Genomic DNA, 52,039 nt, shown 5'->3' on the forward strand with positions numbered 1-52,039 from the left:
GATGCAGACCGCCGACGTGCGCGAGGTGACCGCCGACGAACTGAAGGTCGTGACCCAGCGCGCGCCCACCCAGGCGCAGTTGAGCGATCTGTTGTTCGCCTGGCGGGTGGCGAAGTTCGTGAAGTCCAATGCGATCGTCTACGCCAAGGACCAGCGCACGATCGGTGTCGGCGCCGGGCAGATGAGCCGGGTGTACTCGGCGCGCATCGCCGGCATCAAGGCGGGCGACGCCGGCCTGGTGGTCCCCGGATCGGTGATGGCCTCCGATGCCTTCTTCCCGTTCCGCGACGGTATCGACGCCGCGGCCGAGGCCGGCATCGCGGCGGTGATTCAGCCCGGCGGCTCGATGCGCGACAACGAAGTGATCGCCGCGGCCGACGAACACGGCATCGCGATGGTGTTCACGGGGGTGCGTCACTTCCGGCATTGATGCCAGCGGGGCTGGCATCAATCCCAAGGTTCGCTTCGCAAACCTCGGGCCCCGGCCAGCGGCGTCCACACCCCCATCCGCGCCGTTGGCGCGGATCGCCCCCTGACTCAGGGGGCTGGCGTCTCCTTGCGCATGTGCGCTCGACCGACGTTGCATGCCGACGCCGATGCCAGCGGGGCTGGCATCAATCCCAAGGTTCGCTTCGCAAACCTCGGGCCCCGGCCAGCGGCTTCCCGCCCCTCCGCGCCGAGGGCGCGGAGGGGGGGCTTTCGAGCGCTCACTCCGGCCTAGCGGCACGCGCGCTATGGTCCGCGCCAGTCCGCTCATGGAGGTTGCGATGGCGCGTGCGTCCTGGTGTTGCGTTGCGACGAAGCTCGGCTGGCCGACCTCGTTGGCAGCGGCGCTGTCCTTGTCCGCCTGTGGGCAAGCGCAGCCACCGGCCGCCGCCGCGCTGCCGACGACGACCGTCGAGGCGGTGACCACGCCGACACGTGAGCCGACCAGCGCCGACGACATGGCGGCCGATCAAGACGAACCGGCCGGCCTGCCTGGCGGCTGGGTCCGCGACTATTTCGTGACCCAGTACGGCGAGCTCGCGCAACTCATCGGCACCTGGCCGGGCGCCCCGATCGCCCCGGGTCTGGGTGCGGACCCGGCCGAGCGCGAGGTCTGCGCCCGCGCTGCGGTCGGCAGCGCCGACGCGCCCGCCGAACTGGTCGCGGTCTGCGGCATCCCCGACGGTGCCGGCCATGTCACCAGTGCGCTGGTCGACCTCTTCCTGCTCGAAGCCGGCGATGGCCTCGCCGTGGCGGCGGCCCGGCAGCATCTGACCGACTACGGCAGCAGCGGCGACGTTGCCGACGTGCGCGTGCAGCGCTTCGGTGCGGCGTTGTATGGCGTGGTGATCGAGGACGGGTTCACCGGCCAAGGCATCACGGTCGGCGCCCGCAGCCTCCTGCTGCCGCACGCAGGCGGTTTCCGCGAGGCGGCCACGGTGCGCAGCAGCCTCGAGCATGACCAGGCGCCGGAAGACGCGCTCGATCTCGCCTTCGACCTGACGGTCGACGATCGCGATCGTCAGGCCCCCGCCTGGCCGCTGGTCGTCCGCGAACACGGCCAGGCCTGCGGCCGGCACGTGGACCGCGAGTACCGGTTGGCGTTCGACCCGGCCACCGGCACCTGGCCCATCCCCGCGGCATTGCAGCGCGACCGCTGCGACTGAGCGCGAGACAGCGCCACCGCGCGCGCTGCGCAGGGCCGATAGACTAGTCGCCCCTCCGCTTCTCTCGGCTACGCATGAAGAAGGTTCTGGTCATCGGTTCGGGCGGCCGCGAGCACGCGCTGGCCTGGAAGCTCGCGCAGTCGCCGCAGGTCGGCGAAGTGCTGGTCGCCCCGGGCAATGCAGGCACCGCGCACGAGGCCGGCTGTCGCAACGTCGATGTCGCCGCCACTGATCTCGATGGGTTGCTGGCGCTGGCCCGCGACGAGGGCGTGGCCTTCACCGTCGTCGGGCCCGAGGCACCGCTGGTCGCCGGCGTCGTCGACCGGTTCTGCGCCGCGGACCTGCGCATCTTCGGACCGACCGCCGCGGCCGCGCAGCTCGAGGGCAGCAAGGCCTTCGCGAAGGACTTCCTGGCCCGCCACGGCATCCCGACCGCCGCCTATGCGGTGTTCACCGAAGCCGATACCGCGATCGAGTACGTGCGCCAACACGGTGCGCCGATCGTCGTCAAGGCCGATGGCCTGGCCGCCGGCAAGGGCGTCATCGTCGCCGCCACGCTGGACGAGGCGGAAGCGGCGATCCACGACATGCTCTCGGGCAACGCCTTCGGCAGCGCCGGCGCGCGTGTGGTGATCGAAGAGTTCCTCGACGGCGAGGAAGCGAGCTTCATTTCGATGGTCGATGGCCGGACCGCGCTGCCGATGGCGACCAGCCAGGACCACAAGCGCGTGGGCGACGGCGACACCGGCCCCAACACCGGCGGCATGGGCGCCTACTCGCCGGCCCCGGTGGTCACCCCGGAGGTGCATGCGCGGATCATGCGCGAGGTCGTGGAACCGACCGTGCGCGGTATGGCCGCCGACGGCGCGCCGTTCACCGGCTTTCTCTACGCCGGGCTGATGATCGATGCCTCCGGCGCGCCGAAGGTCATCGAGTTCAATGTCCGCTTCGGCGACCCGGAAACGCAGCCGGTGATGATGCGGCTGACCTCGGATTTCGCTGCACTCATCGAGGCCGCGATCGACGGTGCGCTCGATGGCGTGCAGGCGCAGTGGGACCCGCGCCCGGCGCTGGGCGTGGTCATGGCCGCCGAGCATTATCCCGACACGCCGCGCACGGGCGATGCGATCAACACCTGGGACACGCCGCCGCTGCCCGACACCAAGGTCTTCCATGCCGGCACCCGGCTCGACGCGCATGGCCAGGCGGTGACCGCGGGCGGGCGCGTGCTGTGCGTCGTGGCGCTCGGTGAGTCTGTGGCCGATGCCCAGCACCGCGCCTACGGCGAGATCGCCGGCATTTCCTGGCCGGGCGAGTTCCATCGCAAGGACATTGGCTGGCGCGCGATCGAACGCGAGCGCAGCTGAGGCCGGACCGCGCAGCCCCCGCACGACCGTCCCGCGTCCCCGCATGCCATCCCCGATCAACGAGCGCCTGACTCGGCTGTGGGCCCACGAGAAGGCCAGCACCGCGCTGCGCGTGTCGATCGCATTCGGCGGCGCGATGGCGCTGTGCTGGCAGTTCCAGAAGTTGGCCGCATTGCCGGCGGTGTTCCTGGGCATCATCGCCAGTGCGATGGCCGAGACCGACGACAACGGCTTCGGCCGGTTCAAGGCGGTCGTGCTGTCGCTGCTGTGCTTCGGCGCCGCTGCCGGCGCGGTCACGTTGTTGTTTCCCTACCCGCTGGCCTTCATCGCCTGCCTGGCGGCCACGACGTTCGCGCTGACCCTGCTCGGCGCGCTCGGCGAACGTTACGCCTCGATCGCCCAGGGCACGGTGGCGCTGATGCTGTATGCCGCAATCGGCATCGACCAGCACGGCGCCGGCGACGCCGATGCGGCCTGGCGCGGCGCGGGCCAATTGCTCGCCGGCGCCGCCTGGTACGGCGCGCTGTCGATCCTGTGGACGATCCTGTTCGCCAACCGCCCGGTCCGCGAGCGGCTGGCCCGCCTGTTCACCGAACTGGGCCGCTACCTGCAGTTGAAGGCAGCGCTGTTCGAACCGATCCGCGATCGCGATCTGCACGCCCGCCGGCTCGCACTCTCGGAGCAGAATGCGCGCGTGGTCGCCGCACTGGAGGCGACCAAGAACGCGATCATCAGCCGCTTCGGCCGCTCCGGCCGCCCGGGCGTGCAATCGGGGCTGTACTTCCGCCTGTATTACATGGCGCAGGAATTCCACGAGCGCGCCAGTTCGTCCCACTATCCCTATGAAGCGCTGGCCGAGGCGTTCTTCCACAGCGACGTGCTCTACCGCGGCCAACGGCTGATCGAACTCCAGGGCCGCGCCTGCCGCGCACTCGGCGAGGCGATCCGCCTGCGCCGTCCGTTCGAATACGGCGCCGGCACGCGCCAGGCCATGGTCGACCTGCGCCAATCGCTCGACCACCTGCACGCGCGCGGTGACGGTCGGCAGACCCGACTGCTCGCCTCGCTCGAATCCTTGGTGCGCAATCTGCAGGCGATCGACCGCCGGCTGGCCGAGGACACCCTGTCGGACGCGCCGCTGGATGGGATGGACACCCGGCTGCGTGACGCCTCGCCGCACACCCTGCGCGAGATGGCCACGCGCCTGGGGCGCCAGCTGAGCCCGACCTCGGTGCTGTTCCGCCACGGCCTGCGCATGGCGATCGCCCTGTGTGCCGGCTACGCGGTCATGCATGCGATCGGCGCACGCAACGGCTTCTGGATTCTGCTGACCATCGCCTTCGTCTGCAGACCGAGCTTCGGTGCGACGCGCCGGCGCCTGGCGCAGCGCATCGCCGGCACCTTGATCGGCCTGACCGCCACCTGGGCGTTGATGCAGTTGTTCGTCGGCGTGGAGGTCCAGTTGCTGCTGGCGCTGTTGGCCGCGGTGGTGTTCTTCGTCAGCCGGACCGATCGCTACGCGCTCGCGACCGCGGCGATCACGGTGATGGCGCTACTGTGTTTCAACCTGATCGGCGACGGCTTCGTGCTGATCTGGCCACGCCTGCTCGACACGCTGATCGGCTGCGCGATCGCCGCGGCCGCCTCGTTCCTGATTCTGCCCGACTGGCGCGGACGGCAGCTGCACCTGGTCATGGCCGGGGTCGTCGATGCCCACGCGCGCTACCTGGGCGAGGTCCTGGAGCAGTACCGCAGCGGCATGCGCGACGACCTGCCCTACCGGGTCGCCCGGCGCGACATGCACAACGCCGAGGCGGCGCTGTCGGTGGCCCTGTCCAACCGGCTGCGCGAGCCCGGCCGTTACCGGCGCGACCTCGATGCGGCCTTCCGGTTCCTCGCCGTGTCCAATACCGCGCTCGGCTATCTGTCGGGGCTGGGCGCGCATCGCGGCACGCTGGACGGCGAGGCCGACGAGGCCGACGAGGCGGTGTTCGCGGCCGGCGCGCATCTGCAGCGCGCGCTGGCGCAGATCGCGGCCGCGCTATCGGCGCGTCATGCGCCTCCGGTCGTCGACGCGGCCGTGGAGACCGCGATGGCCGAGGCGCTCGAGCGCGCCGGCGATGCCACGGACGATCCGCGGCGACGGCTGCTGGGCACCCAGCTGGCCTTGCTGCTGCGCCTGCTGCCGGATCTGCGCACGGCTGCCGAGGCCGCTGGCGCGCCGGCGGCCGCGACACACACGCCGACCCGATGACGGCCGCCACCGCGCGTGCCATCCTCCAGGCCGCTCCCACCAGGCCCGCCGCATGATCCCAGGCAATGCGCAATTGACGATGTCGGTGCTGATGACGCCGGACATGGCGAATTTCTCGGGCAACGTGCACGGGGGTGCCTTGCTCAAATGGCTCGACGAGGTGGCCTATGCCTGCGCCAGTCGCTACGCCGGGCGCTATGTGGTCACGCTGTCGGTCGACCAGGTGACGTTCCGCGAACCGGTCTATGTCGGCGAGCTGGTGACGTTTCTGGCCTCGGTCAACTACACCGGCCGCACGTCAATGGAAGTGGGCATCAAGATCATCGCCGAGAACATCCAGGCCCGCTCGGTCCGCCACACCAACAGTTGCTTCTTTACGATGGTCGCGGTCGACGCCGACGGGCGTCCGGTGCAGGTCCCACCGCGCGAGCCGGCCACCGCCGAAGAGCGCCGGCGCTTCGAGCAGGGCCGGCAGCGGCGCCAGATCCGCCAGGAACTGGAGGAACGCTACCGGGCGGTCCGCGGCGCGAGCGATGCGACGCCGTGATCGCGTCACGCCAACGCGCGCCATGACGCGGCCCGACCGGGCCGCAATGCCGACCTGCTAGGCTCCGCGCAGTCCGCCCAGGAGCCGCCATGTCAGGCCAGTCCCAGTTCGCCCTGCTGCGGCAGCGGCGCTTCCTGCCCTACTTCACGGTCCAGGCGCTCGGCGCCTTCAACGACAACGTCTACCGGCAGTCGGTGATCGCGCTGCTGTTCTTCCTCGGCGTCGGCACCGCGGAGCGCACGCTCTACACCAATCTCGCGCCGGCGCTGTTCATCCTGCCCTACTTCCTGTTCTCGGCGATCGCCGGCCAGATCGCCGAGAAGCTCGAGAAGCAGAAGCTGATCGTGATCACGACCGCGATGGAAATCGCGATCATGGCGCTGGCGGCCGTGGGCTTTCTGCTGCAGAGCATGCCGGTGCTGCTGGTCGCGCTGTTTCTGACCGGTACCCAGTCGACCCTGTTCGGCCCGGTGAAGTATTCGATCCTGCCCTCGGTGCTGCGGCCCGAAGAGCTTACCGGCGGCAACGGCCTGGTCGAGATGGGCACGTCGATCTCGATCCTGGCCGGCATGATCTACGGCGGCCTGGTGTTCAAGCTTGCCGGCAGCCACGGCCCCGAAGCCGCTGCGGCCTCGGTGGTTGCACTGGCGGTCGCCGGCAACCTGGTCGCACGGCTGATCCCGAAGGTGGACGCTGGCGCGCCGACGTTGAAGATCAACTGGAATCCGATCCCCGAATCGCGGGCGGTGATGCGCTTGGCCCGGCGCCAGCTGGCGGTGCGTAACGCGATCCTGGGCGTGTCCTGGTTCTGGTTCGTCGGCACGGTGCTGACAGCGCAGTTGCCGACCTATGCCGAGGTCTATCTGGGCGGCGTGGTCAACGACACCGCGCTGTACATCTTCGCGCTGGCGCTGTTCTCGGTCGGCGTGGGCGCCGGCTCGCTGCTGTGCGAAAAGCTGTCCGGACGCATCGTCGAAATCGGCCTGGTGCCGGTCGGCGCATTCGGCATCAGCGTGATGTTGCTCGACCTGTATTTCGCCCGGCCGGGCCTGCCGCCGCAGACCGGCCTGACGATCGCGGCCTTCCTCGACGGTCCCGGCGGCTGGCGCATCGTCGCCGACCTGGTCGGGGTGGGCCTGTTTACCGGCATCTTCGTCGTGCCGCTGTTCGCGCTGATCCAGAGCCGCACGCCCCGTTCGGAGCTGTCGCGGGTGATCGCCGGGCTCAACATCCAGAACTCGCTGTTTATCGTCGCCGCGGCGGTGATCGGCGTGCTGGTGCAGCGCGAGTCGCTGTCGCTGGGTGGCCTGACGCTGCCGTTGCCGGGCCTGACGGTGCCGCAGATGTTCCTGGCCCTGGCGATCGCCAATCTGCTGGTGGCGATCTGGATCTTCACGATCGTGCCCGAGTTCCTGATGCGTCTGGCCAGCATGCTGCTGGTCCGCACGCTCTACCGGCTGCGCGAGCGCGACGTCGATCCGGCGATCCCGGCAGACGGCGCGGCATTGATCGTCTGCAACCATGTCAGCTACATGGACGCGCTGATCCTGTCGGCGACGATCCCGCGGCCGGTGCGGTTCGTGATGGACCACCGGATCTTCGCGATCCCCGGGCTGCGCTGGATCTTCCGGCACGCCAAGGCGATCCCGATCGCCGGTGCCAAGGACGACCCGGCGCTGATGCAGCGCGCGTTCGACGCCATCGATGCCGCCCTGGCGGAAGGCGAACTGGTCGGCATCTTCCCCGAGGGCCGGCTGACGAGCGATGGCGAAATCGCCACCTTCCGCACGGGCGTGGAGCGCATCCTGGCGCGCGCCCAGGCGCGCGGCCAGCGGGTGCCGGTGATCGCACTGGCGCTGCGTGGCATGTGGACCAGCATGTGGAGCCGGCACCATGCCCAGGCCGACGGCCGGTTTGCCCGCATGCGTGTGCCGCGGCGCCTGCGCGCCCGCATCGAGGTCGTCGCCGCGCCGCGGATCGAAGCGTCGGCCGATCTCACCGCACCGATGCTCGAAGCCGAGGTCCGGGCGCTGCGTGGCGATGCCGCCTGAGCGCGTCGCCCTCTGCCCGCCGGTGCCGGGCTCGGGTACGCTTGCGTCCGTTCAGGTCCGCTCACGCTGCCGGCCGGTCGTCGTCTCGGGGAGTCGCATGCCAATCCAGCCCACGCCATCGACGCCAGTGCCGAACAGGCGAGCGGGTGGCGCACCATCGATTCCTGCCTCAAGCCGGCCCTCGCTCGCTGCCGTGTTCAACGGCCGGCGTGCCGGATGGCGCGTCAACAGCGCCTGCATGCTGTCGATGACAGTGACCACCGCCCGGCGTCCACATCTCCACGACGCCGTCTCCACCTAGGCTGCACGCGTTGTCCCGAATCCGAGCATTCCGTCACACCCTTTCCAGGAGAGCACCACCATGAGCACCATCCCGCCGCCCCCGCCGCCGCCGAACCCGTACGACGCCCCCGGCACGCCGCTGCCTGGCACGCCGATCGCGCCGGGCACGGTGCCCAACCACCTGGCATGGTCGATCATCGCCACCGTACTCTCGCTGTGCCTGTGCTGCATCGTCGGCACGATCCCGGGCATCGTCGCGATCGTCTTCTCGGCCAAGGTCAACACGCTGCTGGGCCAGGGCGATCTGGCGGGTGCGCAGCGCGCGTCCAACACCGCCAAGACCTGGTGCTGGGTCACCACGGGCCTGTGCATCATCGGCCTGCTGTGGACGATCTACTCGCTGACGCTGGGCGGCGGCATGGAGCAGTACCAGATGATCTTCGACCAGATCCAGAGCGATATCTGATGTCCCACGTGCACGGCCAGCGCCCTCTGGCGCGCGTGCGCGCCGCCACCGCCGCCCTCACGGGCGGCGGTCTGGCGGTGGCCGCGAGCGGCGTCTGGCTGCTGCGCACGTTCGACCCCAATGCACCGGCCAGCCCCTTCCCGCCGTGCATGTTCTACGCCGCGACGGGGTGGGTCTGTCCCGGCTGCGGCCTGACCCGCTGCCTGCACGCCCTGGTCCACGGCGACCTGCCGCAGGCGTTCTCAATGAATCCGCTGCTGCTGGTGCTGCTCGCGCTCTCGCCGCTCGCACTCGCCTGGCGCATGGGCTGGCGGCCCGCGTGGTTGCAGCCGGTCGCCGCGCGGTTGTCGACGGCGACGTTCTGGCTGGTGCTGCTGTCGGTCTACTGGATCGCGCGCAACCTGCCGTGGCCGCCCTTCACCTGGCTTGCGCCCGGCGGACTCGGCTAGACGCCGCTCAACCGGCCTCCGCCCCGGTCTGCAAGGCGTACCAGCGCGCGATCAGCCAGCGCGAAATCGACAGCGCGGGCGACAGCAACAAATCCGGGTTGGCATCGCGCAACGCCGCGCCGACCGCATCGACATCGAACCAGCGCGCATCCTCGAGCTCGTCGTTGACGCGCGGCACGTCGGGCTCGGCCTCGGCGAGAAAACCGAGCATCAGCGAGGACGGGAACGGCCAGGGCTGCGAGGCGAGATACCGGCAACGGCGCACCCGCACCGCACTTTCCTCGAACACCTCGCGCGCGACCGTCTGTTCGAGCGTTTCGCCCGGCTCGACGAAACCGGCGAGCGTGGAGTAGCGACGCGGCGGCCAGGCCGCCTGGCGGCCCAGCAGCAACCGCGTGCCGTCGGTCACCGCAACGATGATCGCCGGATCGGTGCGCGGATAGTGCTCGGTGCCGCATTGCGGGCAACGGCCGAGCCAGCCCGCCCGCGCCCATTGCAGCGCAGCGCCGCAAACGCCGCAGTACCGGTGCCGCGCACGCCAGTGCAGCACCGCGCGCGCCTGTGCGAACGCGGTGGAGTCGCGCACCGACCACGACGCCGCGGCGCTGCGCAGATCCACGAATCCGTGCACGGACAGGCCCTCGGGGGCGTCGCCTGCCGGCAGCGCGAACCAGCCTTGCTCGCCGTGCAGGCCCAGGAACACCGCCGAATCCGGGCGTTCGCCTAGCGCCGTCCCGGTCAATGCGGGCGGCGCACCGTCGGCATCGACCGCGGCATCGCCGTGCGCATCGAGCACCAGCACGCGTGCCTCGGGCCACAGCCGTGACAGCGCGGCGCCGTCGGTTCGCAGATGTTCGGCGCGATCGAGCGGCGCCTCGACGAAACGGAAGTCCATGCCGGGATTATGGCCGGCCGCAGGGTCTGGATGGCGACATGGACCGCAGGCGCCTGCGCCAGCGTTCGATGCCGCCGGACAGTCTGCAGCCCGTCAGACCGTGAAGCTGCTGCCGCAGCCGCAGGTCGACTTCGCGTTCGGGTTGCGGATCGTGAACTGCGCCCCGTGCAGGCTCTCGACGTAGTCCACCGCTGCACCCATCAGGTACTGCAGGCTCAGCGGATCGACCACCAGCGTGACATCGTCGGTCACGATCGCCAGATCGTCCTCGGCGCGCTCCTCGTCGAACTCGAAGCCGTACTGGAAGCCCGAGCAGCCGCCGCCCTGGATGTAGACGCGCAGGTTCAATGCCGGGTTGCCCTCGCTGTCGATCAGCTCGCGCACCTTGGCCGCCGCGGCGGGCGTGAATTCCAGCGGCCGCTCCAGGGACTGGTAGCCGGGGCCTTCAATGGTCAGCACTTCGCTCATGACCCACAGGATGGGGGGGCCGGCGGCCGCGTTCAAGGCTCAGGCGCGGAACGCGGCGTCACGTCGGCCCAGCTGAACGCGCGCTCCACCGCCGCGCCGCGGCCCTTCGGCGCGAGCCGCACGGTCACCCGCAACGGTTGGAAACCCGGCGGCAGCACGATGTCGCCCTCGACCTGCTGGAAGTACTTGAACGCGTACGGCACGCCGGGCGCGTCGGCGCGCTGGCGCAGATCCGACCAAGCCAGCGTCTGCAGCCGGCCGTTGCGCGTGCCCTCGATCGCCAGCCGCATCTCGCCCTCGCTGGCCGCATCGCGGGCCAGACTCTGGGTGAGCGTGGCGGTGTAGTGCCAGCCCTGATCGGTCCTGGGCTGCATGCGCAGCTCGTGGACGCTCAACTCGCGCCCCTGCGAGGTCGATCCGACGAAGCGCTCGTAGAACGCCACATCGGCGCGCAGCGCGGCGATCTCCTCGTCGCGTTCGGCCAATGTCCCCTGCAGCTCGCGGTTGGCATCGCGGCTGATCTGGTCGGAACGGGTGAGCGTGGCGACCTGCTGCTGCAGGTCCTCGATCTGGGCGGCCTGGGCGGCGAGCTGGCGCTGTGGGTGCGCCGCGCCTGGCGCGATCACCTGCCATGCGCCCCACAGGCCGAACAGCAGCGACAGCGCCGTCAGGCCGATCAGCACACGCGTCCAGCGCGGGCCGTGCGGAGGGCGGGCGGACGTACCGGGCGAGGCCGGCGTCGGGGGCTGCCCAGTGGGCTCGGGTGGAATCATCGGACAAGGTATAGCGAGCGCAGCAAAGCGCAGTCAAGCCGTCCCACTCCCTATACTCGTCGCCATCGTGCTGCGCGCCGCGCTGCGGCGAACCGGGAGGTCGCGATGTCGGAAGCCCATCTGTTCGCGATCGGTGTGGTGCTGGCGTGGCTGGCCGGCGTCCGCGCCTATCTGACCGTTTTTGGCGTCGGGCTCGCCGGCGCGCTTGGCTGGCTCGACCTGCCGCCCGCGCTCGAGGCCACGGCCTCGCCCTGGGTGCTGGGCGTGTCCGGCGCGTTGGCGGTGACCGAATTCTTCGCCGACAAGATCCCCGGCGTCGATTCGGGCTGGGACCTGCTGCAGACACTTGCGCGCGTGCCGGCCGGCGCCTTCCTCGCCGCGGCCGCACTCTCGCCTGACGGCGACCTGGGCGCGGGGATGCTCGCCGCCGGCGCGGGCGTGGCGCTGAGCAGCCATGCGCTCAAATCGGGCACGCGGCTGCTGCTCAATCTGTCGCCCGAACCGGTCAGCAATCTCGCCGCGTCCTCGACCGAAGACGCGGTGACCATCGGCGCACTCGGACTGGTTCTCGCCTCGCCCTGGCTGGCCCTGGCGCTGGTCGTGGTGATCGGCCTGACCGGCCTGCTCGCACTGATGTGGCTGTGGCGACGGGTGTTCGGCCGAGGGCGCAAACGCGCGGCTGTCTTGCCGCGCTCCTGATCGCGGCCGGGTAAAGTGATCGCTTCCCAAGCTTCTCGTTCTCGCCACGCCATGCCCGATCCCGACAAACCGCAACGCGCGGAGTTCCCCCCGACTACGTACTGGAGGCGGTGGGCCGCCGATGCCGGCCGCCCGTCGCTGCCAGAGGCCGCCGACCCGTCTGCTGCGGAGCGCGTTGACACGGCCGTGGCGTTGAGCGACGACGGCAGGGCGTACCGTGTATTGGTCGTCGAGGATGATCCGAGCCAGGCGCTGTTCGCCGAGAGCGTGCTCAACGGCGCTGGACTGCAGGCGCGCGTGGTCGCGATCGCCAAGGAGTTCCTGTCGACGGTGGGCGAGTTCGCCCCGGACCTGGTGCTGATGGACCTGCACATGCCGGGCATGGACGGGGCCGAACTGACTGCGCTGCTGCGTCAGCAACCGGCGCATCGGCACATCCCGGTCGTGTTCCTGACCGGCGATGTCGATCCTGAGCGCCAGTTCGAGGCGCTGGAAGTGGGCGCCGACGATTTCCTGACCAAGCCGGTCCGGCCGCGGCACCTGGTCTCGGCGGTGCAGAACCGCATCCGACGCGCTCGTACCCTGCAGCAGATGCCCGATCCGGGTCGCAGCCCGGTCACCGGCCTCCACAGCCGGCTGCAGTTGCTGCAACAACTCGCCGAGGCGATCCCGGCGCAGCCGCGCGGGGTGCTGGCGTTCGTCGAGATCGAGGGTGTCACTGCGCTGCGCGATCGCTACGGCTACGCGGGGCTGGAGACCGTGCTCATCGATGCCGGCCGCCACCTGCATCACCTGGTCGAAGGCGCGGCGGCCACGCGTCTGAACGACAACACGTTCCTGGTGTTCGCGCCGCAGATCGACCGGACCGCGCTCGACGCCTGGGCACGCGGACTGCGCGACGGGATCGGCAGTCATCCATTCCCGCTTGCGGGTCAGAGCCTGCGTCTGCGTGCGCTGATCGGCTACGCCGATCTGGCGCATGCCTACGAAGACCCGGGCACCGCGCTGGCCGCGGCCGAACAGGCGCTGCGCGATGCGCGCGGCACACCGGCCGGTATCGCGGTACACATGCCAGCACCGCCCGCGAGCGATGCCGGCACGACGCCTTCGTTGTCGGAAGACCTGCGCGGCGCGCTCGACGAGGGCCGCATCGAACTGGCGTTCCAGCCGATCGTCTCGGTCGCCGGCGGCGACGAACCCCAGTACCAGACCCTGCTGCGGCTGCGCGGCCGCGATGGCGAGCTGCATTCGGCCGCGCGCATCCTGCCGGCGGCCGAACTGGCCGGTGTGTTGTTCGACATCGACCGGCGCGTGCTGGAGCTGGCGATCGCCACGTTGGCCGAGCGCACCCAGCGCGGCGGCGCGATGCGCCTGTTCGTCTCGCAGTCCTCGCGCAGCCTGGTGCAACCAGGCTATGCCGACTGGCTGCTGCAGGGTCTGCGCGATGCCGGGATTCCGGGTGCGGCGCTGGTCGTCGACGTGCGCCAGGACGATGCGTTGATCCACGCGCTGTCGCTGCAGGAGTTCTGCGCGCGCATGGTCCCGGCCGGCGTCCAGCTGTGCCTGGGGCAGTACAGCGACGGCGAGGAAGCCAATGCGCTGCTCGCGCAGCTGCCCTTGGGCTTCGTGCGCCTGTCGGGTCGCTACTCGCGCCAGCTCGACGAGCCGCGCGTCCGCGACGAGATGCGCGGTGCGGTCGAACGCGCGCACCGGCTCGGACTGCAGGTGATCGGTCAGCAGGTCGAGAATCCGCAAGCCGCGGCAACGCTGTGGATGAGCGGCATCGATTACATCCAGGGCAACCTGGTGCAGCGCGTGGCCGACGCGCTCGACTTCGACTTCCACCACTCGGTGCTGTAGCGCGATGTCGACCTCCGCCTTGCGCCGTGGCGCACTCCTGGCCGCGATCGCGGCGGCGGTGGCTGCGTCGTTGCAGGCGCTTGCGGTCCCGGGCCCGTGGTCGCTCGTGGCCGCCGTGCTGGCGGCCGCGGCCGCGGGGGCGGTGTGGGCACTCGGCGTGCCGCTGCGCGCGCAGCAACAGGCGCTCGAAGACACGCAGGCCCAGGCGCGCCGCGCCGCCCAGGACTGCGAACAGTTGCAACGCGAGCTCGATGCGCACACGCATCTGGAGCAGCAACTGCGCCAGGCCAAGACCGCAGCCGAATCGGCGGTGCTGGCCAAGGGCGAGTTCCTGGCCACGATGAGCCACGAGATCCGAACGCCGCTCAACGGCATCACCCCGATGCTCGACCTGCTGCTGCACGCGCCGTTGCCGGCCGACCACCTCGAACTGGTCCGCACCGCCTACCTGTCGGCGCAGCAGATGCAACGCATCGTCGACGACATCCTCGACTACTCCAAGCTCGAGTCCGATCGACTCGACCTGGAGGTCACCGGCTTCAACCTGCGCGAGCTGCTGCAGAGCGTGATCCAGCCGATGGACCGCCAGGCGCAGGCCAAGGGGCTGCGCATGCAGTTGCAGATCGATCCGGCCGTGCGGCTGGCGGTGTGCGGCGACCCGGTCCGGCTGCGCCAGATTCTGAGCAACCTGCTCAGCAATGCGGTGAAGTTCACCGAACGCGGCGGCATCACCGTCGACGTGCAACGACTGGGCGAAACCGCCACGCACCACCGGCTGCGCTTCGAGGTCCGCGATACCGGCATCGGCATTGCGGCGCAAAGCCAATCACGGCTGTTCCAGGCCTTCAGCCAGGCCGACGCCTCGACGACGCGGCTCTACGGTGGCACCGGACTGGGCCTGGCGATTTCGCGGCGGATCGTCGAACTCATGGACGGCAGCATCGGCGTCATCTCCGCGGCAGGCGCGGGCTCGACGTTCTGGTTCGAGATTCCGCTGCGCAAGGCCCGCGGCGACCTGCAATCGGGCGCTGGCGCGTCCGGGCCGGGGGCCGCACTGCTGCTGACCGCCGATGCGCGCCTGCGCGCCCGCCTGTCGATGCTGTTGTCGGACTGGGGCCTGCGCATGCAGGCGGTCGAGACCACGCACGAAGCGCTCGATCTGCTGCGCCAGAGCGCGGGGGCCAGCCCGTCCGCGGCCTGGACGATCGTCGTCGCCGACCTGGCCGGACTGCGCGATGGCGGCGTCGCGCTGCGCCGCAATCTCGCCCGGCACGCCGACTACGGGCAACCGCGGCTGGTCTGTCTGCAGGGCGACGAGCCGGTCGACGGTCCGGACGACGAGGCCATCGTGCTCCACCGGCAAGCTCCGGATGTGCGCCTGCGCGAGGCGGTGTTGGGCGAGACGGTGCTGGGAGAGGCGGTGTTCGGTGAGGCATCGGACGCCGCGCAACCCGTACCGATGCCGCCCCCACGCGCCGCGACGCCCAGCGCGCGATCGCTCGCGGCCTCCGCGCCGCTGGGCGGCACTGCGCTGACGCCGCGGGTGCTGCTGGTCGAGGACAACCCAGTCAACCAGATGGTCGGGCAGCGCTTGCTGCACGTACTGGGCCTGCAATGCGAGACCGCCGGCAACGGCGAGATCGCGCTGGACAAGCTCGCCGACGGCGCCTACGACATCGTGCTGATGGATTGCCAGATGCCGGTGCTGGATGGCTACGCGGCGACCCGGCGTTGGCGCGAGCGCGAGCGCGAGGCCGCCTCCGGCATCGGGCGCCGCCTGCCGATCGTCGCGATGACCGCCAATGCGATGGCCGGTGATCGGCAGAAGTGCCTGGATGCCGGCATGGACGATTATCTGGCCAAGCCGGTCACGCGCAGCGAACTGGCGCGTTGCCTGGAGCGCTGGTGGTCGGCAGACGCGCGGACGGCGACGGGCGCTGCCGGCGGGATGATGCCGGCCACCAATGAAGCCGAGACGCAGACCGACACGCCAGTGACCGCCTCGCCCACCGCCCCGTCCGCGCCGGCATTACCGGATGCGCCGGGGCCGAATGTGCTCGATGGCGCGGTGCTCGATGGCGAGGTGCTCGACGATCTGCGCGACCTGCTCGGGGACGATGTCGACCGGCTGGTGGCGGTGTTCCTCGACGACACCCCGCGCCTGCTCGCCAACTTCAATGCCGCGGCCGCGGTGGGCGACCAGAGCGCGATGCGCGAAGCTGCGCATTCGCTCAAGTCCTCGAGCGCCAATCTCGGCGCGCTGGCCCTGTCGACCGAGGCGAAACGGATCGAGGCGGCGGCGCGAGCGGGAACGCTCAGCAATGCCGAAGACGCGGCCCGGCGACTGGATGCGGCATTCGCACACGCGCGGCAGGCACTGCTGGCACGGGTGCCGGCCGCCAGCTGATCGGCGCGGCGATCAGTCGTCGCCCATCTGGCTTTGCAGATAGTTCTCTTCGCCAACGCGGGTGATCAGGTCGAGCTGCGTTTCCAGCCAGTCGACGTGTTCCTCTTCGTTCTCGAGGATATCGGCCAGCAGCTTGCGGCTGACGAAATCGCCGACCTGCTCACAATGCGCGATCGCCTCGCGCAGCACCGGCAGACCGTCCATCTCCAAGGCGAGGTCGCATTCGAGCATCTCGCGCGGCGTCTCGCCGATGCGCAGCTTGCCCAACGCCTGGAAGTTCGGCAGCCCTTCGAGGAACAGGATGCGCTCCGACAACGCGTCGGCGTGCTTCATCTCCTCGATCGATTCCTTGTACTCATGCTTGCCCAGCGCCTCCAGGCCCCAGTGCTTGAGCATCTTGGCGTGCAGGAAGTACTGGTTGATCGCCGTGAGCTCGTTGTACAGCGCCTGGTTGAGGTAGCGGATGACCTGCGCGTCGCCCTTCATCGCGGTGCGTCCTGTCGGTGGGAAAGGCGCCACTCTAGCCGGACGCGCACGACGATGAAGGAACGCGAATCGTGCGCATTCCTTCGTGTCGAATGGAACGACGTAGGCGCGTCAGGCGGCCGAGGCGATCAGCGGCAGTTCGAGCGTCGGCGCGCGCGCCGCGTGGTACTCGTCGAGCAGGCTGGCGGCCATGTCGGTGCAGCTGCCGCAGGTGGCGCCGCAGCCGGTGCGCATCGTCAGCTCGGACACTTCGCGGCAGCCGTGCGCGGCGGCTTGGCGGATCTGGGTGTCGGTGACGCCGTTGCAGATGCAGACGAACAAGGCTGCGGTCCTGGCCGGGGCTGGGACCCCTATTCGGCCATAAACGAGAATCACTGTCAAATGAGAAACGTTCAGCTGTGCCCGTCGGAATCGCGGTTGCGCAGCGCTTCGGGGCGACGCGCGCGCCGCTGCGGCCGCCGCCCCCGGGCGCGCTCGACCGCGGCCTGCGGAATCGCCTGGTTTCCGGCGACCTTGCGCGCGTAGGGCGCCAGATGCCGCAGCGCACTGACATAGACCCCACGTTTGAACACCACCACATGGTCGAGCGGGTACCAGAAGTCCACCCAGCGCCAGTGGTCGAACTCGGGCTTGTCCGACAGGTCGAGCCGCAGATGGGTCTCCTCACCGACAAACTGCAGCAGGAACCAGACCTGCTTCTGTCCGATGCAGACGATGCGATCGTTGCGGCGGATCGCCCGCTGCGGCAGGCGATAGCGCAGCCAACCGGGCGTGGCGCCGAGCACGGAAACATGCTCGGGCAGCAACCCGGTTTCCTCGCGCAGCTCGCGATACATGGCCTCGAGCGGCGTCTCGTCGGTATTCATCCCGCCTTGCGGGAACTGCCACCCGTCGCGACGCACCCGACGCGCCCAGAACACGCGCCCGTCCGGGTGCATCAGCACGATGCCGACATTGGGCCTGAACCCGTCCGGATCGATCACGATGCGGACTCCTAATGCGATTGACGTAGCGTCACTGTGCTCGACTCTGCCACGGCGCCGACGGGGCGACAAGCGGTCGCAGCCTCGGTACGCGCCATGCCCGCGGTGGCCTTGCATGGCGGCGTTCAGGTCGGGGTGCGGGGTCTCGGGCGGGAGACTGCAAGCGTCGAGCCGCCACGGCAGCGACCCGTGCCCCGGAGCGCAGTTGTCAGGCGCGACCGCGGCGCTCGCATGGCGCAGCCGGCCCCGCGCCTGGGCACCGCAGACGAAGGACGCAGGCATGCGGCCGCGCGCCGATGGCGCACGCGGTGGCGGGCAGATCGCAGACAGCAAAAACCCGCCGGGCGGCGGGTTTTCGAAGCAGCGCCGATGGTATGGGTGCCCCGTAATAGAGGCCGCAAGGTATTGATCTGCGTTGGATTGATCGACACGCAACGAATTTGATACCGACTATCGTACTGACAAACCGAACCGCTGCTATGCCGCGCAGCGTGCGGCGAGCCAGTCCATCACCGCCGCTTCCGGCCATGCCGCGGTGCGTTCCGACAGTTTGACACGACGCGGGAATCCACCGGTCCCGCCCAGTCGGTAGATCGTGCTGCGGCTCAATCCGGTCAGGCGCTTCACTTCTGGCAGACGCATCATGCGTGACGGCGGTGCGGCGTTGGTGTTCTGGTCGTGCATGGTGATTCCTATAGGCATGACGAAGGCCCGCCGCGCGTGTTCTCCGGGCGGGCTGTCAATCGAGTGAGGGAAGAACGCGACGGGCGATGCCTTCGCGGGTCGGCTTGTGAGAGCGGCCGGGGGTAGGGGGGGTAGTCGCGCGATTCCTCGGAGTCAGATACCCCAACGAAAATCTGCGTCAGATATTTCCGACCCGACGCGGAACACTGTCAGTGCCCCTGCGGATCGCTAAGCGTGTCCTTGTGCCGGCGATCAGCGCAACCGCAGGCGCGCCCGTGGTGAACCCTTCCGGAAACTGGATGACCCGCCGACGGTGCCCGCTGGGACCGTCACAGTGGACCGTGGCGGATGCGGGACCGTCAGGCCAGTGCGCGACCAGCCCTGTGCCGCGCTCGGCGGGACTATCGATGGACACCCACAGCGCGCCGTCGTGCTCGTCTACGTGGCCGCGTAGGCCGACCGCAGGGCGGTCACGCCGGAACTGCCGCAACGGTGTGGGGAGTGGGCGCGCTCGCGTCTTCGCAGGGCTTCCCACCCTCCAGCCAAGCGGCGATCTTCTGCGCACGCTCCAACTGCGAACACACGTCGTAACGCCCTCGGCCGCCGAAGGTGACCCGCAGGTTTTCCCGGCGCAGGTTGAGGCGGTCACGGTCGCGGTAGCTCACTTGCATCTTAGGGCCGGCGCCGACGATGGCACGCGCGATCACGCGGCTGTTGTCGCGGCTCACGCCTGCTTTGACGTAGCCGGGGCCGGTGTTGGCGTTGCGGTTGAGGGACCACTGCGACGGCAAGCCCTGTGCGATCAGGCGGTCATAGTCGTCAGCGTCAACGGTGGCGACGCCTGCATCCTTGGCGAGCGAGACGCGGACCAGCTCGGCGCCGGTCTCGTCGGTGAATCGTTCGGGGGTGCGTGGTGTGCGCATTGGTAGCTCCAGATTTCAGGCACGCGAAAGCGCGCCCCAGTCGGGTGACCGGGACGGGCTGTCTGTGCGGTTAGGGTTCCTCCCGCGTGGCTGGCGAGAGTGGGAAGTTGTCGCGGGTGCGACGTTGGGTGACGCGGGGCCTAGCGGCCGCGCTTCTGTTCGATCAGGTAATCCACGAAAGTTCGCTGACCCTCGGTGTCGCCGGGGCGCTTCGACCCAAGACCGAGATTCGCCGCGGGTTGCGGTGGAGCAGCGCCAGGTATCGGGCCGGTGCCGCGGCTGACGCGCGCCGCTGCGGCCGCCTGCGGGTCTGTTCCCATGAAGGGCTGATTCCGCACGCGGTCACGGGTCGCAAGTTGGCCGGCTTGCACTTGGTCGAGCATGGCCGCGGTATCGAACTCGTGCTTTGCCGCTGACAGCTCGCGGGCATTGAAGCTCACGTAGTCGCGGCCGTTTGGATGGACGACCGGGAAGCCATGCGCCGTGGTCACCACGAAGTCCCCCGGATCGCCGCCGGGTGCCTGCGTGACAGACAGCGTGCCCCTCAATGCCGGGTCAATGCGTCCGGCCTCGACGGCATCCCGTTCGACGCGCTTCAAGAACTCATTAACCGCCGGCAGGTCCGCATCGGAGATGCCTGCACGGGGCACGCGGCGGCCGTTGACCTCCACGGTGTCGCGCGCGATGCGTCGCTGTGCTTGCTGGATGACACGCGCAGGGTCGGCATCGGGAAGTTCTCGGGCAAGCGTCATGGCGCGCTGGATGATGCGTTGCTGCTCGGCCTGTGGGCGCTTGTCGAACTCGGCATCCGTCCGTCGATGGTCAGCGAGGGCGCGGCCTATACGAGCCTCGACGGCCGGCCGAGTGTCTTTGGTTGCACCCGTCGGGAGGGACCGCAGTGACTCGGCGGCTGTCATCCCGTACTGCGTCACGTTGTCGTGGTGCTGCCTGTAAAGGACGGCGTTTGTATCCATGACATAGCGGTCGACCAGCACAGGGTCGATGTCCGCAAGCTGACGGTAGAGGTCATAGTTCTGACTCATGTTCCCCGCGATGGGCCGGTTCAGAAGGTCGCGTACCTGTGGCACCTCCACGCCTGCGTCAGCGAATACGCGAATGACCTGTTCCATGCGCTCCTTGTTCTCGGCTGTGGCGGCCTCCTGCCATAGCGCCTCGGCCTCCTTGCGCAACTCCGTCGTGGTGAACGCATGTGCGTTGCCGGACAAGACCGCGCCCAGCACGTCGACCTTCCGGGATGCCGCTGCCGCGCGTTCTTCCATTCGGCGGATGCCCGCCTCATTGCGAGTGCCCCAGTGGCGGACAAATTGCAGTCGGTCGGAGCCTGACAGTTCCAAGGTGTCCGCCATTTCGTTGATCTGCGTCTCGCCAAGTCGCCCACCGAAGGCCGCGCGCTGCAACCGGATCTCCGCATCGGCCTGCACGCGGGCGACTGCCTCGGCCTTCGCGCGCGCGCGGACACGCTGGCCCGCCTCCTGTGCAGTCGTGAAGCGATCAGACCAAACGGCACCGTTGGCGTTGCGGCGATCCCAAAGTGGCCCGTTGTTCCCTGCGCGGGTCTCCTGCAGCCATGTCGTCATATCGTCCGGGTCTACCTCGCCGGTCTCCATGAGGTCGACCAGCGCGGCCGACAGGATGTCGTTGGCATCGTCGCGGGAGAGGTAGGCGTATTGCTCGCCGCCGACGGTCTCGTAGAACGCCGACAGTCCTGCGTCATTGCGCAGTGAGCCGTCTTGGATTCCCAGTCGCGCAAGCTGCGTCAGATTCTCGGTCTGACGGGTCAGGACTTCCGCCATCTCGTATTTCTGGTGCGCGGTCAGCGCCTCGTCGCGAAGGCGATTCACTGCCGGGGTGATCTGTTCCATGACGCGGGGGTCTTGGAACTCACGACCATGGACCAATTCGGACAGCGCGTCATTGACGATTGGATGCGGGTCGTCTCCCGGCTCCATTGCCGCAAGCGTCTTGTGCAGCTCGCGCCGCTTGTCGGCGATCTTGTTGGCCGCCTCGGTCAGGAAGTAGCCGCGACGGAACGCAGTCGAGTAGTCCGCAGGGCCGCCATCGTCGCGCGCTGCGGTGCCTGCAAGTGTCTCCGCGGTGCGCAAGCGGGCGCCTTCGGTCCTGTCGGTGTCGTACTTGCGTGCAGTGCGGTCCTGCACGATGCCCTGCGCGAGACCGCCGATGCGTGCAATCACGTTCTGCGTGGCTTGACTGAAGCCGCGGTGCGAGTCGTTCGCGGTGTTGTGGATCGCGAGGCGGGTCATGGTGCCTTCGGTGTTGACGGACAGTCGTTGCGAGATGCGGCGGGGGTTCTGGCGTGCCATCGCGGTTGCTCCTGTGTGGCGTGAGTGGATGCCGCCGCGGCCTGCTCGCTTGGCAGGCGATGGGTCGATTGCGGTTGTGCGTGCGCCCATGTCGGCGCGGAAATGCGGACACAGCAAAGCCGCCCGATGGGGCAGTCCGTGTGCTGGGGTTGAGCGCGGCGGCGTGAGGCAGTCGGGCGTGGCGCTAGGAGCGCACAAGCGGCCCGCTGCGGGGCGCGCAGGGTGTGAGTCGGGGGGGGTTGTCACAGTGGCGGACTGGTGCGCCGCTACGGACGCTTCACGCGGTCGCCTTGGGCCGAGACCATGAAGGCGGGAGACCAACGCATCGGCGGGCAGGATTCACCGCGACGGATTGCACTTGCGGCCGGTACCGGAGGTACGCCAAAGGTGACCGGGTGTGCACCTGAAGTGTCTTTCAGTGGAACACGTGGAGGTTAACTAGTAAGAACACTTTCAGTGCACTTAAAGATACTTAAAGATCAAAAACCGCGCATACGCGATTTCACTAATCGCATGCGGTGTCAATCCCTTTGGATGGTCTCCGCGGCGAAACCGTCTGCAAGGAACGGCGATCAGCAGAACTTCGCCGAACGTGTCGGCTCTTTCCTTTAGAGGGCGGCTTATATCAATCGTCGTCGATCATGTCGATATCGTGTTCGCGGCGGCGGACCGCCTTCGTCAGGTCGGCCACAGCACCACGACCAATGCAGCCACAGCGAACACCGCGGCGACTTGCAGCAGGGGTACCCATTGCGACCGCCCGGCGAGCCGGATGGATTCCTGAGTCAGGCTATGGATTGCCTCGGCCTGCAATGCGATCAGATCGTTCGCCCTTCGGCCGCGGTTGGTGGTCATGGATCGGGCCTCGTGCGGCTGTGGTGTCGCTGCCAGTGTCCCACAGGTTCGGCGGCGTACTCCCTCTAGACCCCGACATATATTCGGCGAGGCCCTCGGCGGTCTTTCCTACAAGACCGCGGGTTATATCGCCCGCGACTGACGCCCAAGTGACGCGCGCCGCTCTCGCGGCCCACCACTGCGCATTTCCGCATTGGAAGTGACCGCGTGCGCGCTTCCGGTTTTGGCATGGATTCCAACTAAGGAACGGACGGCCATGCGCGCGATCCGCCGCCATTGCCGCAGTGCCGTCGAGGTCAAGCCGATGCGGTTTGGGCATGTGTTCCGAAGGTGGATTCGAGGCCACTTCTGGATGACAAAGAATCGTTGACGGGCTGGTATCGCGTGCGTTTCCTTGGCGCCACGCCGCGGTCGAAAACGACAGATGACCGCGGAGACGAGACCAATCATCCAAGGAAACCCGATGTCACTTCTGCACCGCCTGACGCTCCGCATTCCGCTGACCTCTATCGAGGTCTCGCTGCACCACGCCGCCGATCACCAGCGGGGTTTCTGGATCGATTACGAGGGCCTCGGGTGGCTCTGCGTGGGTCTTGGCGGTTCTTATCTGCAGGTCGCTCGCTCGTGCGGCTTGCGTGGCCCGCTGGTGGCCTTGGAGGCGGTATAGGTTCGGAGCCGGCCGGCTGTGCCTGCTTGGAGCTGCAAGAGGCGCAGCCGCTCGCCTCCTAGCACGGTGCAGCGTCACCGCCTGCCACGGGGAGAGCGCAGGAAGGGGCGCCGCTTGGGCGCCCTTGTTGCGTCTGGCATTCAATCTTCTTGCTTCTCTCGCATGAGTGCGCACAATGCGCGACCACACACGGAGGGTGAGTAATGAATGAAGTCGTGGAGACAGCGCGGGCCGATACGCTTTCGGGTGGCGACTGGCTGATGGCTGTAGTGAGTTTTTTCCTCACGCCAATTGCGCCGCTAGGGTTGGCTATCTACAACTTCGCGAAAGGCAGGAAGCCACAGGGACTTTTGTACTTGGGCGTAATCGGCGCGCAAGTCCTACTTGTCGCGGTTCGCGTTGCCAGCATGTGAATGAGGGGCGCCGTTTGGCGCCCTTTTCATGCACTGCGCTGACCCGGAGCGCCATTTATGACTCATGCCGCCCGCGCCTGAAACGACACCACGACACCGCCCGTATCCGCGCGCAGCGCGTCGAGGTAGTCCGCCCATTCCTGCATCATCCGCTGCCGCTCGGGCAGGTGTTTGGCGAGGTTGTAGACCGCGCGGACGCCCTGCCCCTTGTGCGATAGCTGGCGCTCGATGGCGTCAGGGTTGAATCCCAACTCGTTGAGCAACGTGGATGCCATGTGCCGGAACCCGTGGCCGACGATGGTGTCCCCAGTGAATCCAAGGTTCCGCAGAGCGGCATTAATGGTGTTCTCGGACATCGGCCGCTTGGGATCACGCACGCCGGGGAACACGTATTCACGACGCCCCGTCAGTGGCCGCAGGTCGCGCAGGATGGCGACCGCCTGCGATGACAGGGGGACAACATGCGGTTCGGTCGAGGCGTCTTCCTTGGCGGCCTTGCGCAGCTTCCTGCGTGCTGCCGGGATAACCCAGCGGGCACCTTCGCGGTGGTCGAGGTCGAATTCCTCCCATCGTGCCGCCCGCAGTTCGCCAGGACGCACGAAGGTCAGCGACGCCATCTTCAAGGCAGCAACGGTGACCGCCTCGCCGCGGTAGCCATCCATCGCGCGCAGCAGAGAGCCCACGGCCTGCGGATCGGTGACGGTGGCAAACCTGCGCTTCCTGCGGGGCGGCATGGCGGCGCCAAGGTCAGCCGCGGGATTCCGCTCGGCGCGCTCGGTAGCGATGGCGTACTTGAAGACGCTGCTGACAGCGGCCATGACACGGTGCGCCTGCTCGCTGTGTCCGGCCTTGGTCATGCGGTCGAGGATGGGACGGAGGTCCGCCACCCCGACGCCTGCGATGGGCTTGCCACCGATCCACGGAAAGGCGTGATTGGTCAGGCGCGATACCTGTTTGTCGTGATGGCTCGCCACCCATGCCGGCGCCTGCAAGGCCAGCCATTCGCGTGCGATGACCTCGAAGCTATTAGCCGCACGCTCCGCGCCTGCCGCCTTGGCGGCTTTTCGGTTCTCGCTAGGGTCGATGCCCTGCGCCAGCAGCGCCCGGCACTCGTCGCGACGCTTGCGGGCCTCCGCCAGTGTCACCGCAGGATAGGCACCCAAGCTAAGCGTGTTGGGTTTCTTGGTAACCGGCCTGCGGTAGTCCATGCGGAACAACTTGGAGCCGCCCGGCTGCACCAGCACGTAGAGGCCGCCGCCGTCACGTCGCGCCCTGTCGCCGTCTTTCAGCTTCACCGGCTTGGGGCCGGGCTTGGCGTTGCGGATCGCTGTGTCGGTAAGTGCCACTGTCGGTATCCCCTTAGTCGGTACGCACCTACGGGCGGCGCGAGATACCGACAGTGATACCGACTATTCGTCAGGCTGCCAAGGGACTAATGGGACAGCTTGGGACATGAAAAAGGCCGGAAGCCTCGCTAAATCAGGGGCTTATCGGCCTTCTTGGGACTTGCTGAAACCGTCAATTGGTGGCTATGGGTGGACTCGAACCACCGACCCCAGCATTATGAGTGCTGTGCTCTAACCGGCTGAGCTACATAGCCATCGGGCGCCGTCGCGTTCGCGACGAGCCGCGCATTCTGCAACGCGCGGCGGCCCGCGTCAACGGGCCACCACCCTCGCCTCAGTGGGCGACGGAGGCCGCCGGGGTCTCGCGCAGGCCCAACTGGTCGAGCATGAACGCGTACATCTCGGCCGACTCGCGGTAGCGGCGGAAACGGCCCGACTTGCCGCCGTGGCCGGCTTCCATGTTGGTGCGGAACACCACCGGATGCGTGCTGGTGTTGACGTCGCGCAACCGCGCCACGTACTTCGCCGGCTCCCAGTACTGGACCTGCGAGTCCCACAGCCCGGTGCCGACGAACATCGCCGGGTAGGCCTTGGCGTCGAGGTTGTCGTAGGGCGAGTAGCCGAGGATGTAGTCGTAGTAGCGCTTGTCCTCCGGGTTGCCCCATTCGTCGTACTCGTTGGTGGTCAACGGGATACTCGGGTCGAGCATCGTCGTGACCACGTCGACGAACGGCACCTGCGACAGGATCACCCGGTACTTCTCGGGCGCCATGTTCGAGATCGCCCCCATCAGCAGGCCGCCGGCGCTGCCACCGTAGGCGGCGACGCGATCGGGCGCCGCATAGCCGCGCTTGACCAGGTCGTCGGTGACGTCGATGAAGTCGGTGAAGGTGTTGACCTTGTTGAGCAGCTTGCCATCGTCGTACCAGGCGCGGCCCATTTCCTCGCCGCCGCGGATGTGCGCGATCGCATAGACCATGCCGCGGTCGAGCAGGCTGACATTGGTCACGCTGAAGCCTGGATCCATCGAGGCGCCGTAGCTGCCGTAGCCGTACTGCAGCATTGCGGCGGTGCCGTCCTTCTCGAAGCCCTTGCGGTAGACCAGCGACACCGGGATGCGCTGGCCGTCGCGCGCGGTCGTCCACACCCGCTCGGTGACGTAGTTGGCCGGGTCGTAACCGATCACCGCCTGCTGCTTGAGCTGGCGGCGCTCGCCGGTACGCGTGTTGACCTCGAACGTCGTCGCAGGCGTGGTCAGCGAGGTGTAGCTGTAACGCAGCCAGTCGGTGTCGGGCTCGGAATTGATCGACAGGCCCATCGCGTAGGCGGGCTCGTCGGCCTGCACGAACGTGTCGTTGCCGTCGGCCTTGAGCACGCGCACGCGGGTCAGCGCCTGCGCGCGTTCCTCGATGGCGGTGAAGCCGTCGAACAGTTCGTAGCCTTCGATGTACACATCGTCGCGGTGCGGCACCAGGTCGGTCCACTGCCGACGCGAGGTCGCATCACTGGGCGCGGTGACGAGCTTGAAGTTCGTGGCCTTGTCAGCATTGGTGCGGATCACCCAGCGGCCGCCGTGATGATCGGCGTCGTATTCGACATCGCGCGCACGCGGGGCGAGTACGGTGAACGTCTCGGGATTGTCGGCCGGGGCGTAGCGCAGTTCGCTCGACACGGTGCTGCCCAGGCCGATGACGATGAAGCGGTCGTCGCGGGTGCGATCGATGCCCATGTAGAAGCTGTCGTCCTTTTCCTCGTAGACCAGCACGTCGTCGGCGACCGGCGTGCCGAGCACGTGCTTTTTCACCCGCACGGTCAGCAAGGTCTCGGGATCGTTCTCGACGTAGAACAGGGTCTTGCCGTCATCGGCCCAGACCAGATTCGCCGACACGCCGGGAATGGTCTCGGGGTAGACCTCGCCGGTCTCCAGATTCTTGAAGCGCACCGTGTACTGGCGCCGGCCGTTGGTGTCGTCGGCGTAGGCCAGGATGCGGTTGTCGCGGGTCACGTCCCAGTCGCCGACCGCGTAGTAGTCCTTGCCCTCGGCGAGCTGGTTGACGTCGAGCATCACCTGCTCGCCGGCGAAGTCGCCCTTGGCGTTCGCGGCCTGGATCGACAGCGCATCGACCCCGGGGCCGTCCGCGCGGCGCGCATGCACCGGATAATCCTTGCCGGTCTCGAAGCGCGCGTAGTACCAGAAGCCGCGGTCGCGGTACGGCACCGAGCTGTCGTCCTGCTGGATCCGACCGACGATCTCGTCATAGAGACGGTCCTCGAGCGGCTTGAGCGGCGCGAGCATCGCATCGGCGTAGGCGTTCTCGGCGTTGAGATACGCCAGCATCGCCGGGTCCTCGCGCTTGTCGTCACGCAGCCAGTAGTAGACATCCTCGCGCGTGGCACCGTGCGGGGCCTTGACGGTATGCGGGCGCTGCTCGGCATCGGGCGGGACCGGCGCGGCGGCGTTGGTGGCGTTGGTGGCGGGAGAAACGCTCATCAGGCTCAGGCTCGTCAGGATCGGCGCAGCCAGCAAGGCAGCCGCGCGTGGGAAAGGTGTCTTCATAGGTGGGTCCACTCGCTTCCGATGCAACGCCAAAAGGCACACCGGCCGCGAAAGCGGCCGGTGCAGGAGGCAGTCACTTGGCCAGTTGCTGCCACAGGAACGTCAGGTAGAGGGCGTCCATGTGGGCCTGCTGGCGATTGTTCGCCGCGCCGCCGTGGCCACCCTCGATGTTCTCGTAGTAGCGCACGTCCTTCCCGGCCTCCGACATCCTGGCCATCATCTTGCGGGCGTGGCCGGGGTGCACGCGGTCGTCGCGCGTGGAGGTCAGGATCAGCGTCGGCGGATAGTCCTTGGCCGGGTCGAACAGGTGATACGGCGAGAAGGTGCGGATGAATTCCCACTCCTCCGGCTTGTCCGGATTGCCGTACTCGGCCATCCACGAGGCGCCGGCGAGCAGCTGGTGATAGCGCCGCATGTCGAGCAGCGGGACCTGGATCACCACCGCGCCGAACAGCTCCGGGTACTGGGTGAGCATGTTGCCGGTGAGCAGGCCGCCATTGCTGCCGCCGCGGATGCCCAGATGCGCCGGCGAGGTGATCTTGCGGTCGATCATGTCCTGCGCGACCGCCGCGAAGTCCTCGTAGGCCTTGTGGCGATTCTGCTTGAGCGCGGCCTGGTGCCAGCGCGGGCCGTACTCACCGCCGCCACGGATGTTGGCGACCGCGTAGACGCCGCCCTTCTCCAGCCAGCCCTTGCCCACGCCGCCCGAGTAGCCCGGAGTGAGCGAGATCTCGAAGCCGCCGTAGCCGTAGAGCAGCGTCGGATTGCTGCCGTCGAACTGCATGTTCTTCGGGCGCACCAGGAAGTACGGCACGCGGGTGCCGTCCTTGGACGTGGCGAAGTGCTGTTCGACCTCGTGGGTGCTGGCGTCGAAGAAGGCCGGCATCGTCTTCAGCGTTTCCGGCGCCTGGTCGCTGCCGACCTCGGCGAGCAGTAGCGTGCTCGGCGTGAGGTAGTCGGTGACCGTCATCCACACCGCATCGGACTCGTCGCTGTCCACCGCGGTGACCGCGACCGTGCCCAGCTCGGGCACGCCGGCCAGCGCGCTGCGCGCCCAGCCGTCGGCGCCCGGGGTCAGCACCGTGAGCGTGTTCTTGACGTCTTCGAGCACGTTGAGCACGAGATGATGCTGGGTCCAGGTCGCACCGGCGAGCGAGGTCGTCTCGGTGGGCTCAAACAGCACTTCGAACTCGCGCTTGCCGGCCATGAAGTCGTCGAACTTCGTCACCAGCAGCGAGCCTGCCGGATAGTTGCGACCGCCGACGTTCCAGGCTTCGCGCAGTTCCAGCATCAGCCAGTCGTGGTGGACCGACTTGTTGGCCGAGTTCGGCGCGTCGACCTTGGTCAGCTGACCATTGGCGCCGCGCAGATAGAGCTCATCGTTGTAGAAGGCCAACGTGCGGCTGACGAAGTCGCGTTCGAAGCCCGGCGTGTCGTCGCGCATCGCAGCGATGTACATGTCATCCGGCTTGCCCTCGTAGACCAGCGTGGCCTGGTCCATCGACTGGCCGCGCGCCAGTTGCTTGACGATGCGCGGGTAGCCCGACGAGGTCAGCGACCCATCGCCGAAATCGGTGTAGACGTAGACGTTGTCCTGGTCGATCCAGCTCAGGCCGCCCTTGGCCTCATCGCGGAAGAAGCCGCCGTCGACCCACGACTTGGTCGACAGGTCGAACTCGCGCGTCACGTCGGCGTCGGCGCCGCCGCGCGAGAGCGCGATCAGGCAGCGGGTGTAGGCCGGACGCAGGCAGCTGGCGCCGTGCCACACCCAGTTCTCGCCCTCGGCCTTGTTGAGTGCGTCGAGGTCAAGCACGGTCTCCCACTTCGGCTGCGGCTTGCGGTATTCCTCGAGCGTGGTGCGGCGCCAGATGCCGCGCTCGTGGTTCCGGTCGCGCCAGAAGTTGTAGTACCACTCACCCTGCTTGTAGGCGACCGGGATCTTGTCGTCGGAATCGTAGATCGCCAGCAGGTCGGACTCGAGCTGCTTGAACTCGGGCGTGGCGGCGAGCTCGGCCTCGGCCTTGGCGTTCTGGGTGCGGACCCAGTCGAGGGCCTTATCGTCGGTGACGGCTTCGAGCCACTGGTAGGGATCGTTCACGGCGGCCTCCTGGGCGGATGCGGTGCCCATCGAAAGGCCGGCGGAGATTCCGGCGGCGAGGCAGAGCTTGGACAATGGGGACATGGCGCCTCCGGCGGGCGGGGATCAGATAACCGCCAACGCTAGCACGCGCATCGGCAGCCGCCGCATGACCAAAGTCACCCCTGCCAGGCGCGCGACCTCAGCGGCCCAACGGCAACCAGCCCGCCGCCGCGAGCGCGGCACGCAGCGGCATGGCCACCCGGCGGCGCGGCGCGGGACGGCGAGCCGCCTGCGCAAGGCCTGGCCGACGCCGCCGCAAGACCGCTGACGAGGCCAGCTTGCGGCGGCGCGGCAGGCGAAGCACGCACCAGGTGAGCCAGGCGGTCGCCGGCATGCCGACCAGCCACAGCGGCGGCCAGCCGACCACGGCGACGCCGCTGCGCAGCCCGGGAAACGACAGCAGCGCGATGCTGCCCAGAAACAGCAGGCCGAGCAGGCCGGCGCCGACGAGGGCACGGGGATCGGAGGCAGGCGATTCGAAGGCATTCGACATGGCGACAGAACTCCCAGCGCGCCCGGATCGGGCCATGCGGAGAGTCTGGGTTGCATCCATCTCATGGGCTGCGACATCACGACCAAGGGCCACGAGGTGTCGCGCCCTGCCCGCGCGCCGGGCCAGTGCCGCCCCCTGCGGGAAACGGCCGCCGTGCCTGGCCGACGGCGCCAGCATGGGCTGGCCGCGCGCCGGACACCGCGTGACCGTGCGAACCGGCGCGCCGATCAGCGCTCGTACTTCGACAGCGCCAGTTCCAGCAGCGAGCGGGCCTGCTCACGCAGCGCGACGGGCTCGGCGATCTGCGCATCGGCACCGTAATGCAGCACGTCCATCAGCAGCTCGCGCGCATTGCTGTAGGGCACCTTGAGCTCGTAGCGGCCGTCGGGCAGGAATCGGCCCTGCTGCTGCGAATGCCAGTGCTCGTCGGCGACCCAGCGCGCGGCACGGGCCTCGAACAGGATTGTCGCCACGCCCTTGGGCGGACCGGAGAAGATGCCGTAGCTGCCGGCCAGATGGGTGTCGAGTTCGGCGTCCTCGATGTCGCGCGCCTGCCCGGGCAGCATGCGCGCGTTGGTGATGCGATCGACCGAGAAGCTGCGCAGCGCGTCGCGATCGTGGTCCCAGGCATCGAGATACCAGTTGTCGCGGTAGTGGGTGATGCGCTGCGGGGAGACCGTGCGGCGGGTGCGCTCGTCGGTCGAGCGGGCGCGGTACTCGAACGCGAGCTGTCTGCGCTCGAGCACCGCCGAGCAGACGTTGCGGAACGCATGCTCGTCCATGCGCCGGCCGCGATGCGGCACCACACGCACGCGCTGCACCGGCCATTGCTTGCCGGCCGAGTGTTCGTCGAGCAGCTTCTCGATCCGGGACTGCAGCGGCGCCAGCGCGCTCGACAGCACGCCGCCGCCGCTGCGCGAGAGCAGTTGCTGGGCGGCGAGCAAGGCATGCAGTTCGCCCGAACTCAGCCACAGGCCCGGCAACTCGAAGCGGTCGCCCTCGGCACTGTCGTAGCGGAAGCCCGCATCGCCATCGCCCACGACCGGCGCCATCAGCGCATCGCGCAGAAACGCCAGGTCGCGGTAGACGGTGGCGCGCGAGCATTCCAGTTCGTCCTGCAGCCGGGCCACCGTGACCGGGTAGCGCGAGGTCTTGAGGATGCGGTGTAACGAGAGGATGCGTTCGTATCGGTCCATGGGCCGATTATGGCCCGTCGTCGCGGCCGGCGGCGCAGTGGCGCGGCGGATAACCGCTCGCTAACGCGTCGGCCCTAGACTCGCGCGCGGATCAGGGAGACGGCCCGGCATGACGCACCCCAGACGCGAGCGCACCGGTGGGATCGCCGCAGCGCTCACGCTGGCCTGTCACCTGGCGGTTCTGGCCTGGTGGCTGGCCGGTCTTCTCGAACCTTACCCACCCCGCGCAGACGACCGCCCGCTCCAGGTGATCTGGGTCGACCCCGCACCGCCGCCCCTGCCCGCTATCGCCCCGCCGCCTGCATTCCGCGCAGAGCAAGCACCGTCCGTGCGTTCCGCGCCCGCGACCGCACCGGCACAGCGGCCCAGCCTGAGCGCGGTCGAGATCGCACCGGTCGCCGCCACCGACGACACCCCCGCGGCGGCACCGTTGCACGCGCAGGCCCGGGCGTGGGCACGCGCGCAGACCGCGCCGGTCGACTTCGTCCCCGACCCGCTACGCCATCGCGCGCCGCCGCGTCCCGATGGCACCTTCGCGATGCGCGAACCGATCTCGGCGCAGGACGTAGTCGAGGGCATCGGCGCGCTGGTGTTCGGCGGCGGGCCGACCGACCCCTGCCCGCAGATCCGCCGCAACCTCGCCAATGCCGACCTCGGCGCCGGGCGGGCACTGGCCGAGGAAGAACTGCACCGACTGCAACGCGACTGCCTGTAGCCGGACACACGCGACTCAGTCGCGCGCACTGGCCTCGCGCACATGAGCGAGCGCCGCAGCGGCGACGCGCTCGGCCTGGCCGCGCAGCTCGGGCATCGCGATGCTTTCCCACAGCGTGCCAATCCGCGGAACGCCCAGCGTCCACAGGCCCGGCACCGTCGCCCCCGAACGATCGCGCACGCCGCCGGCGGCGTCGGTGTCGATGCCCATGCCGTGCGGCCCGGGACGTGCGAGGCCCAGCGCGTGCAACGCCGCCGGCAGGGTGCCGGGCACCTGCGTCGGCCGTTTCTCGAGCCCGGTGGCATTGACGATGCGATCGACCACGAGGCGCTCGTGGTCGCTGCGCCGACGGCGCCGCCAGTCGAGCTGCCACCGGCCGTCGTCGCGCGCCGCCACCGCCGTCACCCGGCCGGCATGCAGCGAGAAGCGGCCATCGCGACGCATCGCCTCGACCACTGCGGCCACCTCAGGGGCGATGCGATGCCGGTGGATGTCCCAGTGGCGCACCGCATGGCGCAGGAAGCGGGCCTGCTCGGCCGGCGGCCAGGCCTGCCACAGCGCCTGGACCTGCGGGCGCAGCCGCTCGAGCGCGTCCTGCCAGGGCCGGCCCTGGGCCTGCGCCTCGGCAGCCCATCGCCGCAGCAGGCGCATGCGCGCACGCACGCCCAACGGCAGCAGCGGTTCGACGCCACCGGCCTGCGGCACCGTTCCAGGCGCGTGGGCCAACGGCAGGAGCCCATGGCGCGAGATCGCGGTGATCCGGCCGCGATGCCCGTTGGCATGCAGCGTCAGTAGCACGTCGACCATGCTCAGCCCCGCGCCGACGATCGCGACGTCGGCCTCCGGCGCGATCGCGGCCACCGCCGCGTAGTGCCAGGCCTCGATGATGCCGGGGGCGGCCGCGTCGACGCCGGACGCCGGCAGCGCGGCGGGCACCCCGCCCGTTGCCAGCACCACCGCGCACGCGCGCAACTCGGTACCCGCGCCGGTCCGCAACGCGAAGCCGGACGCGGCTGGTCGTACCGCATCGACGGTCTCGACCAGGCGCATCAGCGCGCCGGACTGCAGCGCCCCCGCCAGCCGCGCCTGCAGATAGTCGCCGTAGACACGGCGCGGCGCGAACATCGCCGGCAACGCCTCGGCAGGGCGTGCCGCCGTGGTTGGCGCCTCGCGCAGGAACGCCAGGAAGTCGTCCGGACGGTCGTCAAACGCGCTCATCCGCCCGGCATTCACATTGAGCAGGTGCTCGACACGCGGCGTCGAATACGCCACGCCTTGGGCCAGGTCCGGCCGCGGTTCCACCAGCGCCACGCGCAGGTCAGGAGTTGTGAGCAGGTGCAGCGCCACCAGGGCGCCGGCCGCGCCGCCCCCGATCACGGCGACATCGACGTCGGGAAGAGCAGGCTGGGACACGGCAAAATCCTTGGGCGCGGACCGGGCATTATCGCGCGTCTGGCCCGGCCGCCTGACCGTCGTGGACTTCGAACCGGCAGCTGAACCCGGCCCTCTGATCGAAGACCCTCGGGTTGGAAGCGTCGGGTGCGCTCGGCATAATCGGCTGGAACCGATTTCATGAATGGCTGTCATGCTCGCTGGCTGGTGGCTGGCTTTCGCAGGCCTGCCGATCTACACACAACCGCTTCCGACCGCACCGGAGCAACCGGCTGTGCTCGCCGTGGCGACGCGCCAGGTGCCGTTGCGCCGGCCGTGCTTCCAGCTCAAGTGCACCGATGCCGAATGGACAGCAAGTGCGGCCCGCCGCCGGATCTGGGCCCCGCGTGCGCCAGGCGTGCGCCCCAAGTCCGTCGCGCCGCCCGTCATCCGCCTGCCTGACCGTCCGGCGATCGCGCTGTATTCGCCGTTCGCCCAGCGCGACAGCTTCCGCTCCGGCGGCAATCACGTGAAGTGGGACACCAGCTACGGGATCGAGGCAATCCGCAGCCCGGAGACCTCATTGCGCCTGGAGTTCGGCACCGGCGTACGCATCGAGCCGTACACCGACTTCGGCACCGCGGTGCCCGGGCCGGTGGCCCGGGGCCAGGTCCAGCTGTCGCAGGAACTGGGCCGCCGCGCGTCGTTCACCCAGCAAGTGCAGGTCGAGACCGGCCGCGAGAACACCTTCCTCCGGCAGACGCTGGCATTCGACTACGAGTTGTTCCCGCAGTGGACGTTGCGCTCGGATTTCGAGTTGCGCCACGACACCTTGGGCAACGGCGGCCGCGGCAGTACCGACACCGAAAGCTCGCTGAAGGTCCAGTACCAGTTCTGACTGGCCGCGTCCGGGGCGCGCAGCCCTCAACCGGGCAGGAACGCGCCCGCGCCGGCCTCGAGCAGACGGGCGGCCACCGCCGATCCCAGCGCCTCGCCCTCGCCTTCCGGCGCCTCGCCGCCGGCCCGGACCGCACGGCCATCGAGGGCCGAACCGACCAGCCCGTCGAGCAGGATCCGGCCGTCGTCCAACCGCGCGAACGCGGCGACCGGGACGTGGCAGCTGCCGTGCAGGGCCCGGTTCATCGCACGCTCGGCCTCGACGCAGCGGCGCGTGGGGCCGTGGTCGAGCGCGGCCACCAGGGTCTGCAACTGCGGGGTGTCGTCGCGGCATTCGATCGCGATCGCGCCCTGGGCCGGTGCGGGCAGCCAGTCGGGCGCATCCAGACGTGCCCGGATGCGGGCGTCCAGGCCAAGCCGCTGCAGCCCGGCACACGCCAGCACGATCGCGTCGTACTGCCCGCTGTCGAGCTTGGCCAGCCGGGTGTTGACGTTGCCGCGCAGGTCCAGAATCTCCAGGTCCGGGCGACGCGCCCGCAGCTGCGCTTGGCGCCGCAATGACGAGGTGCCCACACGCGCCCCCTCGGGCAAGGCGTCGATCGATGCGAATGTACTGCTGACGAACGCATCGGCATGGTCGGCGCGCGCCAGGATCGCCGGCAGCGCGAACCCCGGCTCGAGCTCCATCGGCACGTCCTTGAGCGAATGCACCGCGCAGTCGGCGTCGCCGGCCTGCATCGCGATCTCCAGCTCCTTGAGGAACAGCCCCTTGCCGCCGATCGCAGCCAGCGAGCGGTCGAGCACCTCGTCGCCGCGTGTGCTCAACGGCACCAGTTCGACCTCGAGGCCGGGATGACGCGCGCGCAGAGCCGCGGCAACGTGTTCGCTCTGCCACAACGCGAGCGGGCTCTTGCGGGTGGCGATGCGCAGTCGTTCCATCCGGGCATTATCGACGATCCCACCACCGGGACGCGAACCGCGCGGCGATCTAGAGCTGGCGCACCGCGTCGCGCAACTGCGGCACGCAGCGCCGACTGACCTCGAGCGTATGCTCGGCATGGCGCAGCACCGCGTGGACATGGCCCTCGGCATCGCGGCGCAATTCCAGCAGTTCGTGCCGCGCGACCAGGCAATTGCGGTGGATGCGCACAAAGCGGTCGCCAAACTCCTCCTCCAGCGACTTGAGCGATTCCTCCACCAGATCCTCGCCGCGCACGTGATGCACCACGACGTACTTTTCCTCGGCCTGCAGGTAGCGGATGTCCTCGACCGGAATCAGCCGGAGGCTGCCGCGCAGTCGTGCGCACAAGTGGGTTCGCTGGCGGTCGGCGACCACCGATGCGGCCTCGCGCCCCGCGACGAACGCACGGGCGCGTTCGATCGCCGCCCGCAACCGCTCGGCGCGCACCGGCTTGACCAGGTAGTCGACGGCCGCAGCCTCGAAGGCCTTGAGCGCATGGGCGTCATAGGCGGTGCAGAACACGACCGCCGGCCGCGGCTCGAAGGTATTGAGATGCCGGGCCGTCTCCAGGCCATCGATTCCCGGCATCGCGATGTCGAGCAGCACCAGCGCCGGCGCGTGCGCCGCGCAGGCATCCAGCGCCGCGCGGCCATCACCGACTTCAGCGACGACCTCGACGCCCGGCACCTGCGCCAGCAGGGTTCGCAGCCGCTCGCGGGCGAGCGGCTCGTCATCGGCGATCACGACCTTCATGGTCTTCCGCTCCCCTCAAGGCACGAGCCCCGGCCACCGGGCCGGTCCTGCGATGGTGCCCGGACGCGCATCCGCACGCCAGCGGACCGGCCCGCCGGCGACCCACCGCAGCTGCGGCGCCCTGCCGCGGCAGGGCCGTTCGCGCCGCATCAGGCGCGTGCCCCTGCGCCCGCGGTGCCGTGCCGTCAGCCGGCGAACCGCGCGCCCAGCCAGTCGCCGAGGTCGGCGATCTCCTCGGCGCATACCGAATGCGGCATCGGATAGGTCTGCCAATGCACATCGAAGCCAAACTGGCGCAGCAGCGCGGCGCTCTGCTGCCCGGCGATCGCCGGCACCACCGGGTCCTGCGTGCCGTGCGCCATGAACACCGGCTGCGCGACCGCGCCGTGGATCAGGGCGTCGTGCGCAGTGGCGGCGGCGGGCAGATAAGTCGACAGCCCGACCAGCCCGCCCAGCGGAACGGCGCGGCGCAGCCCGGCCGCAAGCGTGATCGCGCCGCCCTGCGAAAAGCCGGCCAGGATCACCCGCGCCGGCGGGACACCGCGCTCGCCCTCGCGTGCGATCAGCGCATCGACCTGGGTCACCGATGTCTGCACGCCAGCCTCGTCGGCGCGATTGCCCAAGTCGACGTCGATGATGTCGTACCAGGCTCGCATGCGCACGCCGTTGTTGATCGTCACTGGGCGCACCGGCGCATGCGGAAACACGAAGCGCAGGGCCGGCCAGTCGGGTCGGACCAGCTCGGGCACGATGGGCGCGAAATCGTTGCCATCGGCGCCCAGGCCGTGCAGCCAGATCACGCTCCACGCGGGCGCAGGCCCGGTTTCGCGTTCGATGCAGTCGAGCAGTGCGATGTCGTCGTTCATTCGAATGTCGTCGGGGGACCGTCCGTCAGTGTAAGCGCTGCCTCCCGAGGCGGCAGTGCGTCAATCCGCGCGCGGCGCCACCGGCGCCTCGGCCTGCGCCCGCAGTTCGCTGGCACGCAGCAGCACGCGAGGCGGCGCGGCCTCCTCGGGCGTGGCGAACAGGCGTGCACGGCGCATCGCCAGGCCCAGCCGCCGCGACGAGGTCAACCGCACGATCGGAATCGAGCCGGCCAGGCCGAGGATCATCGGCGACATCCACAGCGCCAGTCCCGGCGATATCCACCAGGCGACGATGCCCATGCCGATGCCGAGCACCGTGGTGCCGCGATAGCTGCGCCACAGTTCGCCGTAAGTCTGTCGCCCATCGTCGCGCTGCTGGGCGTCCCAGCCCGAATCGCGCCCCGCCAGCACCTCGGCCACACCGCGCGACTGCACGTACATCGTCACCGGCGCCATCAACGCGGCCAGGATGTTCTCGATCAAAAGACTGACGAACCCGCGCACCGCCCCGCCGCAGCCACGGCGCATGCGCGCATCGCTCAAGGTCGCGATGTAACCGAAGATCTTCGGTGAGAACAGCAACACCATCGTCAGCACGAACACGCCCATGAAGCGGCCATCATCGATCGCCATCCAGTAGCCCGCCGCCGAAAAGCCATTCTCGCCGGGCATACCGTGCTGTAGCGGCACCGCGAGCCCGACCAGGATCAGCATCGCCCACAGCGGTGCGGTCAGGTAATGACCGATGCCGATCAGCATGTGCCAGCGGTTCACCCAGTGCAGCCCGCGCGCCGGCAGCACGCCGCCGTGCTGCAGGTTGCCCTGACACCAGCGGCGATCGCGGATGAGCATGTCGGTCAGCGTCGGCGGCCCTTCCTCGTAGCTGCCTTCGAGCGTCGGCACCATGTGCAGCGCCCAGCCGCCCCGACGCAACAGCGCCGCCTCGACGAAATCGTGGCTGAGCACGGTACCGCGGAAAGGCGTGGTGCCATGAAGTTCGGGCAGGCCGCCGTGCGCGGCAAACGCGGCGCTGCGGATCATCGCGTTGTGGCCCCAGTAATTGCTTTCCGCGCCGTGCCACCAGGCCACGCCCTGCGCAATCACCGGGCCGTACATGCGGCCGGAAAACTGCTGCATGCGCGCGAACATCGTCGTGCCGTTGACGATCACAGGCAATGTCTGGATCAACGCGACATCGTCGTGGCGCTCCATCGCACCGACCAGGCGCACCAGGGTGTCGCCGGTCATCAGGCTGTCGGCATCGAGGATCAGAAACTGTGGATAGCCCCCACCCCAGCGCCGCACCCAGTCGGCGACGTTGCCTGCCTTGCGCTCCCGGTTGTCCTCCCGACGCCGGTAGTAGAGCGTGACGCCGAGATTGAGCGCGCGCAGCCGCGCGAAGGCCTGCACCTCGCGGGCGTGGATGCCCGCGTCGCGGGTATCGCTGAGGACGAACAGATCGAACCGATCACCCTGGCCCGTCTCGGCCAGGGATTCGCAGATCGCCTGGACGCCGGCGAACAGCCGCTCGGGGTGCTCGTTATAGGTCGGCATCAACAAGGCGGTGCGCGAGGCCAGGACCGGCAACGGGTCCCGGGCGTCGATGCCCAGCCGCGCGGGCCGCCGCAGCAGCACCATCGCAAAGCCCGCCAGCGAACTGGTGAACGACTGCGCGATCCAGGCGAACAGCGGTACGAACACCGCCAACAGCAGGCCCTCGAGCACATCGATGCCGCCGATCCGCAGCAACCACCAGATCTGATAGGTGGCCAGCACGGTCAGGCCACCGGTCACGCCCACGACCGCGGCCCGGCGCCAGCCCATCCCGCGCGGCGCGCTGGGCAGGCTGGGCGAGACCAGCCGCCCGGTACGCAATGACTGCACCGGCATGGAGATCGGGTGTTCGGGCGGCAGGGGCGCCGGCGACGGCCGGATCTCCGGCGGAGCAGGCGCGCTCATGCGTGGCACCACAATGCGAGCTCGGGCCTGGCGGAGCGCGCCACAGCTGCCGCCAATCGATCAGGGTCGAGCATCATCGTTCCGCCGCATCGTATTCAGGTAGTGCCGCAATGTAACGATGCGGATGTAAGGGTTTCGCGAAACGGTGCGCGGACCGAAGCGCCCGCCAGTCCCCGAGCCCGAAACGAATTCCGGATTAAATTACAGAAAAATCAAGGAGTTACCGAATATGGACGCTGAATCGTTTCCCAAGCGGCAGGCGGATGGGGTCCGGGAGACGCCCGCTTCGAATCGATCACATACTCCGCAGCGAGTACGCCGGATCCACGCGTGCTGCGCGCAATGCCGGCCCGAGTGCAGCCAGGAGGCTCGCGACCACTAACGCCAGAAGCACAGCCAAGAGCGCCACCGGATCCCAGAGTGCGACGCCGAACAGGAACCGTTTGATGAAGGCCCCGAGCAGCAACGCCACGGCGACGCCTATGGCGATGCCGACCGCAGTCTGGATCAATGCACCGCGCAGCGTCATCCTGATCAGATCTGGCGGCGTCGCGCCGAGGGCCGCTCTGACGCCGAACTCGAACTCTCGCGACGCGACCGACACGGAGAGGACCGCATAGATGCCGACACTCGCCAGGCTGAGCGCCAGCCCGGCGAAGATCCCCACCAACAGAAGATGCAATCGCGCTTCCGCAGTCATTGTGGACACGATGGCATCCATCGACACGACCTCCGCGATCGGCTGCGTCGGCGACACGTCCTGGACCGCCCGCCGCAATCCGGCCTCGCCCAGCCCGCCGCCCGACTGCATCCGGATTGCATATCGCAGTGGGCCGAACTCGCGGACCACGCGCCACGTGGCGTCGGACGTTTGCTCCAAGGGGATGTAGATCGTCGGCGGCGCGTCCTCTGCAGGACCGAAGGCCCGGACATCGTCCGCGATGCCGATGATGCGCAGTTGGTCGATGACATCGGCGCCACGCCCCATCCGGACGACCTGCCCCACAGCGCTGCCGGAGAAGAATTGATCTGCGAACGCTCTGCTGACGACCGCCACCGGCTCGGCCGTCATATTGTCCGCTGTGCCGATCCCGCGCCCGGATACGATCGGGACTCTGAACACATCGAAGTAGCCGGCCGTGACCAACCGGAACTGCGGTTGTATCGAACGGCCATCGCCAAGTGTGATGGGAAGATTGAGCCGCGCCCCGATCGGCAGATGGCTCGCTGCTGCGACCGCCTCGGTGCCGGACGATTCGGAGAGCTTCCGGACGACCTGATCGGTCTGCGCCTTGACCGCGGCCACGTCCGTGTAGAGCGTTTTGACTGGGGAGAGACTGAACGTCGTCAATCCGTCCGACCGGAATCCCAACGGCACCGATGACAACTCGTAGAGGCTGCGGACAAACAGCCCGGCGCCGATAAGCAGTACGACGGCGACGGCGACCTGCGCCACCACCAGTCCTTGCCCGAGCCGGCCCGCGCCTCGGCTGAGTCCCGAGCGGCCACCGCCGACGAGTTCGTGACTCACTCCACCCGAAAGACCACGCCATACGCCGACGACCGTGACCAGAAGTGCGACCCCGACACCGCAGGCGAGCGCCACGCCCCACAGTATCGGCTCTAGCGTGATCGCCTCCCCGCGCAGCCATTCCGGCGGCGCGAGCGCACCGAGCGCACGAAGACCGAGCCATGCGAGCAGCGCACCACCGATGCTGCCGAGCACACCGACCAGCAGCGCTTCGCTCAGCGCCGGAAGCGCCAATCGAAAAGGCGTGGCGCCCAGGGACGTCCGCACCGCGCTGTCGTGACTGCGGACGACGACCCGCAGGAGCACCAGGTTGGCCAGGTTGATGGAGGCGATCAGCAACACGCACAACGCGGCGCACAGGAACAGCCACAATGTCGACTGGCTGTTGCCGGAGAAGAGATCTCTGATCGGCCTGGCATCGAACTGCCGCGCACTGAGGAAGTCATACCCTTCGACGCCGATCTGGGCGCGCATTCTCGACAGCATCGCCTGGACCTTCGCGTTCGTTTGCGAACCGAGCGCTTCGGCGCTCGTGCCAGGACGAAGACGCGCGACGATGTGTTGGTTGGTGTCGAGATCGGTTGAGTCGGGTGCGACCCGCATCGGCACGATCAGATCGAACTCGTTGATCCATCGGAAGCTCGAGGGCAGCACCCCCACGACCGTAACGTTGATCCCTTCCACGAACACGCTCGCGCCGACGACATCCGGCGCGGCGCCGAAATGATCACGCCAGAAGGGGTGGCTGATGAGGCCGACACGCGGACCATTGGGGACATCCTCTTCTTTTGTGAAGTTGCGCCCTTGCTGCATGCGTACCCCGAGTGTCTCCATGAAACCCTGGTCCGCCGAGAGAAGCTCGCCAACCACCGGAGATTCGTCGGCGGCAAGGTTTACCGTCCTTGTGTAGGACGAGACGATTCCCATCGCTTCGATGGCGTCGATACCGGCGATCTCGTTCAGGATTCCGGGCGATGCGATGTGTTCGCCCCCACCAGGATCCATACCGATCGAGACGATGCGTTCGTAATCCCTGAACGGCAACGGCTTGAGCAGCGACTGGTACAAAAGCGCGCACACAGCGAGGACAGCGCCGATCCCCAACGCGAGCGTCATCGTCGCAAGCGCGAGATAGCGTGGCTGCCGGAACAGGTTCCGCCATGTCTGCCAGACCTCATCGCTCAGCACACTGATCTGCACGTGACCTCCTCGCAAATGCGAGAGCCGAGCCAGGCTCACGCGACGACTTTTCCGTCGAGCATGCGGATGACCTTTTGGGCACGCTGGGCGAACGCTGCGTCGTGGCTGACCATGCAGATGGTCGCCCCGTCCCGATGCAATGCGTCCAGCAGCTGCATTACCGATTCCCCGTTCTGACTGTCAAGATTGCCCGTCGGCTCATCGGCGAGCAGAATCGAAGGCGACCCGATCAACGCCCGAGCGACCGCGACACGCTGCTGCTGGCCGCCCGAGAGCTGGCCTGGATAGTGCTTGGGCCGGTGCCCCATGCCGACACGCTCCAGCGCCTCTGCGACACGTCTGCGCCGCTCCGGTTTGTCGATGCCGGAGCGATAGGTGAGCGGCAATGCCACGTTCTCCTCCACCGTCAGGTCGGCGATCAGATTGAACGCCTGAAAGATGAATCCGATGCGCTGGTTCCGAATCGAGGCGCGTTGGACACGGCCGATGCTCGAGACATCCTCGCCATCGAGATCGTAGCGACCCGATGTCGGCGCATCGATCAACCCGAGAATCGAAAGCATCGTCGACTTCCCGCAGCCCGAAGGCCCTGTGATTGCGACGAACTCGCCCCGGTTGATCTCGAAGCTCACGCCACTCACAGCATGGGTCTCGACCTCGTCTGCGTCGAACACTTTGCTCAGATCCCGTAGCGCAATGACGGGCCGACTGTTGGATCCGGTTTCCTGTGCCATGCGTGTGCAGTCCTTACTCGACGCGAATGCTGTCGTAGGTGTTCCATTGACCGGTATCGGAAAGGATGACTTGATCCCCTTCCGCCAGCCCGGCCTTGATTTCGATCCGGTCGCTGGAGGCCGATCCGTAGCGAACGCTTCTGCGCTGCGCGATATTGCTGCCGTTGCTGAGCACGAACAGCGACCCGGCCCCGCCTGGCAGCGCGCCGGTCGGGCGCGCGATGCTCGTCACGCCGGTCAGCTCGTTCAGGACAATCCGCCCCTCGACCGTCAGGTCGGGACGCGCGCCCGGCGGTGGCGGCGCGTCGAAGGCGACATCGATCACCACCCGCCCCTCGCGCACAGCGGGATCGATGCGCGCGATGCGCCCGCCCAGCACTCCGCCGTTCATCTCGATCCGGACCGGAAGATCGAGCGCGAGATCGTTGGCCTGCACCTCGGGCACCTGCAGCCGCGCGATCAGCACGTCGTGCCTGGCGACACGCGCTAGGCGTTGGCCCAGTTCGACCTGCTCGCCGAGCTCTGGGCTCACTTCCTGCACGATGCCTTCGATACCGGCCCGCACCTCCAGTTGTTGCTCCTCGCGTTGCGCGATCTCATATGCGGTCTCGGCTTCGTCGCGTGCCGCCGTGACCGCGCGCATCTGCGCCTCCACGTTTCGCCCCATCGCTGCGACACGGTCACGCTCCGCACCCGCGAGGCTTCTGTCCTGCTCCATCGTGATCTGGCTCTGATTGAGCTCGAGACGCGAAACGACACCCGCTTCCTCGGCACGGGTCAGTGCGGCGGTCTTGGCCTCCGTGATACGCAGTGCCGACTCCGCTTTGGCGAGAAGCGCGTTCTGCTCCAGTCGTTGCAGGTCCAGGGCGGCCCGCTTGGCCGCGACCTCCGCTTGCGCGCCGGCCAGCGCCGCCCTCGCGCGCTCCGACTCGGTCTTCGCGGCGGGATTCGATAGCCGGATGAGTACGGTGTCGGCCTCGACCCGCTCGCCCGCCTGTACGAGCAGTTCTTGGACAGTGCCGGCGACCCCCGCGGTGATCCACCGGTTGACCTTCGGCACGAGCGTCCCTGTTGCACGGATCTCCCGCACCATGTCGCCATGACGCGCAGAGTCGATCCACAGATCAGATCGCTTCGCGGATGGGGCCGCACCGCCTACGCCGAAGCCGATCCCGAGGGCGACGATCAGCGCCGTCGCACCGAGCAGGATCGAAAGGCGTCTCTTTCCGGTGAACCAGGCCCGCTTTTGCTTCTTGATGTCCATACCCTACCCATCCGAACAACGAACCGGTCTCCTCAGCACAAGGTGAGGGGCGCCGGGGCCTGCGTCGACACGTTCGATATGGCGGCATGGCGCTGATCGACAGGCTCCAGACGCCCTTCGTCCAATCGGAACACCATCCGGCTCTTCTCCACGGTGGAGGATCGATGCGCGATCACGAGGGTGGTGCGATCTGCACTGACGCGCTCGATCGCCTCTTGGACGAGCCGCTCGGATTCTGGATCCAACGCCGAGGTCGCCTCATCGAGCAATAGAATCGGTGCGTTCTTCAGCAGCGCTCGCGCGATCGAGATCCGTTGTCGCTGCCCCCCGCTGAGCTGTGCGCCACGCTCGCCCACCGGCGTGTCGTAGCCCTCGGGCATCGCCTGGACGAACTCGTGCGCATTCGCCAGGCGCGCCGCCCCCTCGATCTCGTCGTCCGTCGCATCCAGGCGGCCGTAGCGAATGTTCTCGCGCACACTGCCTCCGAACAGAAACACATCCTGGGACACCACCGAGATCGCCGAACGAAGCGATTTGAGCGTGTAGTCGCGGATGTCCACCCCGTTGATCTCGATCGAACCGGCCGTGGGGTCGTAGAACCGCGACAGCAGCTTGAAGAGCGTCGACTTGCCAGCGCCACTGGCACCGACGAGCGCCACCGTCTGCCCCGGTTGCACCGACAGGTTCACATCCTTGAGCACCGCTTTGCCGCCATAGTCGAACGCGACATGCCGCAGATCGAGATGTGCCGGGCCGGGGTGAAGCGGACGTGCGTCTGCGCGCTCCGAGACCTCCGGTCTCATCGCCATGATCTCAAACACCCGCGACGAGGCGCCCATTGCCTGACTGAAGGCCGCGTAATGCTGGGCGATCGAAGAAATGCTCTGGGTGATGTTCTGCGAGTACAGCAGGAATGCGACGAGCGCACCGGCCGTGAGCGATCCCTCAATGACCTGGAGCCCCCCGTACCAGAAGATCACGATCGTCGAGCTCGAGGTCAGGAAGGCGACGATCGCGTTGAACGTTGCATCGAGCCGCCTCGCCTTGATCACCACCACCATGAACCTGGCCAAGCGGTTTCGATATCGGCGGAACTCATGATCCGCGCGCGCGAATCCCTTGATCACCTCCATCCCGGCCAGGGATTCCTGCGCGATGACCGTTGACGCCGCAAGCTCGCTCTGGATCCGCGTCGAGATGCGCTTGAAGTACGGCCCGAAGAGGCGCGTCGTCAGGCTGGTCAGCGGCGTCACCGCGAGCACGACCAGCCCAAGGCGCCAGTTCATGGCCAGCATGATCACTGACGCCCCCAACAGCATGAAAATGTTGATGGCGAACGAGATCGACAGGTTGGCGATCACGTTCCGAATCGAGGCGACATCGTTGGTGATTCTGGAGACCAGATCGCCGATCCGCTGACCACTGTGGAAGGCGTGATCCAGCAGATGCAACTGCTCGAAGAGCTTTGCACGCAGATCGACGATCACAAGATCGCCGGTCACCTGCAGAAGAAACTGGCCGAAGAAGCTGATGATCGATCGCAGTACGAAGACAGCAAGCAGTGCGAGTGTGGCCAGATGGATGACCGATGCCTGTCCTTCGACGAGCATCCGGTCGAAGATGTAGCGAATACCCAGCGGGAGACTCAACTGGATCGTCGAGGCGGCGACGATCAGGGCCAGGCAGGTCAGGATACGCCCCAGATACGGGCGCCCCAGCGCGAAGATGCGCTGAACATGCGACGCCTCCCGCACGTCGGCATCCGCTCGTGTTTGCACAGGCGTTGTCAGTCCGACCGCCATCGCTCAATGCCCCCCACTTCGATCCAGTTTGGACCACCCCGGTATCGCGTCGTCGAGCATGAGCGAGGCGCCGCAGCGCGTCGTGTAACGATGCATCACCGCGGCGATGCCCGCGCCGCCTGTACCGAAATCGCATGCGATACGCGACAGCGACTCCCCAGGAAACGCGAGCCCACCGGCCCGCTCAACGGGGAAGAGAAGGCATCCCGAAAGCAGCTTGCGTGTACTGCGCTCGGCGATCTCCTCCCAGCGCCCGAAGCGCGCCATGTCCAGATACATCTCGGCAATCCCCGCTGTACCGAAGAAGTAGCCCGGGAAGATGGTGTACTTTCGATCGCAGTCGATATGGATCGCTTCGAGTACGTCCGCATACCTCGCCTCGCCCGTCACGTGCCAGTAGCGCAGCAGGACCCGTCCGATCCCGGAGCTGCCCCAGCGCCAATAGGGCGTATGGCTCGGTGTGCGATCACGCGCATTCCAGGTCATGCCGCCATCTTGATTCGGAAACCCCTGACGGATCACCCACTCCAGGCTTCGCCGCCCCAAATCCGCGAACGACTCGTCCCGCGACAGCAGCGTCAGGTACAGCAGGAACAGGCTGACCCCGGCGCCGCCGTGGCCGAGGCTCGCGGAGATCCCATCCGGCGTCTCCCAGAAAATCCCGCCTTCCCCGTCCTCGAGTGCGACCTCCTCGATGTAGGCGGCGGCGCTCATCGCCTCGTTCAGATGCACTGGGTTGCCGGTTTCCATGAAGAAGCGCAGGCGGGCCATGCCCCAACCGGCCGCGCCATGAAAAAGATTGGGCGACCGACGTAGCAGATGATGCTGATCGGTCAGCGCCATGACGCGGTGCGCGTCGTCGGCATAGCCCATATCCAGAAGCGACCAGGCAATTCCTGACAAGCCTGTGTAGAGGCCCGGCGAGAACTTCGCGGCGTGGATGTCCCGTGCTCTGATCCAGCCGATGACCGACGCGTCGAGCCGCCCGCGGACACGGTGCATCACCTGAGCGACGCCACAGGCGCCGTAGCCGATACTGAGGGGGTTGGTCTCGAACACCGTCGGATCAGCAGGATAGAGACGATCCTTGCGCTCGAAGCTGGCGACACTTTCGATGTAGCCCAGAATCCGATCGACTGTCTTTGAAAGATCGATCTCATCGAGTTCAGCGGCCCCGATCGCAGGCGCTGCCGGCTCGTGCTCGTAGGACAGAACCTCGATGATGCGCTCCGGACGCGGACGATTGGCGGGCTCGCTGCTGAGCAGGTCCCGGATCAAGTCCGCAATGATGACGGGCAGACCGAAATCCCGGGCATGGGCGCGCAGGTAGGTCTCGTGCGCATTGCGATTGAGCACGAGCATCGCATTCATGGGGAACAGCCCGGCCATCAGCAGGCTTCCCAGCGCGTAGTAGTCGTCCTCCCGCGTCGACCTGCCGCGTTCGATCACATCCTCAGGAGCGAACCCGGGCGTATAGATATGCGTCGGCAGATCCACGCCTTCCTCGTAGGCCCCCTCGAAGTCGATCAAGTGAAGATCGATATCTCGATCTTCCCGCTCCCGCACCATGACATTGGCCAACGACAGGTCGCTGAAGATGATGTCGTGGTCATGGAGCACGCGCACGATCTCAGCGAGCTTGATGAACAGTGACTTATAGTTCTTGTAGAACTCCCGGCTCTCCGCGGCCCCCGCTCGCGTTCTGAGCAGGAGGTTGATCTTCCCCATGTACTCGCGAAGCGTCAGCCGCGCATCGAGGAACTCCTCGACCAGGTAGGCGTGCTCCCAGTCGTAAAAGAAATCTAGAGGCCTTGGCGCAATGTTCGAGTCGCTGAGCAAGCCAAGCAGACGATGCTCCTTCTTGAGGAGTTGCACCGCGTCGAGCCCCCGAAACGACACATTGGTGAAGGGACGCGCCTCCTTGATGACGACATCCACAGCTGTCTGCCGATCCAGCGCGAGATACACGTTGCCGGAGTTGCTCGAGGCGAGCAGCTTTCTGATCTCATATCGACCCGCTTTCAGCGTGCCGGGTTCACCTTCGTCCACGATGGGCGTTTCGAAGGGGTCCTGCACCCCCGGGGGCAAGGTGAAGTACGCATTGCGCTCATCATCCAGATACCCACCGTTCTCGTCCTGGATGACGTAGACGGCCTTGCCACTGACGTCCGTTCGCTTGGTCGGCAGAAGCCCACCGTAGCGGTAATGGATGACACGACTGTCCTTGTATCGCCGGTCGGACAGAATATAGGGGCCGAAGTAGCCGATCGTCGCCTGATGCAGCTGTTCGAGCAGTTCGCCGCACTGCGCCTGATTCCTCGGATAGACGGTGATGAACTTCCCCGAGGCCCCGCGATGCCATCGTTTCCCGTTGACCATGACCAGGATCATCCGGTCGACAACGAACTTGAAGGGCACCTTCGCCTGAAACAGGACACGTGCGACGGTGGCCAGGACGGCTGGCGCATTCGCGGGAGTGGCCGAGACGTGGATCTTCCAGCCTTGGGTGGGGACGTCCGCGCCTTCGAACGAGCAATCCCACCACAGGTTGCGGTGCTCCACGGTCCAGCCGCGGGGAACGATCTTGGCAATCGGATCGAAGAAATCGCCTCTCAACGGCGAGTAACGCGTCATCGGCTCATAGAACTCCGAGTTCGCCAGGAGGTACAGCAGCTTGTCCTCGATCACCAGCTCTGACATGTCCGTTCCTTAGACCCAATCGCCAGACCCCGCCGCGAGATCCAGGCATCTTCCAGGGAAAAAGAGAGACTTGGAGATCGACCCCAAGCCTCTCCTCCATCGCTTACAGCGCGATGATCACGTCGCTGCTGCCGCAGCCCGTGTTGCTTGCGGTCGAACAGGTACAGCCCGCGTAGCTGCTGGTGCTGCCCGCCACTGCGGCATTGAGGGACTCGTCCGAGCCGTTGTCCATCTTCTGCAGGTCAAGGATGCGATTCATCTGATTCATTTCCTTTGAAATTGAAACGTCAATGTAAAAGCACCATCCGGTGCTCATCGGCCCGCTACGCAAACATCCTGCCTGCGCATCGGTTGCCGTCGCCCGCACGCGTTCGGGTCTCGGCCTGCGCCACTCGGGCAGCAAACTGCCCGCCTGCCGGTTCAGTATCCCTATCGAAGCCAGGCATGACTCGGAAGACGCAGCGCGGAAGCGGCGCACAACGACAGACGCATGCCACCAGGCTGTGTCAGCGAAAAGACGGAAAAGGACGCCGCAGGCGTGCGGGGGACAGGCGCCTGCCTCTCGAAGCAAGACGAGCGTTCATCCTGAACTCACGATTCTCCTCCCCTGGAGTATTCACGCGAGACTCCCAGGCTTCTCGCCCGGCGCATGACGCGTTGGATGCTTATAGCGCATCGAAACAGGCCGCGCAAGTGCCCGCCAGATGTGCTCAGAGGGATTCTCGACGAGCAGTTTTCCGCCTCGCGATTCGTAGGATTCCCCTGAAGGACGAGGACCTACGACGCCGCCATAAGGCCATCGCGCACATATGCGCTCTGACAGAGGCGCTCAAGTCAGCAGCGGTGACGTTCTTCCCCGATAAGCCATGGGAAATTCGACGATCTCGGAGATCAGAGATCTCCGTCTGGATCAAGATGACAACCGTGCCCGTTGAACGGGGTAATTCAGCGGCATGCGCGCACAGCAATCGGGTTCGAGATCGAACCACCAAAGTCGGAGATCAGCTTTTCCTTGCGTGACGTCCGTTTCCAAGTCTTTGCGAGAGCAGCAGACTTGCAAGCCAGGTGGCTGCGCGTGGTGGGCCCACCAGGACTCGAACCTGGAACCAAAGGATTATGAGTCCTCTGCTCTAACCATTGAGCTATAGGCCCGTGCTACGCGCATCGTACCAAGCCCGGCTCCCTGAGCACCACCTCGCAAAAACAGGGTCAGAGTGCAATTTCGAGCCACGAAATTGCACTCTGACCCCGGTTTTCGCAACACGCAAAGAAAAACCCCCGCCGGATAACCGGCGGGGGTTTAGGGTAAAAACCCTGGCGATGACCTACTCTCGCATGCTAGATGCACACTACCATCGGCGCATGTACGTTTCACTTCCGAGTTCGGAATGGGATCGGGTGGTTCCATACAGCTATTGTCACCAGGGAGAGGGTGGAGGGTCGCCAGGATGTGGGGAGTCTTCGCATTTTTGGACAGTCCGCACATGGAAGTGCGGGCTTATGCGAGGGACTCGCCATACCGGCGCTCACGCTCTCAGAGGTTGGGAAGTAGCGAACATTTTATGACGACTGTACGTGTCGTAGGGCCAAGGATGCTTCGGGTTGCGAAGCAACTTGAGGTTATATGGTCAAGCCACACGGATCATTAGTACTGGTTAGCTCAATACATTGCTGTACTTACACACCCAGCCTATCAACCACCTGGTCTTGATGGTTCCTTCAGGGGAGTCAAGCTCCCGGGAGATCTCATCTTGAGGCGCGCTTCCCGCTTAGATGCTTTCAGCGGTTATCGCTTCCGAACATAGCTACCCGGCAGTGCCACTGGCGTGACAACCGGAACACCAGAGGTTCGTCCACTCCGGTCCTCTCGTACTAGGAGCAGCCCCTCTCAAATCTCCAACGCCCATGGCAGATAGGGACCGAACTGTCTCACGACGTTCTGAACCCAGCTCGCGTACCACTTTAAATGGCGAACAGCCATACCCTTGGGACCGACTACAGCCCCAGGATGTGATGAGCCGACATCGAGGTGCCAAACACCGCCGTCGATATGAACTCTTGGGCGGTATCAGCCTGTTATCCCCGGAGTACCTTTTATCCGTTGAGCGATGGCCCTTCCATACAGAACCACCGGATCACTAAGTCCTAGTTTCCTACCTGCTTGATCCGTCGATCTTGCAGTCAAGCACGCTTATGCCTTTGCACACAGTGCGCGATGTCCGACCGCGCTGAGCGTACCTTCGAGCTCCTCCGTTACTCTTTGGGAGGAGACCGCCCCAGTCAAACTACCCACCATACACGGTCCCCGATCCGGATAACGGACCTAGGTTAGAACGTCAAGCACGACAGGGTGGTATTTCAAGGTTGGCTCCGCTGCAGCTAGCGCCACAGTTTCATAGCCTCCCACCTATCCTACACAGACGAACTCAACGTTCAGTGTAAAGCTATAGTAAAGGTTCACGGGGTCTTTCCGTCTTGCCACGGGAACGCTGCATCTTCACAGCGATTTCAATTTCACTGAGTCTCGGGTGGAGACAGCGCCGCCATCGTTACGCCATTCGTGCAGGTCGGAACTTACCCGACAAGGAATTTCGCTACCTTAGGACCGTTATAGTTACGGCCGCCGTTTACCGGGGCTTCGATCAAGAGCTTCGCCTTGCGGCTGACCCCATCAATTAACCTTCCGGCACCGGGCAGGCGTCAGACCCTATACGTCCACTTTCGTGTTTGCAGAGTCCTGTGTTTTTGATAAACAGTCGCAGCGGCCTGGTCACTGCGGCCCTCGATCGCTATAGCTCGCACGAGCCACGATCAAGGGCGCACCTTCTCCCGAAGTTACGGTGCTATGTTGCCTAGTTCCTTCACCCGAGTTCTCTCAAGCGCCTGAGAATTCTCTTCCTACCCACCTGTGTCGGTTTACGGTACGGTCTGCATAAGCTGAAGCTTAGGGGCTTTTCCTGGAAGCGTGGTATCAGTCACTTCGCTCTAATGAGCTCGTCTCGGTGCTCGGAGTTAAAGGGTCCCGGATTTGCCTAAGACCCACTCCTACCGCCTTTCTCCAGGACAACCAACGCCTGGTAGACCTAACCTTCTCCGTCCCCCCATCGCACTTATGCGAGGTGCTGGAATATTAACCAGCTTCCCATCGACTACGCATTTCTGCCTCGCCTTAGGGGCCGACTCACCCTGCGTCGATTAACGTTGCGCAAGGAAACCTTGGGCTTTCGGCGTGAGGGCTTTTCACCCTCATTATCGTTACTCATGTCAGCATTCGCACTTCCGATACCTCCAACGGACTTCTCAATCCGCCTTCGACGGCTTACGGAACGCTCCTCTACCGCGCACAACAAGTTGTGCACCCCAAGCTTCGGTTTATCACTTAGCCCCGTTAAATCTTCCGCGCAGACCGACTCGACCAGTGAGCTATTACGCTTTCTTTAAAGGATGGCTGCTTCTAAGCCAACCTCCTGGCTGTCTGTGCCTTTCCACATCGTTTCCCACTTAGTGATAATTTGGGACCTTAGCTGTGGGTCTGGGTTGTTTCCCTTTTCACGACGGACGTTAGCACCCGCCGTGTGTCTCCCATGCATTCTGTCCTGGTATTCGGAGTTTGCAATGGTTTGGTAAGTCGCAATGACCCCCTAGCCATAACAGTGCTCTACCCCCAGGAAGATTCACATGAGGCGCTACCTAAATAGCTTTCGAGGAGAACCAGCTATCTCCGGGTTCGATTAGCTTTTCACTCCTAATCACACCTCATCCCCTACCTTTGCAACGGGAGTGGGTTCGGGCCTCCAGTTGATGTTACTCAACCTTCACCCTGGGCATGACTAGATCACCCGGTTTCGGGTCTATTACCCGCGACTATGCGCCCTTATCAGACTCGGTTTCCCTTCGCCTCCCCTATACGGTTAAGCTTGCCACGAACAATAAGTCGCTGACCCATTATACAAAAGGTACGCCGTCACCCTTACGGGCTCCGACTGCTTGTACGCACACGGTTTCAGGGTCTATTTCACTCCCCTCTCCGG

Annotated in this window: 40 protein-coding genes, 2 tRNA genes, 2 rRNA genes and 1 pseudogene (2 of these 45 running past the window's edge); 15 read left to right on the forward strand and 30 right to left on the reverse strand. The window is 67.0% G+C overall.

Annotated features, from left to right (window positions below):
- The 8 genes from purH to MNO14_RS13680 form a co-directional block, all read left to right on the forward strand.
- Positions 1-430: the 3' portion of a bifunctional phosphoribosylaminoimidazolecarboxamide formyltransferase/IMP cyclohydrolase gene (gene purH / locus MNO14_RS13645; RefSeq protein ID WP_241944249.1), read on the forward strand. It extends 1,172 nt beyond the left edge of the window; the window shows 430 of its 1,602 coding nt (coding positions 1,173-1,602); the start codon falls outside the window, past its left edge; its stop codon occupies positions 428-430.
- Positions 431-767: 337 nt separating this feature from the next.
- Positions 768-1,652 (forward strand): hypothetical protein, encoded by an 885-nt coding sequence (locus tag MNO14_RS13650; RefSeq protein WP_241944250.1) that lies wholly within the window; start codon positions 768-770, stop codon positions 1,650-1,652.
- Positions 1,653-1,726: 74 nt separating this feature from the next.
- The gene (purD, locus tag MNO14_RS13655) at positions 1,727-3,019 is read left to right on the forward strand and encodes a phosphoribosylamine--glycine ligase (protein ID WP_241944251.1); all 1,293 of its coding nucleotides are present in this window, start codon (positions 1,727-1,729) and stop codon (positions 3,017-3,019) included.
- Between the two features lie 43 nt (positions 3,020-3,062).
- The gene (gene yccS, locus MNO14_RS13660) at positions 3,063-5,273 is read left to right on the forward strand and encodes a YccS family putative transporter (RefSeq protein WP_241944252.1); all 2,211 of its coding nucleotides are present in this window, start codon (positions 3,063-3,065) and stop codon (positions 5,271-5,273) included.
- A gap of 52 nt (positions 5,274-5,325) precedes the next feature.
- Positions 5,326-5,820 (forward strand): acyl-CoA thioesterase, encoded by a 495-nt coding sequence (locus MNO14_RS13665; RefSeq protein WP_241944253.1) that lies wholly within the window; start codon positions 5,326-5,328, stop codon positions 5,818-5,820.
- Positions 5,821-5,909: 89 nt separating this feature from the next.
- Entirely contained in the window at positions 5,910-7,871 is a 1,962-nt protein-coding gene (locus MNO14_RS13670) for an MFS transporter (RefSeq protein ID WP_241944254.1), read from the forward strand.
- Positions 7,872-8,232: 361 nt separating this feature from the next.
- The gene (locus MNO14_RS13675; protein WP_241944255.1) at positions 8,233-8,619 is read left to right on the forward strand and encodes a CD225/dispanin family protein; all 387 of its coding nucleotides are present in this window, start codon (positions 8,233-8,235) and stop codon (positions 8,617-8,619) included.
- Positions 8,619-9,068: a DUF2752 domain-containing protein gene (locus MNO14_RS13680; protein ID WP_241944256.1), complete on the forward strand. Its 450-nt coding sequence runs from the start codon at positions 8,619-8,621 to the stop codon at positions 9,066-9,068. The genes MNO14_RS13675 and MNO14_RS13680 overlap by 1 nt, the downstream gene beginning before the upstream one ends.
- Before the next feature lie 7 nt (positions 9,069-9,075).
- Here the strand turns inward: MNO14_RS13680 and nudC are convergent, their stop codons facing one another.
- From nudC to MNO14_RS13695, 3 genes are all read right to left on the reverse strand, one after another.
- Positions 9,076-9,963, reverse strand: a complete 888-nt coding sequence (gene nudC, locus MNO14_RS13685) for an NAD(+) diphosphatase (RefSeq protein ID WP_241944257.1) — start codon at positions 9,961-9,963, stop codon at positions 9,076-9,078.
- A gap of 93 nt (positions 9,964-10,056) precedes the next feature.
- Complete coding sequence (gene erpA, locus MNO14_RS13690; protein ID WP_241944258.1) at positions 10,057-10,431, reverse strand: iron-sulfur cluster insertion protein ErpA; 375 nt, start codon at positions 10,429-10,431, stop codon at positions 10,057-10,059.
- A gap of 32 nt (positions 10,432-10,463) precedes the next feature.
- The gene (locus MNO14_RS13695; RefSeq protein WP_241944259.1) at positions 10,464-11,204 is read right to left on the reverse strand and encodes a DUF6776 family protein; all 741 of its coding nucleotides are present in this window, start codon (positions 11,202-11,204) and stop codon (positions 10,464-10,466) included.
- 105 nt (positions 11,205-11,309) lie between these two features.
- Here MNO14_RS13695 and MNO14_RS13700 point away from each other — a divergent pair, with 105 nt between their 5' ends.
- Genes MNO14_RS13700 through MNO14_RS13710 form a run of 3 tightly spaced genes read left to right on the forward strand, consistent with a single transcriptional unit; the run spans position 11,310 to position 16,170 of the window.
- Complete coding sequence (locus MNO14_RS13700; protein WP_241944260.1) at positions 11,310-11,903, forward strand: DUF4126 domain-containing protein; 594 nt, start codon at positions 11,310-11,312, stop codon at positions 11,901-11,903.
- A 51-nt stretch (positions 11,904-11,954) separates the two neighbouring features.
- Positions 11,955-13,763 (forward strand): EAL domain-containing protein, encoded by a 1,809-nt coding sequence (locus MNO14_RS13705; RefSeq protein ID WP_241944261.1) that lies wholly within the window; start codon positions 11,955-11,957, stop codon positions 13,761-13,763.
- A 4-nt stretch (positions 13,764-13,767) separates the two neighbouring features.
- Positions 13,768-16,170, forward strand: a complete 2,403-nt coding sequence (locus tag MNO14_RS13710; protein ID WP_241944262.1) for a hybrid sensor histidine kinase/response regulator — start codon at positions 13,768-13,770, stop codon at positions 16,168-16,170.
- Positions 16,171-16,182: 12 nt separating this feature from the next.
- Here MNO14_RS13710 and bfr read toward each other — a convergent pair whose 3' ends face one another.
- The 7 genes and pseudogenes from bfr to MNO14_RS13745 all read right to left on the reverse strand — a co-directional run bounded on the left by bfr (position 16,183) and on the right by MNO14_RS13745 (position 22,443).
- Positions 16,183-16,656 carry a bacterioferritin gene (gene bfr, locus MNO14_RS13715; protein ID WP_241944263.1) on the reverse strand — a complete coding sequence of 158 codons (474 nt, stop codon included), beginning with the start codon at positions 16,654-16,656 and terminating at the stop codon, positions 16,183-16,185.
- 111 nt (positions 16,657-16,767) lie between these two features.
- Complete coding sequence (locus tag MNO14_RS13720) at positions 16,768-16,977, reverse strand: (2Fe-2S)-binding protein (RefSeq protein WP_183427753.1); 210 nt, start codon at positions 16,975-16,977, stop codon at positions 16,768-16,770.
- Between the two features lie 152 nt (positions 16,978-17,129).
- Positions 17,130-17,639, reverse strand: a pseudogene (locus tag MNO14_RS13725) (RNA pyrophosphohydrolase); the annotation flags it as partial.
- A gap of 477 nt (positions 17,640-18,116) precedes the next feature.
- Positions 18,117-18,323, reverse strand: coding sequence for an AlpA family phage regulatory protein (locus tag MNO14_RS13730; protein ID WP_241944264.1), 207 nt, complete (start codon positions 18,321-18,323; stop codon positions 18,117-18,119).
- A 470-nt stretch (positions 18,324-18,793) separates the two neighbouring features.
- The gene (locus MNO14_RS13735) at positions 18,794-19,246 is read right to left on the reverse strand and encodes a hypothetical protein (RefSeq protein ID WP_241944265.1); all 453 of its coding nucleotides are present in this window, start codon (positions 19,244-19,246) and stop codon (positions 18,794-18,796) included.
- A 140-nt stretch (positions 19,247-19,386) separates the two neighbouring features.
- Entirely contained in the window at positions 19,387-21,588 is a 2,202-nt protein-coding gene (locus tag MNO14_RS13740) for a hypothetical protein (protein ID WP_241944266.1), read from the reverse strand.
- A 678-nt stretch (positions 21,589-22,266) separates the two neighbouring features.
- Positions 22,267-22,443, reverse strand: coding sequence for a hypothetical protein (locus MNO14_RS13745; protein ID WP_241944267.1), 177 nt, complete (start codon positions 22,441-22,443; stop codon positions 22,267-22,269).
- A gap of 463 nt (positions 22,444-22,906) precedes the next feature.
- Here MNO14_RS13745 and MNO14_RS13750 point away from each other — a divergent pair, with 463 nt between their 5' ends.
- Both MNO14_RS13750 and MNO14_RS13755 read left to right on the forward strand, forming a co-directional pair.
- Entirely contained in the window at positions 22,907-23,110 is a 204-nt protein-coding gene (locus MNO14_RS13750) for a hypothetical protein (RefSeq protein ID WP_241944268.1), read from the forward strand.
- A gap of 203 nt (positions 23,111-23,313) precedes the next feature.
- Positions 23,314-23,523 (forward strand): hypothetical protein, encoded by a 210-nt coding sequence (locus tag MNO14_RS13755; RefSeq protein WP_241944269.1) that lies wholly within the window; start codon positions 23,314-23,316, stop codon positions 23,521-23,523.
- A gap of 62 nt (positions 23,524-23,585) precedes the next feature.
- Here MNO14_RS13755 and MNO14_RS13760 read toward each other — a convergent pair whose 3' ends face one another.
- The 6 genes from MNO14_RS13760 to MNO14_RS13785 all read right to left on the reverse strand — a co-directional run bounded on the left by MNO14_RS13760 (position 23,586) and on the right by MNO14_RS13785 (position 31,255).
- Positions 23,586-24,869: an integrase arm-type DNA-binding domain-containing protein gene (locus MNO14_RS13760; RefSeq protein ID WP_343226399.1), complete on the reverse strand. Its 1,284-nt coding sequence runs from the start codon at positions 24,867-24,869 to the stop codon at positions 23,586-23,588.
- A gap of 177 nt (positions 24,870-25,046) precedes the next feature.
- Positions 25,047-25,123, reverse strand: a tRNA-Met gene (locus tag MNO14_RS13765).
- A gap of 80 nt (positions 25,124-25,203) precedes the next feature.
- On the reverse strand, positions 25,204-27,360 hold the full coding sequence (locus tag MNO14_RS13770; RefSeq protein WP_241946350.1) for a S9 family peptidase: 2,157 nt from the start codon (positions 27,358-27,360) through the stop codon (positions 25,204-25,206).
- A gap of 139 nt (positions 27,361-27,499) precedes the next feature.
- On the reverse strand, positions 27,500-29,608 hold the full coding sequence (locus tag MNO14_RS13775) for a prolyl oligopeptidase family serine peptidase (RefSeq protein ID WP_241944270.1): 2,109 nt from the start codon (positions 29,606-29,608) through the stop codon (positions 27,500-27,502).
- A 97-nt stretch (positions 29,609-29,705) separates the two neighbouring features.
- A complete protein-coding gene (locus tag MNO14_RS13780) occupies positions 29,706-30,059 on the reverse strand; it encodes a hypothetical protein (RefSeq protein ID WP_241944271.1) in 354 nt (117 codons plus the stop codon).
- A 227-nt stretch (positions 30,060-30,286) separates the two neighbouring features.
- The gene (locus MNO14_RS13785) at positions 30,287-31,255 is read right to left on the reverse strand and encodes a YafY family protein (protein ID WP_183427758.1); all 969 of its coding nucleotides are present in this window, start codon (positions 31,253-31,255) and stop codon (positions 30,287-30,289) included.
- Between the two features lie 109 nt (positions 31,256-31,364).
- Between MNO14_RS13785 and MNO14_RS13790 the strand changes: the two genes are divergently transcribed.
- Complete coding sequence (locus MNO14_RS13790; RefSeq protein ID WP_241944272.1) at positions 31,365-31,970, forward strand: hypothetical protein; 606 nt, start codon at positions 31,365-31,367, stop codon at positions 31,968-31,970.
- Between the two features lie 15 nt (positions 31,971-31,985).
- Here MNO14_RS13790 and MNO14_RS13795 read toward each other — a convergent pair whose 3' ends face one another.
- Positions 31,986-33,383 (reverse strand): FAD-dependent oxidoreductase, encoded by a 1,398-nt coding sequence (locus MNO14_RS13795; RefSeq protein WP_241944273.1) that lies wholly within the window; start codon positions 33,381-33,383, stop codon positions 31,986-31,988.
- A gap of 163 nt (positions 33,384-33,546) precedes the next feature.
- Between MNO14_RS13795 and MNO14_RS13800 the strand changes: the two genes are divergently transcribed.
- Positions 33,547-34,239 (forward strand): DUF481 domain-containing protein, encoded by a 693-nt coding sequence (locus MNO14_RS13800; protein ID WP_241944274.1) that lies wholly within the window; start codon positions 33,547-33,549, stop codon positions 34,237-34,239.
- 26 nt (positions 34,240-34,265) lie between these two features.
- Here MNO14_RS13800 and hemC read toward each other — a convergent pair whose 3' ends face one another.
- The 13 genes from hemC to MNO14_RS13865 form a co-directional block, all read right to left on the reverse strand.
- Positions 34,266-35,177 carry a hydroxymethylbilane synthase gene (gene hemC, locus MNO14_RS13805; protein WP_241944275.1) on the reverse strand — a complete coding sequence of 304 codons (912 nt, stop codon included), beginning with the start codon at positions 35,175-35,177 and terminating at the stop codon, positions 34,266-34,268.
- A gap of 49 nt (positions 35,178-35,226) precedes the next feature.
- A complete protein-coding gene (locus MNO14_RS13810; RefSeq protein WP_241944276.1) occupies positions 35,227-35,952 on the reverse strand; it encodes a LytTR family DNA-binding domain-containing protein in 726 nt (241 codons plus the stop codon).
- Positions 35,953-36,137: 185 nt separating this feature from the next.
- Positions 36,138-36,818: an alpha/beta hydrolase gene (locus MNO14_RS13815; protein WP_241944277.1), complete on the reverse strand. Its 681-nt coding sequence runs from the start codon at positions 36,816-36,818 to the stop codon at positions 36,138-36,140.
- A 60-nt stretch (positions 36,819-36,878) separates the two neighbouring features.
- The gene (gene mdoH, locus MNO14_RS13820) at positions 36,879-38,777 is read right to left on the reverse strand and encodes a glucans biosynthesis glucosyltransferase MdoH (protein ID WP_241944278.1); all 1,899 of its coding nucleotides are present in this window, start codon (positions 38,775-38,777) and stop codon (positions 36,879-36,881) included.
- A 295-nt stretch (positions 38,778-39,072) separates the two neighbouring features.
- Positions 39,073-41,508: an ABC transporter permease gene (locus MNO14_RS13825; RefSeq protein ID WP_241944279.1), complete on the reverse strand. Its 2,436-nt coding sequence runs from the start codon at positions 41,506-41,508 to the stop codon at positions 39,073-39,075.
- Between the two features lie 35 nt (positions 41,509-41,543).
- On the reverse strand, positions 41,544-42,242 hold the full coding sequence (locus MNO14_RS13830) for an ABC transporter ATP-binding protein (protein WP_241944280.1): 699 nt from the start codon (positions 42,240-42,242) through the stop codon (positions 41,544-41,546).
- A gap of 13 nt (positions 42,243-42,255) precedes the next feature.
- Complete coding sequence (locus MNO14_RS13835; RefSeq protein WP_241944281.1) at positions 42,256-43,506, reverse strand: HlyD family efflux transporter periplasmic adaptor subunit; 1,251 nt, start codon at positions 43,504-43,506, stop codon at positions 42,256-42,258.
- A 32-nt stretch (positions 43,507-43,538) separates the two neighbouring features.
- Complete coding sequence (locus tag MNO14_RS13840; protein WP_241944282.1) at positions 43,539-45,308, reverse strand: ABC transporter ATP-binding protein; 1,770 nt, start codon at positions 45,306-45,308, stop codon at positions 43,539-43,541.
- Positions 45,309-45,311: 3 nt separating this feature from the next.
- Positions 45,312-48,008 carry a class III lanthionine synthetase LanKC gene (gene lanKC, locus MNO14_RS13845; RefSeq protein ID WP_241944283.1) on the reverse strand — a complete coding sequence of 899 codons (2,697 nt, stop codon included), beginning with the start codon at positions 48,006-48,008 and terminating at the stop codon, positions 45,312-45,314.
- 103 nt (positions 48,009-48,111) lie between these two features.
- Positions 48,112-48,267, reverse strand: a complete 156-nt coding sequence (locus tag MNO14_RS13850; RefSeq protein ID WP_241944284.1) for a class III lanthipeptide — start codon at positions 48,265-48,267, stop codon at positions 48,112-48,114.
- Between the two features lie 817 nt (positions 48,268-49,084).
- Positions 49,085-49,160: transfer RNA gene (locus tag MNO14_RS13855), tRNA-Ile, on the reverse strand.
- A gap of 160 nt (positions 49,161-49,320) precedes the next feature.
- Positions 49,321-49,434, reverse strand: a 5S ribosomal RNA gene (gene rrf, locus MNO14_RS13860).
- Between the two features lie 198 nt (positions 49,435-49,632).
- Positions 49,633-52,039 (reverse strand): 23S ribosomal RNA (locus MNO14_RS13865); it runs 472 nt beyond the window's last position.

Source organism: Luteimonas sp. S4-F44, from assembly GCF_022637415.1.
Taxonomy (GTDB): domain Bacteria; phylum Pseudomonadota; class Gammaproteobacteria; order Xanthomonadales; family Xanthomonadaceae; genus Luteimonas.

Bases quoted from the DNA above. Each gene is read 5' to 3' on its own strand.
- MNO14_RS13650 (WP_241944250.1), top strand. From the start codon at position 768: ATGGCGCGTGCGTCCTGGTGTTGCGTTGCGACGAAGCTCGGCTGGCCG.
- purD (WP_241944251.1), top strand. From the start codon at position 1,727: ATGAAGAAGGTTCTGGTCATCGGTTCGGGCGGCCGCGAGCACGCGCTG.
- yccS (WP_241944252.1), top strand. From the start codon at position 3,063: ATGCCATCCCCGATCAACGAGCGCCTGACTCGGCTGTGGGCCCACGAG.
- MNO14_RS13665 (WP_241944253.1), top strand. From the start codon at position 5,326: ATGATCCCAGGCAATGCGCAATTGACGATGTCGGTGCTGATGACGCCG.
- MNO14_RS13670 (WP_241944254.1), top strand. From the start codon at position 5,910: ATGTCAGGCCAGTCCCAGTTCGCCCTGCTGCGGCAGCGGCGCTTCCTG.
- MNO14_RS13675 (WP_241944255.1), top strand. From the start codon at position 8,233: ATGAGCACCATCCCGCCGCCCCCGCCGCCGCCGAACCCGTACGACGCC.
- MNO14_RS13680 (WP_241944256.1), top strand. From the start codon at position 8,619: ATGTCCCACGTGCACGGCCAGCGCCCTCTGGCGCGCGTGCGCGCCGCC.
- nudC (WP_241944257.1), bottom strand. From the start codon at position 9,963: ATGGACTTCCGTTTCGTCGAGGCGCCGCTCGATCGCGCCGAACATCTG.
- erpA (WP_241944258.1), bottom strand. From the start codon at position 10,431: ATGAGCGAAGTGCTGACCATTGAAGGCCCCGGCTACCAGTCCCTGGAG.
- MNO14_RS13695 (WP_241944259.1), bottom strand. From the start codon at position 11,204: ATGATTCCACCCGAGCCCACTGGGCAGCCCCCGACGCCGGCCTCGCCC.
- MNO14_RS13700 (WP_241944260.1), top strand. From the start codon at position 11,310: ATGTCGGAAGCCCATCTGTTCGCGATCGGTGTGGTGCTGGCGTGGCTG.
- MNO14_RS13705 (WP_241944261.1), top strand. From the start codon at position 11,955: ATGCCCGATCCCGACAAACCGCAACGCGCGGAGTTCCCCCCGACTACG.
- MNO14_RS13710 (WP_241944262.1), top strand. From the start codon at position 13,768: ATGTCGACCTCCGCCTTGCGCCGTGGCGCACTCCTGGCCGCGATCGCG.
- bfr (WP_241944263.1), bottom strand. From the start codon at position 16,656: ATGAAGGGCGACGCGCAGGTCATCCGCTACCTCAACCAGGCGCTGTAC.
- MNO14_RS13730 (WP_241944264.1), bottom strand. From the start codon at position 18,323: ATGCACGACCAGAACACCAACGCCGCACCGCCGTCACGCATGATGCGT.
- MNO14_RS13735 (WP_241944265.1), bottom strand. From the start codon at position 19,246: ATGCGCACACCACGCACCCCCGAACGATTCACCGACGAGACCGGCGCC.
- MNO14_RS13740 (WP_241944266.1), bottom strand. From the start codon at position 21,588: ATGGCACGCCAGAACCCCCGCCGCATCTCGCAACGACTGTCCGTCAAC.
- MNO14_RS13745 (WP_241944267.1), bottom strand. From the start codon at position 22,443: ATGACCACCAACCGCGGCCGAAGGGCGAACGATCTGATCGCATTGCAG.
- MNO14_RS13750 (WP_241944268.1), top strand. From the start codon at position 22,907: ATGTCACTTCTGCACCGCCTGACGCTCCGCATTCCGCTGACCTCTATC.
- MNO14_RS13755 (WP_241944269.1), top strand. From the start codon at position 23,314: ATGAATGAAGTCGTGGAGACAGCGCGGGCCGATACGCTTTCGGGTGGC.
- MNO14_RS13770 (WP_241946350.1), bottom strand. From the start codon at position 27,360: ATGAGCGTTTCTCCCGCCACCAACGCCACCAACGCCGCCGCGCCGGTC.
- MNO14_RS13775 (WP_241944270.1), bottom strand. From the start codon at position 29,608: ATGTCCCCATTGTCCAAGCTCTGCCTCGCCGCCGGAATCTCCGCCGGC.
- MNO14_RS13780 (WP_241944271.1), bottom strand. From the start codon at position 30,059: ATGTCGAATGCCTTCGAATCGCCTGCCTCCGATCCCCGTGCCCTCGTC.
- MNO14_RS13785 (WP_183427758.1), bottom strand. From the start codon at position 31,255: ATGGACCGATACGAACGCATCCTCTCGTTACACCGCATCCTCAAGACC.
- MNO14_RS13790 (WP_241944272.1), top strand. From the start codon at position 31,365: ATGACGCACCCCAGACGCGAGCGCACCGGTGGGATCGCCGCAGCGCTC.
- MNO14_RS13800 (WP_241944274.1), top strand. From the start codon at position 33,547: ATGGCTGTCATGCTCGCTGGCTGGTGGCTGGCTTTCGCAGGCCTGCCG.
- hemC (WP_241944275.1), bottom strand. From the start codon at position 35,177: ATGGAACGACTGCGCATCGCCACCCGCAAGAGCCCGCTCGCGTTGTGG.
- MNO14_RS13810 (WP_241944276.1), bottom strand. From the start codon at position 35,952: ATGAAGGTCGTGATCGCCGATGACGAGCCGCTCGCCCGCGAGCGGCTG.
- MNO14_RS13815 (WP_241944277.1), bottom strand. From the start codon at position 36,818: ATGAACGACGACATCGCACTGCTCGACTGCATCGAACGCGAAACCGGG.
- mdoH (WP_241944278.1), bottom strand. From the start codon at position 38,777: ATGAGCGCGCCTGCTCCGCCGGAGATCCGGCCGTCGCCGGCGCCCCTG.
- MNO14_RS13830 (WP_241944280.1), bottom strand. From the start codon at position 42,242: ATGGCACAGGAAACCGGATCCAACAGTCGGCCCGTCATTGCGCTACGG.
- MNO14_RS13835 (WP_241944281.1), bottom strand. From the start codon at position 43,506: ATGGACATCAAGAAGCAAAAGCGGGCCTGGTTCACCGGAAAGAGACGC.
- MNO14_RS13840 (WP_241944282.1), bottom strand. From the start codon at position 45,308: ATGGCGGTCGGACTGACAACGCCTGTGCAAACACGAGCGGATGCCGAC.
- lanKC (WP_241944283.1), bottom strand. From the start codon at position 48,008: ATGTCAGAGCTGGTGATCGAGGACAAGCTGCTGTACCTCCTGGCGAAC.
- MNO14_RS13850 (WP_241944284.1), bottom strand. From the start codon at position 48,267: ATGAATCGCATCCTTGACCTGCAGAAGATGGACAACGGCTCGGACGAG.